This window comes from Spiroplasma endosymbiont of Cantharis lateralis (genome assembly GCF_964030855.1).
Lineage (GTDB): Bacteria > Bacillota_I > Bacilli_A > Mycoplasmatales > Mycoplasmataceae > Spiroplasma_A.
On the sequence record NZ_CAXIQF010000001.1, the window covers coordinates 1 to 45,162 of the forward strand.

At 25.3% G+C, this 45,162-nt stretch carries 37 protein-coding genes and 2 pseudogenes; 2 read left to right on the forward strand and 37 right to left on the reverse strand.

The genetic code is table 4. The annotated features are described in order from the left end of the window. Positions 1–71: 71 nt before the first annotated feature. The 22 genes from AAHM99_RS00005 to AAHM99_RS00110 form a co-directional block, all read right to left on the reverse strand. Positions 72–1,205 carry an SGNH/GDSL hydrolase family protein gene (locus AAHM99_RS00005; protein ID WP_342274763.1) on the reverse strand — a complete coding sequence of 378 codons (1,134 nt, stop codon included), beginning with the start codon at positions 1,203–1,205 and terminating at the stop codon, positions 72–74. 2 nt (positions 1,206–1,207) lie between these two features. Beyond that, entirely contained in the window at positions 1,208–2,137 is a 930-nt protein-coding gene (locus AAHM99_RS00010; RefSeq protein WP_342274764.1) for a hypothetical protein, read from the reverse strand. A 545-nt stretch (positions 2,138–2,682) separates the two neighbouring features. Next, on the reverse strand, positions 2,683–5,568 hold the full coding sequence (locus AAHM99_RS00015) for a cation-translocating P-type ATPase (RefSeq protein WP_342274765.1): 2,886 nt from the start codon (positions 5,566–5,568) through the stop codon (positions 2,683–2,685). Between the two features lie 461 nt (positions 5,569–6,029). Next, the gene (locus tag AAHM99_RS00020) at positions 6,030–7,259 is read right to left on the reverse strand and encodes a serine hydroxymethyltransferase (RefSeq protein ID WP_342274766.1); all 1,230 of its coding nucleotides are present in this window, start codon (positions 7,257–7,259) and stop codon (positions 6,030–6,032) included. A 109-nt stretch (positions 7,260–7,368) separates the two neighbouring features. Continuing rightward, complete coding sequence (locus AAHM99_RS00025; RefSeq protein ID WP_342274767.1) at positions 7,369–9,996, reverse strand: glucose PTS transporter subunit IIA; 2,628 nt, start codon at positions 9,994–9,996, stop codon at positions 7,369–7,371. A 134-nt stretch (positions 9,997–10,130) separates the two neighbouring features. Continuing rightward, positions 10,131–10,769, reverse strand: a complete 639-nt coding sequence (locus AAHM99_RS00030) for a hypothetical protein (protein ID WP_342274768.1) — start codon at positions 10,767–10,769, stop codon at positions 10,131–10,133. A gap of 151 nt (positions 10,770–10,920) precedes the next feature. After that, positions 10,921–11,874, reverse strand: coding sequence for a PTS sugar transporter subunit IIC (locus AAHM99_RS00035; protein WP_342274769.1), 954 nt, complete (start codon positions 11,872–11,874; stop codon positions 10,921–10,923). Then, on the reverse strand, positions 11,822–12,268 hold the full coding sequence (locus AAHM99_RS00040; protein ID WP_342274770.1) for a PTS sugar transporter subunit IIB: 447 nt from the start codon (positions 12,266–12,268) through the stop codon (positions 11,822–11,824). Before AAHM99_RS00040 ends, AAHM99_RS00035 begins: the two co-directional genes overlap by 53 nt. Next, positions 12,253–12,753 carry a PTS sugar transporter subunit IIA gene (locus AAHM99_RS00045; RefSeq protein WP_342274771.1) on the reverse strand — a complete coding sequence of 167 codons (501 nt, stop codon included), beginning with the start codon at positions 12,751–12,753 and terminating at the stop codon, positions 12,253–12,255. Before AAHM99_RS00045 ends, AAHM99_RS00040 begins: the two co-directional genes overlap by 16 nt. Positions 12,754–12,930: 177 nt before the next feature. Further along, on the reverse strand, positions 12,931–14,385 hold the full coding sequence (locus tag AAHM99_RS00050) for a glycoside hydrolase family 1 protein (RefSeq protein ID WP_342274772.1): 1,455 nt from the start codon (positions 14,383–14,385) through the stop codon (positions 12,931–12,933). Next, the gene (locus tag AAHM99_RS00055) at positions 14,385–15,788 is read right to left on the reverse strand and encodes a glycoside hydrolase family 1 protein (RefSeq protein ID WP_342274773.1); all 1,404 of its coding nucleotides are present in this window, start codon (positions 15,786–15,788) and stop codon (positions 14,385–14,387) included. Before AAHM99_RS00055 ends, AAHM99_RS00050 begins: the two co-directional genes overlap by 1 nt. Before the next feature lie 201 nt (positions 15,789–15,989). Beyond that, positions 15,990–16,139: a hypothetical protein gene (locus tag AAHM99_RS00060; protein WP_342274774.1), complete on the reverse strand. Its 150-nt coding sequence runs from the start codon at positions 16,137–16,139 to the stop codon at positions 15,990–15,992. A gap of 150 nt (positions 16,140–16,289) precedes the next feature. Further along, entirely contained in the window at positions 16,290–17,330 is a 1,041-nt protein-coding gene (locus AAHM99_RS00065) for a hypothetical protein (protein WP_342274775.1), read from the reverse strand. A 69-nt stretch (positions 17,331–17,399) separates the two neighbouring features. After that, positions 17,400–18,722 (reverse strand): PTS sugar transporter subunit IIABC, encoded by a 1,323-nt coding sequence (locus AAHM99_RS00070; protein ID WP_342274776.1) that lies wholly within the window; start codon positions 18,720–18,722, stop codon positions 17,400–17,402. 148 nt (positions 18,723–18,870) lie between these two features. Continuing rightward, positions 18,871–19,608 carry a MurR/RpiR family transcriptional regulator gene (locus tag AAHM99_RS00075; protein ID WP_342274777.1) on the reverse strand — a complete coding sequence of 246 codons (738 nt, stop codon included), beginning with the start codon at positions 19,606–19,608 and terminating at the stop codon, positions 18,871–18,873. Positions 19,609–19,695: 87 nt separating this feature from the next. Then, the gene (locus AAHM99_RS00080; RefSeq protein WP_342274778.1) at positions 19,696–21,147 is read right to left on the reverse strand and encodes a glycoside hydrolase family 1 protein; all 1,452 of its coding nucleotides are present in this window, start codon (positions 21,145–21,147) and stop codon (positions 19,696–19,698) included. A 168-nt stretch (positions 21,148–21,315) separates the two neighbouring features. Beyond that, positions 21,316–22,041, reverse strand: a complete 726-nt coding sequence (locus AAHM99_RS00085; RefSeq protein WP_342274779.1) for a MurR/RpiR family transcriptional regulator — start codon at positions 22,039–22,041, stop codon at positions 21,316–21,318. A 138-nt stretch (positions 22,042–22,179) separates the two neighbouring features. After that, complete coding sequence (locus AAHM99_RS00090) at positions 22,180–23,502, reverse strand: hypothetical protein (RefSeq protein WP_342274780.1); 1,323 nt, start codon at positions 23,500–23,502, stop codon at positions 22,180–22,182. Between the two features lie 238 nt (positions 23,503–23,740). Continuing rightward, the gene (locus tag AAHM99_RS00095) at positions 23,741–24,712 is read right to left on the reverse strand and encodes an ROK family protein (protein ID WP_342274781.1); all 972 of its coding nucleotides are present in this window, start codon (positions 24,710–24,712) and stop codon (positions 23,741–23,743) included. A gap of 36 nt (positions 24,713–24,748) precedes the next feature. Next, the gene (locus AAHM99_RS00100; RefSeq protein ID WP_342274782.1) at positions 24,749–27,397 is read right to left on the reverse strand and encodes a PTS transporter subunit EIIC; all 2,649 of its coding nucleotides are present in this window, start codon (positions 27,395–27,397) and stop codon (positions 24,749–24,751) included. Between the two features lie 43 nt (positions 27,398–27,440). After that, positions 27,441–28,973, reverse strand: coding sequence for a sulfatase (locus tag AAHM99_RS00105; protein WP_342274783.1), 1,533 nt, complete (start codon positions 28,971–28,973; stop codon positions 27,441–27,443). Between the two features lie 117 nt (positions 28,974–29,090). Next, a complete protein-coding gene (locus AAHM99_RS00110; RefSeq protein ID WP_342274784.1) occupies positions 29,091–29,921 on the reverse strand; it encodes a sulfite exporter TauE/SafE family protein in 831 nt (276 codons plus the stop codon). Between the two features lie 79 nt (positions 29,922–30,000). On the opposite strand from AAHM99_RS00110, the gene AAHM99_RS00115 reads away from it, so the two are divergent. Continuing rightward, positions 30,001–30,855, forward strand: coding sequence for a formylglycine-generating enzyme family protein (locus AAHM99_RS00115; protein ID WP_342274785.1), 855 nt, complete (start codon positions 30,001–30,003; stop codon positions 30,853–30,855). A gap of 23 nt (positions 30,856–30,878) precedes the next feature. Here AAHM99_RS00115 and AAHM99_RS00120 read toward each other — a convergent pair whose 3' ends face one another. From AAHM99_RS00120 to AAHM99_RS00145, 6 genes are read right to left on the reverse strand one after another with little or no spacing between them, the layout of a single operon-like run. After that, positions 30,879–31,364, reverse strand: a complete 486-nt coding sequence (locus tag AAHM99_RS00120) for a GNAT family N-acetyltransferase (protein ID WP_342274786.1) — start codon at positions 31,362–31,364, stop codon at positions 30,879–30,881. A 42-nt stretch (positions 31,365–31,406) separates the two neighbouring features. Continuing rightward, positions 31,407–32,324, reverse strand: a complete 918-nt coding sequence (locus tag AAHM99_RS00125) for a carbohydrate kinase family protein (protein WP_342274787.1) — start codon at positions 32,322–32,324, stop codon at positions 31,407–31,409. Positions 32,325–32,326: 2 nt separating this feature from the next. Further along, complete coding sequence (locus tag AAHM99_RS00130) at positions 32,327–33,778, reverse strand: glycoside hydrolase family 32 protein (RefSeq protein ID WP_342274788.1); 1,452 nt, start codon at positions 33,776–33,778, stop codon at positions 32,327–32,329. A gap of 2 nt (positions 33,779–33,780) precedes the next feature. Then, positions 33,781–35,628 carry a PTS transporter subunit EIIC gene (locus AAHM99_RS00135; RefSeq protein ID WP_342274789.1) on the reverse strand — a complete coding sequence of 616 codons (1,848 nt, stop codon included), beginning with the start codon at positions 35,626–35,628 and terminating at the stop codon, positions 33,781–33,783. A gap of 35 nt (positions 35,629–35,663) precedes the next feature. Beyond that, positions 35,664–36,362 (reverse strand): GntR family transcriptional regulator, encoded by a 699-nt coding sequence (locus AAHM99_RS00140; RefSeq protein ID WP_339030848.1) that lies wholly within the window; start codon positions 36,360–36,362, stop codon positions 35,664–35,666. Between the two features lie 29 nt (positions 36,363–36,391). Continuing rightward, positions 36,392–38,074: a PTS transporter subunit EIIC gene (locus tag AAHM99_RS00145; protein WP_342274790.1), complete on the reverse strand. Its 1,683-nt coding sequence runs from the start codon at positions 38,072–38,074 to the stop codon at positions 36,392–36,394. A gap of 631 nt (positions 38,075–38,705) precedes the next feature. Between AAHM99_RS00145 and AAHM99_RS00150 the strand changes: the two genes are divergently transcribed. Next, on the forward strand, positions 38,706–39,542 hold the full coding sequence (locus AAHM99_RS00150) for an SDR family oxidoreductase (RefSeq protein WP_339030843.1): 837 nt from the start codon (positions 38,706–38,708) through the stop codon (positions 39,540–39,542). 76 nt (positions 39,543–39,618) lie between these two features. On the opposite strand, the gene AAHM99_RS00155 is transcribed toward AAHM99_RS00150, so the two are convergent. From AAHM99_RS00155 to AAHM99_RS00195, 9 genes and pseudogenes are all read right to left on the reverse strand, one after another. Continuing rightward, entirely contained in the window at positions 39,619–40,503 is an 885-nt protein-coding gene (locus tag AAHM99_RS00155) for an ABC transporter permease (RefSeq protein ID WP_342274791.1), read from the reverse strand. Between the two features lies 1 nt (position 40,504). Next, positions 40,505–41,206, reverse strand: a complete 702-nt coding sequence (locus AAHM99_RS00160; RefSeq protein ID WP_342274792.1) for an ABC transporter ATP-binding protein — start codon at positions 41,204–41,206, stop codon at positions 40,505–40,507. Positions 41,207–41,319: 113 nt separating this feature from the next. Beyond that, on the reverse strand, positions 41,320–41,883 hold the full coding sequence (locus AAHM99_RS00165; protein ID WP_342274793.1) for a DDE-type integrase/transposase/recombinase: 564 nt from the start codon (positions 41,881–41,883) through the stop codon (positions 41,320–41,322). 334 nt (positions 41,884–42,217) lie between these two features. After that, entirely contained in the window at positions 42,218–42,397 is a 180-nt protein-coding gene (locus AAHM99_RS00170; protein ID WP_342274794.1) for a hypothetical protein, read from the reverse strand. Between the two features lie 220 nt (positions 42,398–42,617). Continuing rightward, a pseudogene (gene rpiB, locus AAHM99_RS00175) lies at positions 42,618–43,039 on the reverse strand (ribose 5-phosphate isomerase B). 153 nt (positions 43,040–43,192) lie between these two features. Continuing rightward, positions 43,193–43,693, reverse strand: a pseudogene (locus AAHM99_RS00180) (ribulose-phosphate 3-epimerase); the annotation flags it as partial. A 21-nt stretch (positions 43,694–43,714) separates the two neighbouring features. Further along, positions 43,715–44,032, reverse strand: a complete 318-nt coding sequence (locus AAHM99_RS00185) for a PTS sugar transporter subunit IIB (protein WP_342274796.1) — start codon at positions 44,030–44,032, stop codon at positions 43,715–43,717. Next, positions 43,998–44,393: a PTS sugar transporter subunit IIBC family protein gene (locus AAHM99_RS00190; protein ID WP_342274797.1), complete on the reverse strand. Its 396-nt coding sequence runs from the start codon at positions 44,391–44,393 to the stop codon at positions 43,998–44,000. Before AAHM99_RS00190 ends, AAHM99_RS00185 begins: the two co-directional genes overlap by 35 nt. A gap of 20 nt (positions 44,394–44,413) precedes the next feature. Then, positions 44,414–45,162: PTS transporter subunit EIIC (locus AAHM99_RS00195; RefSeq protein WP_342274798.1), on the reverse strand; the 749-nt coding region annotated here is incomplete at its 5' end.

Below are 45,162 nucleotides of genomic sequence, written 5' to 3' on the forward strand. Positions count from 1 at the left end.
GAAGCCATTAATGTCATGGCTCCTATTAAACTTAATAATTTTTTCATTTTAAAATTCATCTCTTTTCTAATTTATTCTTCATTTCATTTTGATTCAATTTCTTTAAAAATAATTTTTTTAGCAAATTTATGTCCATTTTTTGTTGGATGAACATAATCTAAGAAGAAAAAGTCTTCTTCTTTTCCTACATTTTCTGGTTTTACAGTTGCTTTTAATTCAAAATTAGTTAAATCAATTCCACTTAAATCTGGTGAAGTTGCATCGCTTAACTCTTCTGTAATATTTTTATTAGGTCCTGAGTTTTGAAATTCTTGTGTAATTTCACCAAATCTTGTATAAAGGTCAAAAAACAAAATTGAATCATTAAACATTTTATTAGCCTTTTTAATAATTTTTGAAATTTCATAATTAAAATCATCACCAATTATTTTAATAATTTCTTTATTAGTTTGATTGGCCTTATAGTATCTTGGAATTAATGTCATATCTGGAGGAGATAAAAAAACTATTTTTTTAGCTCCATTATTTAGTAGAGTATAAAGTGCATTTTTAATATTTAATAATGCACTTTGCATAATTTCTTCTCGTTTATTTGAGTTGTTTAGATTATCCAATATTGCAAACATATCATTTCCACCTATTTCTACTAAAAATAAGTCATCCTCGTGAATTTTTTGTTGCTCTACAAGAGTTTGTGCTTGCTTATAAATTCCTGTATTTCCCAATAATAAAGCTGTTGCTCCTGATGAATCATATGCTGTTGCTCCACCAACAGAATAATTTTTTCCTCATACTTTTTCTCCATTTAAATCAATATCAGGTTTATGAATTAAATTTGAAGATTTAAATTCTTCTTTTGAAAAGTCTAGTTCTTCATTTATCAGAGCAGCTGTTGTCAATCCATTACTAAATCCACCAACATATTCTCCTGACATTTTAATTTCAATATTAAACTGATCTTTTCCAATAGTTTGTAAACCACCTTGATCACTCAATGAATCGCCTAGTGTAAAAAAGTTTGAAAAACCTTTATGGTTAGATTTATCGTCGCTTGTATCTTTTGCAAATCTAGTATCAAATTGAGTTCCAATATTTTTATCGAAATCAAAATTAATTTCAGTTGCTGTTGGTATACATGATACTACTGCTGAGGTAGAAACTGTAAGTAAACTAACTGACGAAAGAATTGCTAATAGTTTTTTCATACTTATTTATTTCCTTTCTTTAAATTGATTATTCAGATAGTTAAAAATGTTGTAAAAATTGGTAAAACAATTCCTAAAAAAATAAAAAATATAATAATTCCAGCTCTTAGAACTTTTAAAGTCTCTGTAAAAAATGGATAAGATAATTCATCAAAAGTAACTTTTGTCTTTGACATATTATTTTCGTTTAACTCTTTATTTTTAAAAATACTATGCCCTAAAATATTTAAACCAAATTTTATATTTTCAATTTGCCTATTTAAAAATCAAACTTTATTATTCACTATCATTGTTCCTAAACTTTTTTCTACTTTAATTCCATTTAATCCAGGACCCTCATATTTCATTCAAGAATCATAAGTCTCTTGATTAATAATTGTTTGATCTCTTTTTGCTTGTTCATAAAATTGAGAAGAAAAAATTTCCTTTAATCCTCCATTTTTAAACATTCACTGAATTCCTGCATGAACATAACCATAACTTAAAAACTTTGTAGCAACTGCTTGATCAAATTTAATTAAGTCCATCCCTAATTCGTATAAATCAACATCTCTTTGATTTCTAATATCATCACCTCATCTTTTTTCAAATCATTCATTTGAAAAATTAATGTAGTCTTCTTTTTTAACTGCATAATTACTATCTTCATAGGAATTGATAGTTGAAAGTGCATCACTTGTGTATGCACTTTTAATAGCTGTATTCATTACTTGTTCATAAACTACATCTTGTCCATCAATTACATACATACCTTTAGGCATTATGATTTTTATTTGCTTTTCAATGCTATTAATAAACTTTTTTGATTCAATTCCTAATCCTGGAACCACCATCAAAAAACTAAATAGAAATAAAAAGCCAACTATCGATGATGAAATTATTATTTTCAATTTTAATTTTTCATTAAGAAAATTTTTGAATTTCTGTTTCATTTTGATAAACCCTTCTCTAAATTTCTTATCCCCTTATAACTTAAAAAATAAAATAACTCATAAAGTAAAGTCAATTATTTTTCCACCTAATTTTAATAAAAAAAATATCTATTTAAAAATAGGCTTACAAAAAATATACTCCTTTAAAAAAGTTATAACAATTTATTGGTCAGTTGAATTTGACTTGACTTTTTTGAATTTTATATATTTAAAAAAATAGCAAAAAAAATAACACTTATAAAAGTCCCATTTTAAAGGGTTATATAAGTGTTAAAAATTAGCATAAAATTTAAATTCTAATTGCATAAAAATACTTTACTAAAACTAAAATATTTTTATGAAATTTAATCATTTTTTACCTTTTTAGCTCATTTTTCTTGGTTTTTGAACTTAAATTGAGAAAACTTAAAAACTTTTTTAAAAATTAAAAAGTGTTAAATATTGCTTAATAGAGCACTTTTTTCTCTAAGTTATTTAATTGTACAATTAAATAAAAAAAACTCATTTAAAATAAATGAGTTTAGGAATTTTTAATAATTTTAGTATTAATTTGCTTTTTTCTTACTTCTTCTCTTTTGTTTTTCTTTTTGAATATCAATTTCTACCAATTCTTGAGCTAAAATTCTATTTCTTCTTCAAGGATCTGGTCTATAATGATAAATTACAAATGTTATTCCATCTAACAATAACATAAACAATACTGGAATAAGTGATATTGCAAGTGCTCCTAAAATTAGGTATCAATTGCTACTATTGTAACTACTAATTGATGCAAGATTTAATATTTTCTCATTAAATCCAGGAATCATAATTACAGCTAAGTTAACTAATACAGCTGACATACTTGCAATTCATAAAGGTTTATTAACTATTAAATTTACTTTTTTATCAGATTTTCAATTTGATAATTTTATAAAGTTTGCATAGAAACATGGAGCACAAGTTATTGTTACAAACATTGCAGTTCTTCCAAAATTTCCAATTTTAATTTTTTGTTCAACACTAAAATCATTACTTCTTAAAGCCTGATGTCAACTTAGGTTGTAATTATCACCTAAAATTTCTTTTAAATAATCATCTGTTACAAACATCATTCCAAAATAGTATGCTCCAATTGAAGCAATTGTTGTAAATAAGATTATTTTAAATAAGGTATAACCTAAACCTTTAAATAATGAATTCTTACCTTTAACTGGCTTTATTTTCATTAAAGTTGGGTCATTTGAACCCATACCCATTGATAAAGCAATAATTGATTCAACAATTAAATTCATTCATAAGATATTTGTAGCTTCTAATGGAGAAACTGTATTAATTACTGAAAGAATAAATATTGCTAAAACATTAGCTAAATTAACTCCAATAACAAAAGCAATTGCTCTTTTAATTTTTTGATAAACGTTTCTACCTTCATTAACACCTTTAATTATTGTTTCAAAGTTATCATCAGTTAAAATAATATCACTTGCTTGTTTAGCAACATCAGTTCCAGTAATTCCCATAGCAACACCAATATCAGCTTTGCTTAAACTTGGTGCATCGTTAACCCCATCACCTGTCATTGAAACAATATTACCCTTTTGTTTTAAAGCATCAACAATTCTTACTTTATGTTCAGGATTTACTCTAGCAAATACTTTTATTTGTTCAATTACTCTTAATAATTGTTTGTCATCTAATTGATTTAAAGTATTACTACTCATAACTTCATATTCTGAATGAGCTAAATCTAAATCTCTTGCAATAGCAAGAGCAGTGACAGCATGATCACCTGTTATCATTACAACTTCAATTCCAGCCTCATGAGCTAATCTAACTGCATTAACTGCAGTTTCTCTAACAGGGTCAATCATTCCAACAGCACCTAAAAATACTAAATCTTGTTCTAAGTTATTTTTATCTTTTAATTTATCATAGTTTAAATGATATGCAAATGCTAAAACTCTTAAAGCATCTTTTGAAAGTTCTGTTGCTGCTTCCAATAACATTTTTTTATCTTCTTCTGTAATATTTCTTAAGACATTATCCACCATTATTTTGGTACATCTTTGCAATAATTGATCAATTGCACCTTTTGTAAATGTTGTATTTACTTTATTAATTTTATTAACAGTAGTCATCATTTTTCTTTCACTGTCAAAAGGCATTTCATCAATTCTTTGTCAAACATCACGTGAATCTTGTTCATCATATCCTATTGTTTCAGCAAAATCGACAAGTGCTAACTCTGTTGGATCACCAATTCTTTCATTACCTTCTGTAACTGAATCATTACATAAAACTAATGCTTTTAAAAAGAGATCCATATGTTTATCATTTTTCTCTTTAGCATATTCCTTTGAAGCAATAACTTTATTATCCATAATCATCTTTTTAACTGTCATTTTATTTTGAGTTAAAGTCCCTGTTTTATCGGTACAAATAAAATTAACATTACCTAAGGTTTCAACTGCCTGGAGTTTCTTAATAATAACATTTTGCTTAACCATTTTTTTAGTACTAATACTTAAAGTTATTGAAACAACTGCAGCTAAACATTCTGGAATAACTCCAATTGCTAATGTAATTGCTACCATTAAGTAATTTGCTCATGCTTTTTGATCACCACTGAAAAATAATGTTGTAAAAATTAGAATCGCTAAAATAAAACTTAAACCACTTATTCAATAAGTAAAAGAATTTAATTTTTTTTCTAAAGGTGTAGATTCCTCTTCATTTTCATTAATTGATTTAGCAATTTTTCCAATTTCAGTTTCAACTCCAGTTTTAATAACTAATCCAATAGCTCTTCCTGATGTTGTAAAAGTTGACATAAATGCTATATTTTTCATATCAGCTAAAATTGTTGTTGATTCTTTTAAAGCTAAATGTGTCTTTTGAACAGGTACTGACTCACCTGTCAAAATTGATTCATCTATTGATAAGTCACTTGCTTCAATAATTCTTAACTCTGCTGGCACATATTTACCAGCTTCTAAAACAACAATATCACCTGGTACTAATTCTGATGCATCAATTTCTTGTTGCATATCATTTCTAATAACAACCGTTTTTGGTTTAGAAAGTGATTTCAAAGCATCCATTGACTTTCGTGCTTTAATTGTTTGTACCGTTTCTAAAATAGCATCAATTAAAACAATTGAAAAAATAACAATTGCATCAATAAATTCAGATGCTTCAATGTGACCCTTATTAGATATTATTGGTGCAATAATTGAAATAACTGCAGCTCCCATTAATACTAATAAAATTGGTTCTACTAGAGTTTTTAAAAATATTAAATATCAAGGTGTAATTTTACCTTTTGGAAGTTCATTTTTCCCAAACTTTTGTTGTTTTTCTAAAACTTCTTCAGTAGTTAAACCTTTTTTGATATTTGTTTCTAATTTTTTTTCAAGTTCTTTATCAGAACTTAAGAGATTTTCATCCATATTTGTTTCCACTTCTTTTTTATATTTATATATAAAATTATAACAAAAATATAAAAAAATTTTATCAAATATAATATTTGATAAAATTATTTCTCATTTTTAAATATTAATCTTCAATTTGTATCATTACTATATTTTTTTATCTTTACAAAAAAAATAATAAAAAATAATAAAAATTTTCAGTTTGGCTATATTTATATGCTGTATATTTCTCTTTGTTTTAATAAAAAATCCTTCTAAAGAACTAATTATTTTGACTTTAATATTAAAAATTTATTTAGTATTTCTATAACATGATTATCTAGCATTAATAAAACACAATTAAATTTTTTAAGTTTTATATAATGTGATATTGAGAAAAGACTAGTTTTTAGTCTATCAATAACCTTTTCATTTCTTTCTTTCCTTTTTAATAAATTTGTTGCTTTTTTAGCAATGTTTTAAGTAAAAAGAAATTAATATTATAAATTTTCATATATTGGAAATTTATCACATAAATCTTTAACTTGTTTACTTAACTCTTTTAAATTTTCTTCACTATGGTCTTTTAAAATACTTGCAATAATATTGCCAACTTGTTCAAATTCTGCTTCTTTAAAACCCCTTGTAGTCATTGCTGGAGTTCCTAATCTTATTCCAGAAGTATGCACTGGTTTTTCTTGATCAAATGGAATCATATTTTTATTTGAAACTATACCAATTGCTTCTAAAATACTTTCAGCTTCTTTTCCAGTGATTCCAATTGAGTCTTTAACTTCCACAATTATTGTATGATTTTCTGTCCCATTAGCTACTAATCTTAGACCATTTTTACTTAAAGTTTTTGCTAATTTTTTTGCATTAATTACAACTTGATTTGCATATTCTTTAAATTCTTGACTATCAGCTTCAAATAAAGCTTGGGTTTTACCTGCTATTTGATTTTCTAAAGGTCCTCCTTGAACTCCAGGAAAAACTGTTGAATCAAGTTTCTTTGCAAATTTAGCCTTACAAAGAATTAATCCCCCTCTAGCTCCTCTTAAAGTTTTGTGAGTTGTTGTTGTTACAACATCTGCATATTCACAAGGATTTGGATGAACCCCACCTGCTACAAGTCCTGCAATGTGGGCCATATCAACCATAAAATAAGCTCCAACACTATCTGCAATTTCTTTAAATTTCTTAAAATCAATAATTTTTGTATAACTACTTGCTCCCGCAAGAATTAATTTTGGTTTATGTTTTTTTGCTAAATCACTAATTTCTTTAAAATCAATTTCCTCTGTTTTCTTATTAACTTTATAAAAAACAAAGTTATATAATTGTCCAGAAAAGTTTATAGGATAACCATGTGTTAAATGACCACCAGCATCTAAACTCATTGAAAGTACAGTATCGCCAGGTTTTATCAAAGTTCTATAAGCTGCTTCATTGGCTTGACTTCCAGAATGTGGTTGAATATTTGCATGATCAGCTTTAAAAATTTTTTTTGCTAATTCTATTCCATAAGATTCTATTTCATCAATATAGCGGCACCCACCATAATATCTTTTACCAGGATAACCCTCAGCATATTTATTTGTTAAAACAGAACCATTTAATTTTAAAATTGCTTCTGAAACATAGTTTTCTGATGCAATTAATTCAATATGATTTTGTTGACGCTTTAATTCATTTTTTAATGATTCTTCAATTATTGGACTCATTTTCATAGTTATTCTCCTTAAACTTTTATATATAAAAATAATACTAGATTTATTGTTTTTAATGTTTATTATTTTAAAGAAAAATAACTTTATATAATAATTTTCATTTTAATAATTATAGATTACTTTTTAATAATTTTTTTTCTGCTATTTTCTCATTAATTATCGCATTTAAATTAATATCTGGTAGTTTATTATCTAATAAACCATAGTGAATTTGGACACTATTTATATTATTAAAAATAATTGCTTTAATATCTTTTTCTATTGCTTTGTTAATAAATTTAGAGTTTGAAATATTTTTATTAATGTCTTTATTAATTTTTTCAATAGTTTGATTTAATTTTTCAAAATTAATAAGTTTATATTGATTTTCAATTGCCATCTTTAATAAATTAATTTTATCAAGATTATCTATCTCATTATATTTTCTTATATAAAATTGCGCCTTTTCATATTTTTTATTAGCAACTAATTTTTTTCCTTTGTTAATTATTTTATCTTTTTTTATCTCTTCACTTGAAATTAAGGAATTTAGTTTTTCTTTTAATTTTAGTCATTTTTGAATATTTTTTTCTACAGATTTTATTAAATTTAAAGTTTCTTTATCCAAAAGATTTAAATTTTCTTTCAGCTCTGTTTTCATTTTTTCAAGATCATTTTTATTTAAATTTAATTCTAATAATGATATGGTAGTTATTTTTCTAAAAGTTTTAGCTAATAAAGTTTTTTCGGTTTCTCTTTCTTTATAAGATAACATACTGAAAAGTATGGCAAGAGAAATCGACATTGCACATGCCACTAGATAAATTAAACCATTTGATATTGGTGAAAGTTTTCCCTCACCATTATATATAGGGTCAGAGAAGAAACCAATAGCTGAAAAAACTCCTAAACCACTTTGTGATCTTTGTGTTACACCCATAATATTTGCAAAGGCTCCTGCAATAAAAGCTGCACATACCCCTGAAATTAATGGTCTTTTTTTAGGTAAATTAATTCCATATAGAATTGGCTCTGTAATACCAAGACATCCCGCTGGAAGCATTCCAATTGCCTCTTTTTTTAGTTTTGCATTTTGAGTAATTAAGATAACTCCAATTAGTGCACCAACTTGTGCTCAAATTGATATTGATGGCCCTATTCCATATATACTTTGACCCCCATTTGAAATATGCTCTAACATTGAGATCATTCCCAACATAATATGTAAACCAAAAATAACAGTTATTTGTCACATAGCTGTAAATATACCAACTCCAATACCAATTGGTATTTGGCCTAAGTAAAATGTTAATGCACCAAATAATGTTTCAAAGAAATTTCAGGCTATTCCATAACCAAAAAATGATAATGGACAAACTACAAGAATAACAATAAATGGTCTAAACATTAATTCTAAAGCTACTGGAATCACTCTTTTTAATCAAGTATCTAATTTTTTTGCTGTATATATGGCACCAACAATTACAAATATTTTTGTATTCATTGTATTAATCCTTATTTTTGTTATTTCGTCTAGCATAGGATTTCCAGTGTCAATGGTTCCAAAATCAAAGATTAAAAAATCATTTCCCATTCCTAAACGACCTCCATCACCAAAAAGTAATGGTGAACAGAGAATAACACCAAGAGCAACCCCCATAAGTCCCTCTAATTTAAAATAATTAGCTGCAGAAACTGCAATAATTATTCCCATAAAATAAGTAGTTGACCTACCAACAATGAAAAGAATTATTCACCCAATTCCTGCTTCTGTTATTAGAACATCATTAGGACCTGGACTTTTAAAGACAATATTTGGCATTAAACCTGTTTGAATTAAAATTGCTATAATTGCTTGAACTAAACCAGCTCCAACCATTATAGGAATTATTTTCGTCATAATACCTGAAAACATTGCTAACATTTTTCTAAAGAAAGTTTCTTTTTCACTATTAAGACCCATTGAAGCCTTTAAAGTGTGTTCTTCAGTATTTAATTTTACTATTTCATCTTTTAGTTTATAAACATCTTGACCAATTACAACTTGTAACTCTGGTCCATTCCAAACCACTCCTTTAACAAGTGGAGCTTTTTTGATTGCTTCAATATCAACTTTTTCTTTATTTTTAATATTAAATCTCAATCGTGTCATACAATTATATACTTCATTATAATTTCTCTTAGTTCCAACAAATTGATTAATTAATTTTGCACCTTTTTCATATTTATTTGAAGCATTAAAAAATTCAACTGGATCTGTTATAGTTTTTAAATCTTGTTGTTCCTCTTTTTCCTTTAATGTATAAGATATTTTACAAAGTAAATCTCCTTGTTTTACCTTACCTACTTTTAATTCTTTAATTGTATAATCAATTAAAGAATTAATTTCGAACACAATTGGTGTTTCTTTTAAAATATTTTTCTCTTTTAATAAATTTAAGTCTACATTAAAAATATCATCATTCTTTATAACTTTATCTCCAACTTTTAATTTTGTAGAAAAACCTTTACCATTAAGTGATACTGTATCCATTCCACAATGAATTAAAAATTGCAAACCTTCAACATCAAAACCATATGCATGATACGTATCAAATATCATAGTAACTCTTGCTTTATCAAAAAAAGCTTTGAATTTATTTGATTCTGGAATAACAACTATTCCATCACCTAACATGCGATCAGCAAACATTGAATCATTACATTCTTGAATATTTTTTACTTCACCATCAACTGGTGAATATAAACTTATTTCCATTTACTTTTCCTCCTAATAGTAATATTTCCATAAAATAATATAAAATGTAATATTTTTTCCAAAAATGAAAATACTTTCAATATATGAAAGTATTTTCAAGATAAATGTAAATTTTCTATTTTTAAAAAATAACTCTATATTTGATGTTTTAACTCCCTATTTTTTTGATTTATTATAAATAAATCTAAATTGATTTTTTGTTCCTTACTTTTTAATAAATCATAGTGAATTTGAAGACTATTTAAATTATTAAAAATAATTGCATTCAGTTCATCATGAATATTCTTATTAAGAGAAGCTGCTTTTAAGATTTCCTCTACAACTTTTTTTTCAATTTTTGAAATTCGAGAGTTTAATTTATCAAAATCTATTTTCTTAAATAAGTCTTTACTTTCTTGATCTAAAATATTTATTTTTTGAAAATTATCAATATTATTATATTTTTTTATATAGTTTTTTGCTAAATCAAATTTTGATTTACTTATTAAATTCTTACCTTTCAATATTATTTTTTCTTTCTTTAACTCGCTTTTTTCAATTAGACTATTTGCTTTTTCTTTTATTTTTAATCATGTTTGAATGTTTTTCTCACTAGTTTTTATTAATTTTAAAGTTTCTTTATCTAAATTTGTTGAGACTTTAGTTAACTTTTCTTTTAAAGAAATAACATCTTGTTTATTTAACCCCAATTCCAATTTAGTTGAAATAATCAGATTGCTAATTGTCTTATTTAACAATGATTTTTCGCTTTTTCTTTCTTTATAAGATATCATACTAAAAGCAATAGCCAATGAAATTGATATTATGCACGCTAATAAGTAAAATGAACCATTTTCAATTGGACTAATTGTTCCTTTTCCACCTAATTGAGGTTCTGCAAAAAAACCAATTAACTCAAATACTCCAATTCCTGTATTTGCTCTTTTAGTTACATTTAAAAGACTTGCAAAAGCTCCTGCTACAAATGAAGCAGCTACTCCTGGAAATTAATGGTCTTTTTTTAGGTAAATTAATTCCATATAGAATTGGTTCTGTAATACCAAGAAATCCAGCAGGAAGCATTCCAATTGCCTCTTTTTTTAATTTTGCATTTTGAGTAATCAAGATAACTCCAATTAAAGCACCAACTTGAGATCATACTGAAATTGAACCAGCAATACCATAAACACTCTGTCCTCCATTTGCTAAATGATCAATCATAGATATGATTCCAAGCACCATATGTAATCCAAATATTACAGCTACTTGTCACATAGCAACAAATATACCAACTCCAACTCCTAAAGGGATTTTTCCCATATAAAATATTAATGAACCAAATAATGTTTCAAAAAAGTTTCAAATAATTCCATAACCAAAAAATGATAATGGAACAACCAAAATAATGATAATAAACGGTCTAAACATTAATTCCAATGCAACTGGAATTACTCTTTTTAATCAAGTATCCAATTTTTTTGCTGTATATATGGCAGCTATAATAACAAATATTTTAGTATTCATGGTATTAACTCTTATTTTTGTTATTTCATCTAGGATAGGATTTCCAGTATTAATGTTTCCAAAATCAAAGATTAAAAAATCATTTCCCATTCCTAAACGACATCCATCACCAAAAAGTAATGGTGAACAGAGAATAACACCAAGAGCTACTCCTATAAGTCCTTCTAATTTAAAGTAATCAGCTGCAGAAACTGCAATCATTATTCCCATAAAATAGTTACTAGATACACCTATAATGAATAAAATAACTCAACCAATATTTGCCTTTGTTATTAGTACTCCCTCTTGTTTTATTTCATTAAAAATAATATTGGGCATGACATTAGTTTGAATTAAAATAGCAATAATTGCTTGAATTAAACCTGTCCCTACCATTACTGGAATTATTTTTAACCATAATTCCAGATAGCATTGCTAAAAATTTTCTTATAAAAGATACATTTTCATTCTTATGAACTAATTTATTTTTAATTTCTATTGAATAATCGTTTAATCTTATTACTTCATCTTTTACTTTATAGACATCTTGCCCAATTACAATTTGTAATTCAGAGCCATTTCATACAGTTCCCTTAACAAGATTAACTTGCTTGAGTTTTTCAATATTAACTAAGTTTTTATTCTTTATTCTAAATCTTAATCTTGTCATACAATTATATATTTCTTCATAATTAGAATTACCACCTACTAATTGATTAATCAGTTTTGCAGTATTTTCATATTTATTAGAAAAATTAAAAAACTTTTTCGGATCTATTGAGGATTCCAAATTTTTTTTTGATTTCTAGGAAAAAAATTATATGTTATTGTACAAACTAAATCTCCTTGTTTAACATTACCAATTTTTAAATTATTTATTTTATAATCACTTAAATCATTAATATCAAAAACAATAGCTGTTTCTTTTGATAAATTATTTTTTTCTAAATAATTTAAATCTACTTTAAAAAGACTATCATTTTTATCAACTATATCACCGATTTTTAATTTTGTAGAAAATGCAATTCCCTTTAAGGCAATAGTATCCATTCCAACATTAACCAAAAAATCTAGGTCTTCAATATCAAAACCATAGGCATGATATGCTTTAAAAACCATAGTCACTGTTGCTTTATCACTAAAACCACTAAAATTATCTGCTGCTGGAATTATAATAAAGCCATCACCTAGCATTTTTTTAGCAAACATTTCATCGCTGCATTCTTTTAATTCCTTAATCTCGCCATCAACTGGTGAATATAAATTAATTTCCATTCTTTTCCTCCTCATTGTAATATTTTCATAATTTGATATAAAAGTTAATGACTTTTTGCTAAGAGGAAAATACTTTTAAATCTGGAAAGTTTAAAAAAAATTGAAACAAAAATAAAAAATGTTTCAAAAAAAAAAAAAAAAAGAATGTTATTCTTTAAATTAAAATCGCATTCTTTTTTAAATTTCACTTGTATTCATAAATTTTTTAAATCAGTTAAAAGATTTTTTCTTAAATCGATTACCTGTACCTTTATGGTAATCATCATAGTCAACATATATTAAACCATAACGTTTAGACATTTCATTTGAACCAGCACTAACAACATCTATTGGAGTTCACATTGTATAACCAAATAAATTTACTCCATCTTTAATTGCTAAACTCATTTGTTCAAAGTGTCTTGCTAAATAATCAATTCGATAATCATCTTCAACAGTATTTTTATTATTTAATTTTTCTAACATTCCAATTCCATTTTCTGAAATAAATAATGGTACATGATATCTGTCTCATAGCTGATTTAAAGTATATCTTAAACCAATAGGATCAATTTGTCATCCTCATTCTGTTGCTTCTAAGAATGGATTTTTTCCAAGTTTCATTAAATTACCCTCAGTTAATTCACCTTCCTCTTTTGCAATAGTACTTGACATATAATAACTAAATGTAATAAATTCAACTGGATTATTTTTTAATAATTGATCATCTCCAGGTTCTTTTAAAATTTTGATATTGTTATCTTCAAAATATTTTATTGAATATCAAGGATATTCACCTTTAATCATTACATCATAATAAAATAATTTTTTCATTAATTCTTTTTGTTGATTTTCAAATACATTAACTGGATTACAATCCAAAGCATAGGTTGTTGAGTTAGCAACCATACATCCCACTTGAATGTTTTTAAATTTTTTAGCATACTCAACTACTTTTGTTTGAGCAATAAATTGATGGTGTAAATCTTGATATGATTCATTAATTTTTTCAAATGTTGTTTTATTTCCACTTTTATCTTCTACAAAAAAAGCTGAAATTAAAACTGCTAAATTTATTTCATTAAAAGGTAATCAATATTTAACATATTCATTGAATTCATCAATAAGAACTTTTGCATACTTAAAATACATATCAATTACTTTTCTATTTTTTCACCCTCCATAATTTTGCATTATTGGAAATGGTGTATCAAAGTGATTTATTGTAACCATCACTTCTAATCCTTGAGCTTTACATTCCTTAAATACATTTCTATAAAACTCTAATCCTTTTTGATTTTGCTCTTTCTCATCACCATTTGGAAATATTCTTCCTCAAGCAACTGACATTCTAAAAATTTTTAATCCTGCTTCTTTAAATAAAGCAATATCTTCTTTATATCTATGATAAAAATCTATACCATATCTTTTTGGATAATGTAATCCTTTTTTATTTTCAATTGAATCTAGTAAATCTTGTTTAGTTAATTTTCTTGTTGCTGATAAATCTTTTCTATCTTTTAATTCCATAAAAGGAATCATTTCAAGAATAGATAATGATTTTCCATCAACATCATATGCTCCTTCTATTTGCGAAGCTGCAGTAGCTCCGCCCCAAAGAAAGTTTTTTGGGAACTCTAATTTTTTTGCCATTATATATTTTCTCCATTTTTCTCTATTAAGTTTTTATATCAAAAGAAGCTATCTTTTCTAATTCTTCTCATATCTTTTTCATCAAATTCATCTCTATTAACGTAAACAAAACCATAACGCTTTGAAATTCCTTCATGAGTTGAAACTAAATCAATTGCACTTCAAGGCATATAACCTATCATTTCTACTCCATCTGCAATAGCTTCGCTCATTGCTTTAATATGTTTTTGATAATATTCAATTCGATAGTCATCATGAATTTTTTCATCATCAGTTAACACATCTCTAGCACCAATTCCATTTTCTGTTATCATAATTGGTAATTGATATCTGTCATAAACTTCTCTTAAAGTATTTCTAAAACCAATAGAGTCAATTTCTCAACCAAATTGTGTAGCTTCTAAATTTTTATTTTTTACAGTTTTACCTATCCCAGGAATTACAAAACCAGATTGTTGGTCACCAAGGTTATCTAAAGAATTTTTACTATCTTTACTACTTGCATATTCAACAGTCATTGTTGAATAATAATTAAAAGCAATAAAGTCTGGTTTAGAGTTTTTTAAAATTTCTTTTTCTTCATCTGTAATAATTATTTCTTCATTTATTAATTTTAAGAAATTTTTAAATCAAGTTCCATATTCTCCTCGACAAACAATATCCAAAAATATTCAATTTCTCATTTGATCAAAATTTAGTTTGGCCAAATGATCTTGAGGTTTATTTGAGTTTGCATAAACAGAAGATATGTTTGGCGCTGGTCCAATTTTTGCATGAGGTAACATTTTTTTACATAATCTAATCGCTTTAGCTTGAGCAACATTTAAATTATGCATGATTTGTCATTTTGTACTTTTAGACTTTTCTGAAATAACTCCAATTACTTGACCAACAAAAGCAAACATATTTAATTCATTAATTGTTAATCAATACTTAACTTTTGATCCATAATTTTCAAAAAGTACTTTTGAATATAATTCAAATATATTTGAAAATTCACTACTATCTAATCCACCTATTTCTTCAATGAAAGATGGTGTATCAAAATGAAATATAGTAACAATTGGTTCAATATTATGTTTTATAAGTTCATCAATTAAATCACTATAAAATTTAATACCCTCAGGATTTATATCTCCTTTAATATTTTTAATTATTCTAGGCCAAGAGATAGAAAATCTATAAGATTTAAATCCCATTTCTGCCATTAAAGCAACATCTTCTTTTCAATGATTATAATGATCTGAAGCAACTTTAAATCCTGTAATTCCTTTTGGATAACTTTTTCTTTCGTCAAACTTATCCATTATTGATGGCACTTTTCCTCCTTCATTTATAGCTCCCTCAAATTGATAGGCACTACTTGAAGCTCCTCATAAAAAATTTTTAGGAAATTTTTTCATTTTATTTTTCCCCCTTGTTTAATAAATGTAATCCACCATAGCAAGCCGCTTGGTTTTTAAAATATTTAACTAAGTCAATATCAACATTTTTTATTGCAGACTGTGTTAATACTTTTTTATTTTTAGAATCAATAATTCCTGATAATACAATAGATAAATTAAATTCTTTTGTTTCTCTATTTAAGACTTCTGATATCTGAACTAATAATTTATAAATGGTGTTTGAAAATCTTCTAAGTTATTATTTTCTGAGTTTTTATACACGAAAGAAAGGTTTTTTAATAAAATATTATTTTTAAAAATAATATACTTTGTTGATGTTCCACCAATATCAAAACAATAATTAAACATTTAGATTCACTTTCTCCTTATTTAGAGAGTTATTATTTTTTATATAATTAATTTTTTCATTTAAATTAATGTTTGGGATTTTATTTTCTAATAAACCATAATAAATTTGAACACTATTTAAATTATTAAATATTATTGGTTCTAATTCATTTATTTTTTTTTTTTTTTTATAAAATTTGATTTTTCTAATTTTTCTATAATTAATTTTTCTAATTTTAAAATATTTTCATTTAATTTTTCTAACTCAATTTCTTTATATTGATTATCAATTTTTATTTTTAATAAATTTATTTTCTCAGAATTATCAATTGAGTTATATTTCTGCATATAAGTATTTGCTAAATCAAATTTCTCTTTACTAATTAAACTCTTACCTTTAATTATTATTTTTTCTTTTTCAATTTCTTCTTTTTCAATTATAGTACTCAATTTTATTTTATATCTTAATCAAGTTTGAATATTTTTTTCAATAGTTTTAATAAAATTAATAGTTTCTTTATCTAAAAGATTATAAACTTCATCTAATTCTTTTTTTAATTTTGTTGTGTCTTCTTTATTTAAATTTAATTCTAATATTGTTAATAACTTTAATTTACTAATTGTTTTATTTAATAAGGTTTTTTCTGTTTCTCTTTCTTTATAAGAGAACATACTGAAAAGTATTGCACTTGATACTGCTAATAAACTAGCTAATAAATAAAATGAACCATTAATAGCAGGATTAAGTTTTCCAGTGCCTCCATAAATTGGATCTGAGAAGAAACCAATTGCTTCAAATACTCCAATTCCACTTTGTGCTCTTTGTGTAACTCCAATAATATTTGCAAAGGCTCCTGCAATAAAAGCTGCACATACCCCTGAAATTAATGGTCTTTTTTTAGGTAAATTAATTCCATAAAGAATTGGTTCTGTAATACCAAGTAATCCAGCTGGAAGCATACCCATTCCTTGTTTTTTTAATTTTGCATTTTGAGTAATTAATATTACTCCAATCAATGCTCCAACTTGAGATCATACTGAAATTGAACCAGCAATACCATATACTGTTTGACCACCTGTTGCTGAAGACAAACGGTCAAGAAAGGAAATTAATCCCAACATTAAATGTAAACCAAAAATAACTGCTACTTGCCACATTGATACAAATATACCAACTCCAATTCCTAAAGGAATTTTTCCGACATAGAACATTAATGCTCCAAATAAAGTTTCAATAAAGTTTCAAGCAATTCCATAACCAAAAAATGATAACGGAACAACCTAAATAATGATAATAAACGGTCTAAACATTAATTCCAAGGCAACTGGAATTACTTTTTTTAATCATGTATCTAATTTTTTAGCTGTATATATTGCCCCTACAATAACAAAGACTTTTGTACTCATGGCATTAATCTTTATTTTAGTTATTTGATCTAACATAGGATTTCCAGTATCAATATTTCCTAAATCTAGTAAAAGAAAATCATTTCCTATCCCAAGACTTCCACCATCTCCAAACATTAAAGGACAGCAAAGAATAAGTCCAATCGCTATACCCATTAAACTATCTAATTTAAAATAATTAGCTGCAGAAACTGCAACCATTATTCCCATAAAATAAGTCGTTGTTTTTGCCATTGCAAATAAGACTATCCACCCTATACCAGCATCTTTAAATAAAACATCATTTATTCCTGGATTGTCACTTAATTTAAAGACAATATTGGGCATTATTCCTGCTTGCATTAAAATAGCCATAACAGCTTGAATTAAACCAACACCAACCATTACAGGAATTATTTTGACCATAATTCCTGAAAACATTAATAAAAACCTTCTTCCTAAAGAAACTTTTGAACTATTAAGTCCTATTGAAGCTTTTATTGCCAAGGATTGATTATTAAGTTTTATAACCTCTTCTTTTAATTTATAAACATCTTGACCAATAACAATTTGTAACTCATTACCATTTCAAACAGTACCTTTAACAAGTTCTAATCTCTTTATTTCATCAATATTTACTTGTTCTTTATTTTTAATGCTAAACCTAAGTCTTGTCATACAATTGTATACTTCATTATAATTTGATTGATTACCTATAAACTTATTAATTAACTTAGCATTTTTTTCATACTTGTTTGATACACTAAAGAATTCAACAGCATCTGTTTTACTTTTTACATTTGTTTCTTTATTTTCTGATTTAAACTCATAATTAATTGTACAAATTAATTCACCTTGTTTTACCTTTCCTAGTTTTAAATTATTTATTTGATAATCAGCTAAATCACTCATTTCAAATACTATTGGGGTTTCACTTAATAATTTCTTTTTTTTCAATAAATCTAAGTCGACACTAAAAATATCACTTTTTCTAGATACTTTATCTCCAACTTTTAAATTAGTAGTGAAACCCTCTCCATTTAATGCCACTGTATCCATTCCACAATGAATTAAAAACTTTAATCCATCAACATCAAAACCGTATGCATGATATGTGTCAAATATCATCGTGACTGTTGCTTTATCAAAAAAAGCTTTAAAGTCATTTGATTTTGGAATAATAACAAATCCATCACCTAACATACGATCTGCAAACATTGAATCTGAACAATCTTAGATGCTCTTTATTTCACAATCAACTGGTGCATATAAATTTAAATTCATATATTTCCCCCTTACAGTAATATTTTCCACTAAAATAATTTAAAAAAAATATTTTCTCCATAAAAAGAAAATACTTTCTATTTTAGAAAGTATTTTGGATGTATTCAAATATATATAGAAACAACATTTCTAAAGCTATATTTCTATAGATAGATTTTGATTTATCAAATTGATAATTGATTAGCATTTTATCTGTAAAAACTATATCTAATTTTATTTCCTGACTATTTGTTGTAATAAGAAATTTATTGTTTTTTTCATTTGCTTCTTTTTCATATTTTCTCATTAGAGAACCATTATTACTTGAACAAATAATTAAAATTTCCACCTCATTTTCACCATTTTTTATTAAATTGTTTTTATATTCTGCAGAACATACTCTAACAATCTTATTCATATTGTCAAATAAATCTAATATATAAGAACTTGCATGTTTAATTTGATTTGAGGCATATAAGTTTATTATTTTTGCCCCCTTAATTGCTTGTGCAATATTTTCAATAAAAGAATTATTTTCTATAATTCATTTTTGAATAGAATCAAATCTCTCCAAAGAACTAACTTTATTTACATTCTCAGCTCAACCATAATGATTATATTCATTTTTTAAAGTAAAAATTAATTCTCGATAACCAGTACAACCAATTTTTTGAGAAAATTTTGTTATAGTTGATAGTGAAACATAACATTGTTTTCCAAGTTCTTCTTGATTTTTAAAATCACCATTTGTGAAGTTATCTATAATTTGTTTCGCAATACTTTTAAAATTAGTATCATCAACTGATTCACTTAATTTTATTAATTTGTTAATTACTGACATAGTTTTTACCCTTTTTCTACTTATTAAAATTATATATTTCAATAAAAAAAAGTAAATATAATATTTACTTATATAAATAATTTTTTATTAAAATTCATTTGTCTCAATAAACTTTTTAAATCAACTAAATGACTTTTTCTTATATCGCTTTCCATTACCATTATGATAATCATCATAGTCCACATATATTAAACCATAACGTTTAGACATTTCATTTGTAGAAAGACTAACTACGTCTATTGGAGTCCACATAGTATAACCAAAGACATCTACACCATCAAGAATTGCTTCATTTATTTGAATAAAATGTTCTTTTAGATAATCAATTCGATAATTATCATTCACTGTATTATTTGCATCTAGTTTTTCAACAACTCCAATTCCATTTTCTGAAATAAATAATGGTAATTGATATCGATCTCATAATTCATTTAATGTAATTCTCAATCCAATAGGATCAATTTGTCACCCTCATTCTGTGGCATTTAAAAATTTATTTTTACCTCCAATTATTAAATTTCCTGAATTATTATCTTGATTACTTTTTGATACAGTTGAAGTCATATAATAACTAAATGTAATATAATCAACAGTATTTTCTTTAATTACTTTTAATTCTTCTTCTGTAATATTAATTTCTATTTTTCTTTCTCTAAAATATCTTTTTGAATATGTTGGATATATTCCCTTTGCCACAACATCATAATAAAAATATCTATTCATTTGTTGAGTTAGTAAATTTTCTAAGATATTAATTGGATTACAATCACTTGCATATGTAGTTATATTTGCAATCATACACCCCATCTTGATATTTTTTGAAATATTTTTTGACAATTCAATAACTTTTGCTTGAGCAAAAAATTGATTATGTAATCCTTGATATGATGCATTTAAAAATTCATACTCAGTTTTATAATCTTCTCTAAAAATACCTAATCCCGTAATTGGTGATAGCGTTGCAACATTTATTTCATTAAAAGGTAGTCAATATTTAACTAAATCTTTATATTCTTCCATGATAGTTGCTGCAAACTTAATGTATAAGTCTATAACTTTTTTATTTGATCAACCATTATAATTTTTAGCAATTGAGTATGGAATATCATAGTGTTGAATTGTAAGCATTATTTCCATTCCACTTTTTTTACATTCTTCAAATACTTTTCTGTAAAACTCTATACCTTCTTGATTGGGTTTATTTTCATCTCCATTGGGATAAATTCTTGATCAAGAAATTGACATTCTAAATATTTTCATCCCAGCTTCTTTAAACAAAGCAATGTCTTCTTTATACTTATGGTAAAAATCTATACCATATCTTTTTGGATAATGAAGTTTATTAACATTTTCAATTGACTTTTCATATTCTTTTTTAGAATAATTATTTATTTCTTCAATACTTTTTCGATTTAAATTAGGATTGAATGGTCTCATCTCAGCTAAAGTTAATGACTTACCATTTAAATTATATGCTCCTTCTATTTGAGATGCAGACGTTGCTCCACCTCATAAAAAATTTTTTCTTTCAAATTTCATTATTTTTTTCTCCTTTGTAAGTATTTTGTATTAAAATAAGTCAAAATAAATAATAAATTATATTTTTATAGTACTTTATAAATTGTAAAGTAATTTCCTATTATAATTTTTAAATAAATAATTAATTTATTTAAAGTTTCTCTTTAATCTTCTATTTTTAAAAAATAACTATAATTTTTTAAAAATATAAAAAAATAACATGTGTAGAACAATTTCTCTTGATGATAATTGTGAATTGTCTAATGAATAGTCTATTATCATTTTTTTTGTAAATTTTAAATTTAATTTATCAATTTGTTTTTCTGAAGCAATTATAAAGTTTGCATAATTTTCATCATAAGCTTTATAAAAATTATCTATAAGTGTATCATTATCTCTTCCAGTTAGTATCAATAAATTAAATCCCTTTTCATTATTTTCTTTAGCTTTAAATCTAAATTCATTATTTAAAAGTGTCACATTCTTTCCATACTCAATTAACATATTAGTAAAATATTTTGCTGATTCAATTGCTTGATAAGAGGAATAGATATTAATAAAACTACTCTCATTAATTTTTTTACAAATACTATCTACAAAATCTTCATTATAATAAATTCATTTTTCAATTAGTTGAAAAATTTCAAATGTATGTGATTTTTCAATTTTTTCATAATCAAGTTTTTTTCATTCATTTTTCATTTTAAAGTTTAGTTCTCTAAAACCTGAAAAACCCATTTTCTTAGAAAATTTAGTAATGGTTGAAATTGAAACAAAAGTTTGTGCAGCAAGTTCCTCTTGATCACAAAATATTCCTCTTTCAGCATTATCTAATATCTTTTTTGCTATTATTTTAAAAGTGGTATCTTCAAATTCCTTGCTAATAATTTCTAATTTATCAAATACATATTTCATTATTATTACCTTTCAAATTTTCATTCTTTCTATATCATTAATCATAATTACAAAAAAAAAAAAAAAACATTTAACTTTAAAGAAAAAATTTTTTTTAAGTTTAAAGTTAATAAAAGGTATTGGGGAGGCTAAGTAACATTATTTCCTAAAATTTTGGATCATTTCGTTTGGTGTACATCCATTTTTTAAGATTATATTTGTACTATTAAAAATTTTAACAAATTTATATATACAACTTCTAAAATGTTGATCATTATTAAATTTATTACCAAATATTAAATAAAAATACTTTTTGACTCATCTATGTGTTTGTTCTACAAATTGATTACCTTTAAATCCTGATGCTGAATTTGATCTAATTATATTATGCTGTTTACAAAATTTTTCTGTTTCTTTAATTGTAAATGCAGAACCTAAATCACTATGCATAATAATTTTCTTTATTCTAACTAAATCCATTTTTCTTACTAAACCTTCTAGCATTTCAAGAGTTACTAGTATATTTTCAGAGTTGCCAACTGAATATGAACTAATTTCATTAGAGTAAAAGTCATATGCAGGTAAAAATAAGCGTTTTGTTTTAACTCCTCCAATATAAATATTTTTAAATCATGTACCATCAATTCCAATCTTTTCTAAATATTTATTAGAGCTATAATCTCCTTTTATAAGATCTAATGAGGTATATTTCTTATGAGTACTTATTCCCATTCTTGTTTTTGATTTAGAAGATGCTATTTCTTTTTTTAATTTTAATAAAACATCTGTTCTAAGTTCAATAATTGTCTCTCTAGAAAGATTTATATTGAAATCTTTTAATATCTTTAATCTAGCTTTTTCAGCACCAAATATACCGTCCTTCCTTGAATAAATACTTTCTACAGCCTCTTTGGCATGAAGATGATATTGTCTTTTATATTCGGGTTTTCCTCTTTTAATTCAATTAGTATAACTACGATAACCAACACCATAAATTAGAATAGTTTGTTTTGCATCATTTCCCATTAATGATAATTCATATACTGTTTGATATATCTGAATTATATCTTTTTTTGTATATGTCTTTTTATTAACCTTTTGATAACCTATTAGAAATGATGCTATGGACTTTTTTAATAACTCAACTTCCTTCTCTGCTTGTTTTCTTTTCTTCTTTTCCTTCTTAAGTTCTATTAAATAAGCACTTCGCTTAATTTGTTCTTCTAATTCAAAAAGCCTCTTTTTCAATTCTTTATTCTCTTCACTATATTTGTTAACTTTATTTTTAAGTCTAACTTCATTGGTTTTATTACGTTTTTTCCTATCAAATACTTTAATATCAGATGACTCATGATATTTTTGATATCAATCTAAAATACTTGAATTAGCTTTTATATTATATTTAATTGCAATATCTTTTAATTTAATTCCATTAATATAATCATTAACAGCTTGAATTTTTAACTCATTTGAGTATTTCATTTAGATACAACCTTTCTTGCTAATACAATTATAATCTTGTTCGGAATTATAAAACGAAAAAATTGGGATACCTATGTACTTAGACCCCCCAATACCAAATTATTTATATTATTTAATAAGCAAAATAATTTTAGTATATACAAAATTTTATTTAAAAGCTTTGAAACTTTTTAAATAAAAGAACCTTATATTAAATAAGGTTCTTAATAAGATACATTTAAAAAGTTATTAAGTTAAATTACTCCTTTATTAACTTTGCAAAAACTCCATAACAACCAGCTCTATTTTCTAAATTACTTTTTATTATATTTATATTTTCAATTGGAGAAAAATTTTTAAATAAAATAATATAAGCTTCAGCTTTTTTAATTATTGTGTCCAAAAATTTGCTATTGGAACTTATTCCCCCTCCAATTGTTATCGCTTCAAAATCCATTAAAAAATTTAAGGAAACTAAATACTTAGTTAAACTTGTTGTTCATATTTCAAAAACTTTAACAGCTATTTCATCGTTTTTTTCAACTAGTTTCATAAATGATTTACCATCAATTAATTTTTTCATTCTCAAATTATCTTTTGCTTTAGCAGTTATAACATCTTCAATTTCTGCAAGCTCTCCTAATTCAATTGAGTCTGCATATCTTTTTAAATTTGCTCCTGTTGAAGTACTTTGAACAACTAAATTAATATTCTCAGAGTCAAAATTTGCAAATAGCTTTGATAACTCACCAGCACCACCTTTAAAGCCTTTGTAAATTTTACCATCAATAATAATTCCTCCACCAAGACCTGTTCCCACAGTTACATGAAGCATATTTTTGTATTTTTGTTTTTGACCAAAATAATATTCCCCATAAGCTGCTGCTTTTGCATCATTTTCTATTTCAAATACTTCTATATTTTTTAAGTCACTAAAAAATTCTTTTAAATTAATTTCTTTAATATTTGTTAATGCAGATTCAGATAATATTTTATAATTAATTGAATCAATAATTCCGGGAATACTAATTCCTAAATTTATTTTAATATCTTTTGGTAAATCTTTTTTTATTAAACCAAAAACATAACTTGCATCTAATTGTCATGCATTTGGTCTTTTAGTATCATCATAAGAAATTACATCCTCTGATATTATTTTATTGTTATGATCCATAACAATTTTTTTAGTACTTAATCCTCCAATATCATATAAATAATTTATATTTTTCATAAACTAATTGTCCTATCTTTCTCAAATGTTACTTAATTATTTTGTTAACTTTTTATTCAAATTATTTTCTTGTGAGATTTTTTTTATAATACTATTTAAAGTAATTTTAGTATCAACTGGCTTTTGTAATTTATAAGTTATTTTTAAATCATTTAAAGTATTTTTGTATAGTAACTTTATTGAAGAAATATCATCTTCTGATAAGTAATCTTCTAATAATTTAAAATTACTTAGAACTACATTTTCTTTACTTTTAATAAGATCATCTAATCATTTTAATTTATCAGCCATTTTGATATCTAATTGTTGGATTTTATTTTGTAGACTTTCTTTTTTCTTTAAAAAATAAATATCTTTATGTTTATCCATAATTGTTTTTGCTTTTAAAGGTTTATTTTTATTAATCAAATTACATCCTTGTTGAAATAATCTATCCTTAATTTTATTTTCTTTATCAAAAGTAATTTCTAATTCAATTTTATATTTTAAACTTTCAATTAATAATTTTTCAAGTTTTTTAATTTTAATTACTTCTTCTTTTGTAAAAAAGTTTTTTTCTGCTCTTAAAATATTTGTTACTTTTATTTTATCTTCAGAAGTTAAATTAAAATTTGATAAGTTAATTATTTTAATAACTTTTGCATTATTTTTTTTAAGAATATTATTTTCAAGAACTCTTTCTTTATACATAAATATTGTAAACATTAATGCTAATCCAGTTGCCATTACACAGCATAATATATTGTATAAACCATTCAAAGTATTGGGTACTAACTCAACAGTTACAATTTCTGGATTTATTGGGTTTGAGAAAAATCCAAAGAAGGAAAATACTCCTAAACCCGTATTAACTCTTTGTGAAACACCTAATATATTACTAAAACAACCCGCAAAGAAAGCTCCCAGAGCTCCTGCAAAGAAAGGTCTTACTTTAGGTAAGTTAATTCCATAAACAATTGGAGCAGGCACACCAAAGAAACCAGTAATTACAGTTGATCGTGCTTCTCTTTTAGTTGCACTATTTTTAGAAATAAGAATAACTGCAATAACAGCTCCTACTTGTCCTCATACAGAAAACTCTCCACCAGGTGTTAAGTAACTAACACCATCTGTCAATACCTGCATTTGTGAAATTTGAGCAACAGCTGAGTGCATACCCACAATAACTAAGGGCTGTCAAATTAAAGCATAAATACCAGTACCAATTCCTAGTGGAGTTTTAGTAACAAACCTTAGACCAACACCAATTAATTGTTCAAAAATATATCAAATTGGCCCAATTATAAAGAATGTTATTAGAGCTGCAATTAATAATGTTAAAGCTGACTTTAGAATTAATTCTAAAGATTTTGGCACTCATGTTATAATTCAGTTTTCAATTTTCTTTGTAGTTAAAACTGCCAATATTACAACAATTACTCTTGCTCCTTGAGGCATTACTTTTATTGAAGAAAGACCATATCAAATAGGATCATCAGGACTTATTCCAGTTTTAAATAAATCTCAACTATAACCAAATCCTATTGGTCCCCCATCTCCAATTATTAAAGGACTACCTAAAATTAAACCAATCGACAATCCTAAGAATATATTTAATTTAAAATATTTTGCAGCACTTATTCCTGCTAATATACCTATAAATCTCAAAGGTGTATTAGCTATTACATATAACATTGCTCACATTACATTTGTATCTCTAATATATTCTTGACCTGGTTTCAATCCTGCTTCTGGTATTTTTAAAACCACATCTGGCATTAACTTTGTTATTTGTAATATACCAACAAATGCCATTATAATACCAGCTCCAATTAATATTGGAATTAATGGAATCATGATTGATGAAAGAGCAACTAACATTCTCTTTCCAAGGGACATTTTTCTATTTGCCAATAAATCGAATTCTCCAGAATCTTCTAGTTTTTTTAAACCTGTATATAATTTATAAACACTTTTGCCTAAAATTAATTGCAATTCATTATTTTTTCAAACAACTCCCTTTACTTGTTTAATTTTTTGAAGTGAATCAATATCTACAAGACTTTTATCCTTTATTTTAAATCTAAGACGAGTTGAACAATTGTAAGAATTACTATAATTTCCTTTTCTTCCAACAAGTTCAATTATTTGTCTTGCAATCAGTTCTCAATTTGAACTAGTTTTAAAGTATTCATCAGCTTTAATATCTTTTTCACTTTCTAAAATTGATTCAAAAGTACCTATTAAGTCATTTTTTTTAACCTTTGTTGTTCCTGCAAAATAAGGTTGAAAAACTCAATTCATTTTATTAGATTCATCATTAATTAAAACAGCAATATTAGTATTTTTATGGACTACTTTTAAATAATCCAAATTTACTTCTGCTATTTTCTCAAAGTTTTTTATTTTTTCATTTTGCTCTTTTGCAATATTAAAATATTGACTATCTTCTTTTTTAAAGTCAAGACACATATTTATCATAATAGAAGAATCCAAATTTTGTTGCTTTAAAAATAAACCATGTTTTGTTTCAAAAACTAAATCTATATTAGCATTTTCAATTGGATTATGAATTTCATTAGATGTAGCAGATATGAAATAGCCTGTTCCTAATAAATTATTTTTAAAAACATCATCCTCAATATTTTCTATTATGTCTATAACACCATCGCAAATAGCATATACATTTAAAACTTTTTTGTGCATAAATAATTCCTTTCAAGGTTTTATTTATTATAGGAATATTAAACTATTTTGATGCCTCTTCTGTTAAACCAATTCTTTCATAAACCTCTGGAGGTGTATCAACAGATTTCATTTTTTTAATTAGTTTTTTAATCATCATTGATTCAATTTTTTTATCTTTTAAAGGATTTAATTGTTTTGGATCTTCTTCTAAATCAAACAATAAATCTCCATATTTAAATGAATTTGGTGTCATAGGAAATTCTTGTAAATTATATTTCATCATTGGCATTCCATTTGAATATCTTGATCCCTTTACATATTCCATATTATTTAAAAAGAAGTTTGGTAAGAATCCTTTCATAAAATTAAAGTTAAGTGTATATTGGGTATTTGGGAAATTTGCTTCACTTTTAGATGCTTTCATAAAAACATATTTTCCATCATATATATTTACATGGCCACCATTATTACCAAATAAGATTTCCTTGTGATTATTTTGATCTTTTCTTAGAGCTTCATAAATTGAATTTCCATCTCGATCAAAATCATCTTTTAAATTGAAATAATCTAAAAGAGTTGGAGCTATATCAATTGTTTGACATAACTTATCAAATCTTTTTCCATCCATATTTGAAAATTCTGGAATATGTAAAAAGAATGGTGTATGAATTAATTCATCATATCAAGGTGCTGCTGTTTTACCAACAAAGTTATGTTCACCAGTTAAGAACCCATGATCTGTATTTACAATTAACATCGTGTCTTTTCATAAATCATTTTCATCAAAGTAATCTAAAATTTTTCCTAAATAAACATCTATCATTGAAATTAATGCAGCATATTCTATTTGAAGTTTCTTAACTGTTTCTGCATCCTTTTCTTCATCATAGTGGCTATATTTAGGTCAATTAGGAATATTGTCTGTATATTTGGCATCATAAATATCTCGATATTTTTGAGGAGTTACAAAGGGTTCATGAGGGTCAAAACACTCAATTTGTAGTAACCAATCATCTAAATCCTTGTGACCTTTTAAAAACTCAATTCCTGACAACATTGTTTGTACACTAGGATAACTTGTATCATCTTGTGTTAAATGTGCTAAATTAGCTTTTCCATATTTCAAAAAATTATATTTCTCTGGTCTAGTTTTTGGGTCAAAAAAAGTATTTATATCATTTTTATGAGGTTGTTCGTGATTTTTACCATAAGCTGCAGGAATTCATTGATCATATTCTTGACCTCTAAATCCTTCCCAAGTATTATATCTTGTATGATAAGTTCCTCCACCATCTTCTCAATAATGTCAATGATCTGTTGTTAAGTGTGTATAAATATCACTATTTTTTAAATGCTCAAATACTGAGTTATCAAAAGGTTCTAATTGACCTCAATCTCTATGCAAAAAATTATATCTTCCCGTATGTATTTCTCTTCTTGCAGGCATACATGGCATGCTTCCTGCATAAAAATTATCAAACGTCATTGTTCTTTCGCCTAATCTTTTAAAATTTGGTGCATGAACTCAATCATTACCATAATTAGGTAAATATTTTCTTGTTAAAGTATCAAACATTAATATAACTGCTCTCATTTTTTTCTCCTTTGTAGACTAATAGTAGTCTACAAATATAATATAGTAATTATTCCAAAATTAATATACATTTTGGAATAATTACTATAAAAATGAATTAAATGTAATAAATTTTATTTAAATTAAATCTAAAATTATTTTTATAATAGAAATTCAAATGACAATTATTAATAGTCACTTAATATAAATTTCTTTTTTAATAACTTTTTTTAAATATATAGCTGCAATAAAACCAAGTATAACTGGTATAGCAAAAACTAAATTCTTGACTCAAATCTCTTTAACAGCTCATGGATTATAACCCATAGATATTGGATTTAAGAATAAAGAGATAAATGATGAAACCATGATTAAAGAATGTGAAATTGGTGCTGCAGAACTAATTTCTAAAGAAAAAATAATTATAAGTAGAGGCATTATTATAGGACCACCACCCATTCCAGTTAAAGATGTTATAATTCCACCAATAAATGAAATTAAAGATAATAAAATAATATTAATTTTATCACCCTCATTATTTATTATGTAAAAATTTTTATTAAGCTTATATTGCTTTTGAGTATTATCTTTTACTTTTAAGAAATATTCTGAATAAATTAACATAAAAGTTACAATAATTAATGTTACTGCTACAATAATTTTAATTACAGCATCTGAATTAATACTTTTAGATATTACATTTCCAATTAAAATAGAAATAGTTGAAAAGACGACTCCTACTAATAAAATTTTATAGTTAAGTCTTTTTTTTACTATTTCAATTGCAACGTTCATAAAGGAACCTAAAAATACTAAAAATGTAGATATATATTTTATCTCATTCAATTCATCATTTAAGAATACTAGAAATAAGGGAACATAAAGTACCCCTCCTCCAACTCCTGAAATTGATCCCAATATTGAGATCAATAAAACAATAATAGATAATCATAGTAATGTAATTCCCATTTTTATATCTCCAAATAAATTTTACAATAATAATTGCATTTTTTGGAAAAAATTCTATAATTATATTAATGGAGGAATTATGATTTTAATAAAAAGTTGTAAGTTTTTAATGGGAAGTGAATCTGAAGATGGTTTTATTTATGATAAAGAAGGCCCTCCTACTCTTATAGAGATTAATGGCTTTTATATCGATGAAACTTCTGTCACAAATGAAGAATTTCAAAAATTTATTAATGAAACTAACTATATAACTGAAGCAGAAAAATTTGGTAATTCATTCGTATTTGCAGCTTTGTTAAATAAAGAAGAAAGACTTAAATATCAAAAAGCAGATTTAATGGGTATTTGATTTGATGTTCCTGGTGCAAATTGAAAACACCCTCAAGGTCCTAAATCAAATATTATAAATAAAATGAACTACCCCGTTGTTCATGTTTCATTATATGACGCTATTGAATATTGCAAATGATCTGGAAAAAGATTGCCGACCGAAGCGGAATGAGAATATGCAGCCCGAGGCGGTTTAATACAAAATAAATTTAGTTGAGGAAATGAATTAAAACAAAATAATAAGCATAATTTAAATATTTGAAATGGAGACTTTCCGTTTGGGAATACATTAGAAGATGGTTTCTTAGATTTAGCTCCAGCAAAAAGTTTTGAACCAAATGGTTATGGAGTTTATCAAATGTTAGGAAATATTTGAGAATGATGTATAAATGCAAAAAATGTTTCCTTAGAATATTTTCAAAAAAAGAAAACTGATGAAATATCTAATTTAGAAATTAATGAAAATAAAGATTATGCCATAAGGGGTGGTTCATATTTATGTCATGATGGTTTTTGTAAAAGATATAAAGTATATTCTAGAAATGGAACTGCACCAAGATCAACTGCTGGTAATATGGGTTTTAGATGTGTAAAAGATATCTAATAAAATAATTCAATTATAATTTTTTAGAACTTTAAAATATACTTTTCATAAGTAAATTTTTTAATTAGATTTTTTTCGTATTTAAATCCAAGTTTGTCAAGAACCCTTTTTGAAGCTAAATTCTCTGGCATAACTAAAGCTGAAAATAAACTAATGTTATATTTTTCATTATAAATTTTTATTAACTCTTTAGCAGCTTCAGTACAAAAACCATTTGATCAATAATCTTTATTAATAATTCATCCAAAATTTGCTTCATTACCATTAATTCTGAACTCTATTGTGCCAATCATTTTATTATTTTCTTTCAAAACTATTGCAAATTTATTTTCAAAGTTTTTTAGAAAATAATTTTTTATATTCAGCTTTGTATCTTCAACTGACTTATGTTTTTCAAACTCTACATATTTTATATTTTCTGAATTTGAAGCATATTCAAACATATCATAAGCATCTTCTAAATGAACTTTTCTTAAAATTAATCTTGAACTAAAAATTATATTTATCATTTTAAATTTTCCTTTTAACACTATCTTTAGTAAAAATTATTCTTATAGCTTTTCTAGAAATGCTAGTGCTCCAATGTATCTAACTGCCTTATTTGCAAAACCATTAGCTTTAGAAACTATCTCAATAATTTTTTCTTTTGATGAATCACTACATATTTTTTCTGTAACGTAATCATTTATTAAACAAGATATAAAGGCATCACCCGCTCCTGTTGTATCTTCTACAATATCAGATTTTATAGTACTTACAAAAATAATTTCTTTTTTTCAACCACACATTGTATCTTTGCTACCTCTTGTTATACAAATTAAACTCTTTGGATTATTATTCATTAAACTTTTTAATGCTTCAGTTTCATTATTAATTTGAGTTAATAAAAATAATTCCTCATCACTTAATTTAATTAAATTTGCTTTCTCCAAAAATTTACTACACAAACTTTTAAATGTAGCAATTTCTTTTTTAGTAGTTCAAAGTTTATCTCTAAAATTTGGATCAAAGCAAAAACTAATTTTATTTTCATTGGCAAATTTAAATAAATCTCAATAAGATTTATTTAAATTTCCTGATAAAAAAGCAGTAGCACTACCGAAATGAATAAAATCAATTTCCTTTAATTTCTTTTCATCAAATTTAGATAGTGAGAAATCAGCATCGCTATTTCTAATAAATTCAAAAAATCTTTCTCTATTTTCATCTAGTGTAACTTTTGCAATTGTTGTTGGCAGCTTTGAATTTTGAATAAAATCTCTTTTAATATCAAATTTTTTTATTAACAGTTCTATTTCTTGTTTATACTCATCATTTCCTAAGCTTCCCATAAAGTAACTTTCGTTATTTTTTAAAGCTGCAATTGAACATGCAACATTAAAACTTGCTCCACCTACTTCACTTTGAATATTTTTGCCATGAGAATAGACATCCATTAAAACTTCACCTATTGAAATTATTTTTTTCATATTTATTTTTCCTTTAATTCATTTTTAAAAATTATATTATTTCAAACATATTTATTTGAATCAAGTTGTATTACATCTACTTCTTTTAAGTTTGTTACTATTTGATTATGGTTTTTAATAAAAAATCTTAAAGAGATAACTTGTTCCCCTTCATTAATAAATATTTCTAAACAGCTTCTATCAATTAAAATTCTCAGAGTATTAATTTTTAAGTTATCAAAATTTAATTTTGAAGGTAAATTTAATTCATCATTATAATCCATTAGACTTCTATCTATTGAAAAAATATTATTTTTATTTTTAAGAACTACATTTTTATTTTTATTTTTAATTAAAATTTCAAAATCGTTATTTAAAATTTTATTGGCATTAAGTTCTACTAAACCATTTTCATAATAAAAACTATTATTTTTTAAAGAAATTTTATTTAATCTTAATTTTTCTAATTCTTTAATTGGCAATTGAGTAATTATATTATTCTTTAAAGTTAACTGTCTTGGTACAGTTAAATGATTACTTCAAGTTTTTAGTTCTTTTGGAAATGGATTAGATTTTGAATTTCCTAGTCAACCCAACATAATAATTCTATCATCAGTATTTGAAAATATTTGAGGAGCATAAAAATCAAAACCTAAATCTATTTTATTAAAACTTGATTTAAATTTAAAATTTGCTTTGTTATCAAATTTAACTTCTCTATATTTAACAAAGTGACTTCCATCTTTTAAAGAAGCATCTTGCTCTAAACAAGCCATAATATACTCTTTATTTTCTATTTTAAAAAAATTTGGACATTCAACCATATAAGAATTTTGTTCATCCTTTTCATCAACTATTATGTCCTTAGTTCATTGTCAAGATTCATTAATAAATTTATATACATTTAGTACTCCCTTTTTATCTAAAGTTTGAGCACCATTCAACATAAATAATTTGTTATTGTTTTCAAAAACAACTGGGTCTCTAAAATGACCAGTGTATTTTTTTAAGTCACATTCAAATAGTAATTCCTTAGTTATAATTTTTTCTTTTAAATCAATTAAAGCTTTTAAAGTATAACTTGTTCTTTCTAAATCATTAAACTTAACATTACCTGTGTAATAGATTTCTATTTCTCCATTTTTATTGACTCTTGCACTACCTGAAAAAACTCCATTTTTATCATAATCAGTTGAAGGAATTAAAGTTAAACCCTCATAAACATAATTAATAAAATCTTTTGTTGTATATAACGCTCATGACTTATTATAATGTTGAATACTAAAAGGACAATTTTGCATAAAAATAAAATATTGTCCCTTATAATATACTAATCCATTTGGATCATTTGTTGATCCACAATAACCTGCTAAATGAAATTGATTGTTGTATCAATTTTTTTGTTTTTTATTATGATATTTTTTAAATAAATTTAAATGACTTTCATTAATTAAACTATATTTTTCTCATTTCATTTTTAATCCCCATTTTTATTTTTTAATTTCTTTTTTTCTTCTTTAAGTTTAATTTTATCACTTTTATTTTCTTCTTTTTCTTTTTGTCTTATTACTTTTACTTCCTCAACATATTTTTCATATTTTAATTTATCTTCTATTAATTTTTTTTCTTTATTTTGTAATTTAATTAATTTTTTTTCTGCATTAGTAAATAAATTATTATAGTTTTCTACTTCTTTATTTTTTTGAATATTTTTAATATCTACTTGTGCACTTACTATTTTTTCAGCTTGCTTATTAATTTGCTTTTCAGAAATTTTTCTTCCTGATTCTCAATAAAAGAATATTGTTAGAAGAAATGCAGAACCAAATGAAATAATATTTACTAAAATTATTAAAATTAATTTTACTCAATCTCCTGAGTATAATAATAGACCTGGAATTACAGTAACGCCCATTCCAGGACAAGTTACATTTAATAACCCTGCAAAGAATCCTCCAACAAAACCACCTATTGATGCATAAATAAATGGTTTTATTTTCGGTAAATTAACTCCAAATATAGCAGGTTCTGTTATTCCAAACATTGTTGAAACTGCTGAAGACATTCCTAAGTTTTTTTCTTGTTTAGATTTAGTTTTAAGAGCAACTGCCATTGCAGCTCCACCTTGTGAAATAATTGAAGCAGTTCAAATAGCGTTGAAGATTGAACCCATTATTTCAGCATTAGCCCCCTGTGGAATACTTCCATCAATTACTAATTGCATTTCTAATCCTTGTAAAACTTGATGACATCCTGTTATAACAATTACTTGTAATAACCCTGCAACTATTGCTGTACCAAAACCAAATGGTACTCCCAAAATTTCTTTTGTTCCAATTAATACCCCATTTTCTACTAATAATAAAATTGGTCCTAATATAAATAATGCTGCTAATAATGCAATTAAAATTGTTAAGAATGGTGTAAAAATAATATTGACAGACTTAGGCATTCAAGTTTTAATAAACTTTTCTAGATAAGCAACACCAATACCTACTACTAAAGCAGGTAAAACTGATCCTTGATATCCTGTAATTGGAATTATTCAAACCATTATTGGAAGAACTGGTTCATCTAATCATTTTAAACCTGCATTAATTCATTGTTGTTCTGTTCCTCCACCATCTAAGAAATTACTTTGAGCATTATAAGCTGCAATTAATCCCTTGTCAGGTAATAATGGACTAATTAACATTAAACCAATAATAATACCTAATACAGGATTTCCACCAAATCTTTTAACAGTTGATCAACAAACTAATACTGCTAATGAACTAAAAGCAGTTTTAGTTACAATATCAACAATTATTCAAAGCAATGAATCTGATGATGAATTATATGGAATTAAATTTTTTATTAAAGCAGCAAAACCCATTGCTAAACCAGCAGCTACAATAGCTGGAATAATTGGCAAGAATATATCTCCCAATGTTTTCATGCTCATTTGCAATCATGCAAATTTTTCCCCACTATTTCTTAATGCTTCCTTATTTACTTTTGCTTTAATTTTAAATTCTTCATATGAAATATCTGATGAAGAACCTTTATCACCTGCTTGAGAAATATTAGTTTCCAATATTTTTTGAACTTCACTATAAGTTGCTTCCACAACTCCTGTTCCTAAAATAATTTGTAATTGATTTTGCGTTCAATTTATTCCTTTTGCAATTGGTGATGATTTAATTTGTTCAACATCCACCTTTTCTTTATCAATTACATTAAAACGTAATCTTGTTACACAATGTAAATAAGATTCAATATTTGTTTTACCACCTACAGCCTTTATAAAATTTTGTGCTTCTAGTGAATAATTAACTTTTTTCATTGATATATATTCCTTCCACTTATTTTATTATTAATTTATTTTCTTCACTCAATAAAGTTTCATTTAAAATGTTTTGGATCATATCAGCTTTTTCTAAATTCCAATATTTCACCAAAAATATCATAAACTTTACCTAAATCAAGAATAAAGTTAAATGAGTCTCTATCTTTAAAATTTTTTAATAATTCTTCATTTTCACTTTCTTTAACAAAGGAAATTGACTTTGAAGAATGACTTATAATTGAATTTGAGTGTTTTTCAATTAAAAACATTAATCCACTTTCATTTAATTTTTCAATTGTTACATTTCTAAATTTATCTTTTAAAATATAACTTTCTTGGTACAAAATTACTTCATTTGTATTTGTTTTTCTTAAGCATTTAAAGTGTCATAATTTTCTATTTTCTTGAAATCCACTAACTTTGGCTAATTCTTTACTACAAACAATTTCAACTAAATCATAATATTTGTTGTTTGAACCGGGAAATAATTCCCTAAAACTAAATAATAAATTATTAGAAATTTTATCTTGAACAACAAAGCCTTTTCCATTAATTGATTTAACAATTTTTAATTCTATTAATTTATTAAAAGCTATTCTTATTGGTTGTTCTGAATAGCCAAATTTGGTTTTCAACATATTTTGACTAGGTAAAACTTCACCTCTAACAACCTTATTTTCTCTAATTAAATACATTAAGTAGTCAAAGATAACTTCTCATTTTTTATCCATAATAGTGTCCCTTTATTACACTTATTATACTACTTTAAGTAGTTTTCAAGAGACTTTTTCCCCCATTTGGTTTTCAATAGCCCAGTACTAATTCCAGCCGTTGATAAACCCGAAATTAACATAGCAATAGAGATATGTGCACCCATAGGAACTGATTGTAATACCGAATTAATTCCTTCCTGATTAAAGTAATTAATTGTATGACTTGTTGTTCAATCAAATTGAACAAGACCAATTCAACTTGCACTTCCCAAGGAATTTGCAACTGTATGTGTCATTCCTAATCATCAACCAGCAATACCACTTCCAATTGCAGCTGCAATAAATAAAGGTTTTATTTGTAAATTAATTCCAAACATAGCTGGTTCAGTTATACCTGTATAACCACCAATTGCACTTGAACTTGCTTTTGTAATCTGTTCCTTATCTTTTTTTACAAAGAAAATTAACATTAACGCTGCAGTTCCTTGTGCAATATTTGATACACAAGCAACTGGAGTTATAAATGAAAATGAGTGACCATACTTTAATTGACTATCAACTAATAGTTGAGTTTCAATTGGTAAAAAACCTTGATGTAAACCTGTAATAACAAGGAAAGGATAAAAGAAAGCAAATATCATTCCCCCAAATCCAATAAAACTTCAATTTGTATATTTAAAAATTCCTGCTAAACCAATTGATATCCCTTTTCCAATAATTTGTCCTAATGGTCCGATTACTCAAAAAGCTAATCATGATGAAATTAATACTGTTCCTAATGGAATTATTAATATAGCAATTACATTAGGAGTAATTTTTTTTAAAAGTCGTTCTAAATTTACAGAAAGAGCTAAAACTAATAAAACAGGCACTATTTGAGCTTGATAACCTATTAATTTAATTTTGAAAAATTCACCTGCACCACCACCAAAAATATAGTAATAAACACCTACTGTTTTATTTAGTGCTTCTAAATAACCCTGATCTTCTGGACCAATAATAGGTAAATTATTATTCAATAAATATTCACTAAAAGCAAGCTGTCTAGCATTTTCAATTGCACTTGCAGAAGTGTTTAAATCAAATCCTAATAAAACTGGAGTACTTGTTGAATAACTATTTAATAAACCTGGAGATATCAATACAAGCCCCATAGCCATTCCTAAATAAGGATTACCTCCTCATTTTTTTGCAGCAGTATAACCAACAAATGCGGGAATTGATCCTAAAATTGCTCCTCCAATTACATCAAGTAATTTTGTAAAACCTGAAGATGGAGCAAATGAACCAATTAAGGATTTAAGTGCTAAAGACATTCCCCCAGCAATAAAAACAGGAACTAATGGTACAAAAATTGATGCAAATGAATTCATTCCATTTTTTGAAATCATAAACAAGTTAGATTTTACAGAAACATCTTTTCTTCATAATGGCTGTTTATTTTCAATTTTTAAATCTCCATCAGTATTTTTAGTGTCAATTACAATTTCTATTTGTTTATAAAGTTTATCAACAACTCCTGTACCAATAATAATTTGATGTTGATTTTCTTGTTTTTTATAACCTTTAAATAAAGGATGTTTTTTAACTTTTTCTAAGTCAAATTTATCATCATTTTTTAATACAAATCTTAATCTTGTTGCGCAATGTTGGATTTCTTTAATATTTTCTTTACCACCAAGTAAATCCACCATTAAAACTGCATTGTCATAAAATATATTTTTAGACATATTTAACACCTTTAAATCCTTTACACTTTCATTATTTAGTTTTTTGCTAAAAAGTTATATACCTATAATCATAAGTTTTTATTATTTAAAAGAATTATTATATAAACTGTAAAAAAACAAAAAAAATAACCAATATTAAGGACATAACATTGGTTATTGGAAATATTTTTTAAGACTAATACTTTTAAAAATTTATTTGGAAAACTATGAGTAGTTATATAAGTAAATAGTAAATTTATAAATAATTATAAAACAGGAATTAAGAACAAAGAAATTTCCTATTTGTTGTTTATTTATTTAAGAGTATTAGTAATATGAGAAAAACATTTGTGAAGAAGATTAAATCTCCTTCAATAAGATTGTTTCAAAAAAAGAAGAAAAAATCTATACACTTTTATAAGTTAAAAATAAATACTCCACTTAAAAATGTTTTAGGAAAAGTTTTACAATTAGTAAAATTTTTTTTAAATTAATATTTTGCTTTGCTTTTTTTTTTTTTTTTATTATTAGAGGGTGTTAATTATTTCCTATTATAATTAACACACATTAATAAAAGTATATATTTAGTTTTAAGTTAATTATCCCTATTTAAGTTGTATAATAATAAAATAATTAAGGGAGAAATTAATTTATGAAAAACAAAGTGTGATTTATAACAGGTGCAAGTCAAGGATTTGGCCTAATATTTGTTAAGAAATTGTTAGAAAAAGGACATTGTGTTTTAGCAACAAGTAGAAGTCCAGAAAAAATAGTTAAAGAAATTGGTAAAAATGATAATTTATTAGCTGTAAAAGTTGATTTATCAAAACAAAAGGAACTAGATAAAGCAATGAAACAATGTTTTGATAAGTTTGGTTCAATTGATATTTTACTAAATAACGCGGGATATGGTCAACTATGGACTTTTGAAGAAACAACTGATGAAGAAATTAGAAAGTGTTTTGAAATTAATTTTTTTGGAACTTTGAATGCAACTAGAGCAGCATTACCATATATGAGAAAACAAAAATCTGGGCATATCTTTACAACATCTTCAGTTTGAGGTTATGTAGGAGATCCATATATTTCTACATATGCAGCTGTTAAATTTGCAACTGATGGTTGAACAGAAGCTTTAAGTCATGAACTTGAAAATTTAAATATCAGTGTAAGTTGTATAAAACCTGGAGGTTTTAGAACAAACTTTTTAGAAGCAACTTCAATGGTAACTGGAGAAAGTAAAATTGAAGACTATAAAATAGCAAGAGATGCTTATTTTGATGGAATTGCCAAATTTAATAAACAACAAGATGGTGATCCAGAAAAATATTGTGAATTTATTATTAATTTAACTAATAAAGATTCAAAACCACCTCTTCATATTTTTACAGGTCGAGATGCTTATAAAAAAGCAGAAGATAAAATTTCAAATTTAAAAAAAGATATGAAAAAATTAAAAAAAGAAGCTACAAATTTACATGTAAAATAAGGCTTTTTAAAATGAACATATAAATAAAAAAAGATAACTAAAATTAGTTATCAAAAATTATTTAATATGTTCATTTTTATTTTTTTGCTGTTCATTTAAAAGTTAAAGTAGTGATTACAAAAATTGTTATCAGTATTAATATTGCTCCAAGCACTGGCTGTCAAGTTGCAGTGAAGTCTCTTGAACCATCTCCAAGTTTTTCATGTCAATTAAATTCACTATCTCATCCATCCCCACTTCATCCTCTTGTGGCATATAAGAATATAAAGACTGCATATTTATGAGGAATAAAATATGTAAATATAATCATTCCTTTACTAGATTCAAATGTTTCTGGTGGTAACATTATTCCTGATAAAAATATACTAAAAAAGTAAATCATCATAATCATTCCTTGCATTGAACCCACAGAACTAAATAATCCACCAAATAATGTAGCTAAAGCAATTGAAGTTAGAGTAATTAAAATCATAGACAATATTAAATAACCTCAATGAACATCTCCTAATAGTTTTGCAAAAGTTGGTTGGTTGTCATTTAAAGCTAAACTATAAATTTCAGAAAATATTAAATTAAAGATCATCATTAATATAAATGCTATTATGCCAGCTATTAAATATACAAATCAAAGTGCTCCTATGAACATCCCTTTTCTTATTCCAGTTATATCAATTCTTTTTAAGAAAACAGAGTTTTTCCATTCTACTACAGCTGGTGCTAGTAGAGTTAAAATTGTAAGACATGGTAGTAATGTATAGGCAAATAGAATTGAGTGACCTTGGCCTGACTTTTCTCCCATTATAAAGAAGAACATAATATTGAAGAAGATTGGAACAACAATCATAAAAATTATTGACTTTGGTTCTTTAATAAAAGATTTAGAAAGTAACAGAGACAAATTATTAAAAATACTAATTTGTTTTTTAATATTTAAATCCTTTTGTTTTTTTAATTTATTCATTTTAAATTTCTCCTTTAAAGAACTTATCCATTAATGCTCTAACTGATTTGTGCTTTTTAATTGTATTAACTATTGAGTCATCATAAAAAACTTTACTATCTTTTATAATAATTAAACGATCACACATTTCTTCAACTTCTTCAGGGTGATGTGAAACTAATAATAAAGTTTGATTAAATTCTTTCGTGTTTTTTGAAAAAAAATCAATTATTTTAAATTGTAACTCCATATCCAATCCAGTTGTTAATTCATCTAATATTATAATTTTTGGATTATTCATAATTGAAATCATTGCATTAAATCTTTGTCTTTGCCCTCCACTTAATTTTTTAAGAGGTCTGTCAATAAACTCATCAATTTCAAAGACATTTTTTATTTTTTCTTCTCACTCTTTTGTTAATTTTGGATATACTGCTTTATAAAAATCTAACATATTATGTGCTGTAATTCCTGTAGGTCAATTACCTTCCTGTAATTGAATCCCAATTTCTTGTTTAATATTATCTTCTAAGTGAATCTTAATTTCTCCCAAATCTGGTTTTGAGAATTGAGCAATCATTTCAACTAAAGTTGTCTTACCACATCCATTTGCACCCATTAAAGCCACTTTTTGACCTTCTTTTATTTCTAAATTAAAATCTTTAAAAATTACTTTTTTACCAAAGGCTTTTGAAATATTATTTATCTCTATTAATGTTTTCATTTAAATTCTCCTTATAAATACTTACTATAACACACTTTTATATTAAAAAAAATAAAGTAAAGCTTAAAAACTTAGATTTCAAGGCTTATGTACTGTTCCTTTTTTTCGGACACCTATATTTTATAACTAACTCTATTATTATTATAAAAATATTGATACATTTTCAAATTATAAATATATTCATTTACAACATTGTATTTATAACCTTCCTTGATTGCTTCTCTTTTAAGAGTACTTCAAAAACCTTCAATATATCCATTGTCCGTTGATCTACCAATTCTAGACATACTTAAGCCAAAATCAAATCACATTGTAGCTAAGCGATATTGATAAGATTTAAATTCTGAGCCATTATCAGAGTGAATAATTGAGTTTGGTTTAAATGTTCCAAATTCATTAACCATATTAAAAAATGACTCTAATACTAATTTCATACCTTTAATATTTTTAGTTACCAAACCATAAACTTTTTTAGTGTTTACATGATAAAAGGCGCAAGTGTATAGTTTGCATCCTGCTATTATTTTCTCGGTAATATCAACAGAGAAAATATCTCCATAATTTTTCAAATCTGTTTGATATTTAAATAATCTAGGATACTTACCATTTTTTTCTGGAGTAACTGATTTATTCTTTTGTATTTTATAGTTATTAGGTTTTAACTTTAAAAACTTCATTATTCGCAAAACTTTTTTATGACTACAATTTAGATCTAAATACTTCATTAATCTTCTAGAACCATAGATTTTAACTTCATTTTTATAAACATCATTAATTCTCAAAACCAAACCTCAATTAATTGCCTTAATTTTTGGTTTACCTTTTGATAATCAATCATAGTAAGTACTTTTTGCTAAATCAATTATTCTACAAAGTCTTCTAATTGCAATATTTGGGTATTTAATTGTAAAGTTATAAACTACTTTTGATTTAAATGTATTTAACTCTCACTTATTTACTTCTTTCTATCAATCATTTCTCTTAATTCTTTAAACATTTCATCTCTTAATTTTAAGTCTTCACTCTCTCTTTTGATTTTTTAAGCTCTATTTTTAAATTTATAATCTCCTCATTATTGGCTTTAAAGGATTTTTTAAATCCACTTCTTCCATTTTCGTCATAAATTTTTATTCAGTTTTTCAATCTTGATTTATCAATTCCTACTGCTTTTGAATACTGTGCTAATAACAAATTAGATTTGTAAAATTTAATACTAATTCAATTTTTTGATTGATTGAATACTTAGTCAAAATAAAACCTCTCTTCGTTCACAAATATTTTATATCAATATATAAAGTATTTTTAAAATGTGTCCGAAAAAAGGTTACACTACAGATTTCAAGGCTTATTAATAAAAAAAGTACTTAAAAAAGTACTTTTTTTATTAAAATTTTTAATTATTTAAGTTTTATTAATACATATCTATTCTTTTTTGATGTCTGCCACCTTCAAAGTAGCATTAATCCATTCACTAATTATCATTTTAGCAAGTTCTAAACCTACAACTCTTGAACCTAGTGATAAAATATTTGTATTATTATGTTCCTTTGAAAGTTTTGCACTATATGGCTCACTGCAAACAACTGCTCTTACGCCTTTTATTTTATTTGCTGCTAATGAAATTCCAACTCCTGTTCCACAAAAAATAATTCCAAAATCCACTTTTTTATCAGCAACTAGTTGAGCAACTTTCCTACCATATATAGGATAGTCAGTTCTTTCAAATTCATTGGTTCCAACATCTATTAATTCATAACCAAGTTCATAGAATCATTCTCTAATTGGTTCTTTCAAAATTAAACCTACATGATCACTACCAACTGCAATTTTCATTTTATCCTTCCCTTTCAATTTTTTCTAATTGATCTTTTAAATTAATTTCCTTATTATTTATAAATGCTCCAACAACTAAAATTTCTGCACCTTTTAACTTCAATTTTTGGTATGTATTTTCCCTTACTCCTCCATCAACTTGTATAAAATAATTTAATTCTTTTTAAATTTATAATCTGAAAGATACCTTAAATTTTCATAAACTATTTCATTAAGCTTTTGACCATTAAAACCTGGTTTAATAGACATACACATTACACCATCAAGTAAATCAAGGTAAGGTTTCAAAATTATTGGATTAGTTTCTGGATTTATTGCCAAAACTACTTTCATACCACTTTTTTTTATCTCATTAATAATATGAATAATATTTTTCTCACTTTTATCTGTAATTGATTCAAAATGAAAATTAAAATGATCTACTCCATTTTCTGCAAAGGATTTAATATATCTTTGTGGTTCTAAACACATTAAATGAGCATCAATAATTAAGTTTTTATACTTATCCTTAATATCTCCACAAATTTTTTGACATAAAGCATAGTTATTTACAAAATTACCATCCATTATATCAACATGAATTCAATCAACACCGGCAATAACTAACTCATCAATTTTTTTACCTATTTCTAAAAAATTAAATACATATATTGAGACTGCAACTTTTCTTTCATATTATTTACCTAATTCTTCCTTTACATTTATTGAAATATTTGAAACGTGAGGTCCGTAAATTATTTGAATACTTTGACCTTTTTTTATGACTCCCATATTTTTGGTTTCCTTTAATAAATTATCATTTATTAATTTTGGATCTTTAACATTAATTCTTAATCTTGAAGCACAATTATTAATTTCTATTATATTTTCTTTTCCTCCCAATCCTTCAATTATTTTTTTAACTTGTTCTTTACCATTTAATTTTTCCTTATTTGTTTTATTTTTATTTAAGGACTCTTTAGTTTTTTCTAGAGCCACATCTTCTATCTTCAAAATTTCTTCCTGGTGTTTTAAGATTTTTAAATTTAATTAGTGCTCAAAATGAAATAAAATATGCTGGACCAATTATTAATACACCATAAATTATTATTCATAAGGCACCGTTTCTTCCTGCAAACATCCCAAAAATACTTCCCTCACTTTCACCAATAATGTTTACTCCACTTGAATAACCAGGAATTAAACCAAAGAATACATAATCAATCATTCCTGCTGTAAAACCATTACCTGCTTGAACGTTTAAGAGATATGCAAATAAATAACTAAAACCTCCAATTAATGCATGAACTCCAAATAGTATGGGAGCAACTAATATAAATGAAAATATCAGAGGTTCAATAATGCCAGTTGCCATAGACGTGATTATTGCAGAACCTAAAATTCCTGTAACTTCTTTTTATTTTCTGGTTTAGCTAGAAAAATCATAGCTAAACCAGCAGCTGGAAGACCATAGTTATATACAGCAAATCTTCCACTCATAAATCCTGTTCCTACTTCTGTAGTAAAGTGATTAAATGATATATATCAAGCATTATCACTTTTATAAATAATATCTAAGTAACTTGTCATATTATTATCTATAATACTTTGATAAGCACTTTCAGATAGTTCAAAGCTTCTTCCAACTCAGTTCATTTGTTCAAAGAATATGGTATAAGCTCCTTGAGATAAATTCCACCCTGTTATAACTCCATCAGATATTTCTGGAGCATATCATGTGCCACCAACTGATGTAAATCAAAATGGAGTATAAAAAACATGATGTAATCCTGTCGGTATTAATAATTGTTCAAAAACTCCAAAAAAGTATGCTGCAATCGAACCTGATGTTCTTGCATATTCCTCTTTACTTCCAACATTCATTCAATTCCCTAAACCTGAACCAACTTGAAATAAACCTAACATTATAATTGGTCAAACAAAGAAAATAATAATACCTAATCCTATTCCCATAAAAAAAGTTGCAATTGGTACAAACTTTTCTCCTCCAAAAAAAGATAACATTCTAGGAACATTTATATTATAAGTTCTATTATGTATGATAGCTGTTAAGGACCCTACAATGATTCCTCCTAGAACAGAAAGATCCATTGTTGGATTTATACCCATAACATTTGATAACA